This is a genomic window from Tabrizicola sp. (assembly GCF_041911175.1).
Lineage (GTDB): Bacteria > Pseudomonadota > Alphaproteobacteria > Rhodobacterales > Rhodobacteraceae > Tabrizicola.
On record NZ_JAYRPN010000036.1, the window covers coordinates 1 to 49,689 of the forward strand.

52 protein-coding genes and 1 tRNA gene are annotated in these 49,689 nt (G+C 64.7%); 22 read left to right on the forward strand and 31 right to left on the reverse strand.

Going from position 1 to position 49,689, the window contains the following annotated elements; all coding sequences use genetic code 11:
• Window positions 1–7 precede the first annotated feature (7 nt).
• Window positions 8–1,267: a glutamate-5-semialdehyde dehydrogenase gene (locus ACE3P6_RS04415; protein ID WP_374392072.1), complete on the forward strand. Its 1,260-nt coding sequence runs from the start codon at window positions 8–10 to the stop codon at window positions 1,265–1,267.
• Between the two features lie 3 nt (window positions 1,268–1,270).
• Here the strand turns inward: ACE3P6_RS04415 and ACE3P6_RS04420 are convergent, their stop codons facing one another.
• Complete coding sequence (locus ACE3P6_RS04420; protein ID WP_374391959.1) at window positions 1,271–1,867, reverse strand: histidine phosphotransferase family protein; 597 nt, start codon at window positions 1,865–1,867, stop codon at window positions 1,271–1,273.
• Between the two features lie 27 nt (window positions 1,868–1,894).
• Between ACE3P6_RS04420 and ACE3P6_RS04425 the strand changes: the two genes are divergently transcribed.
• From ACE3P6_RS04425 to ACE3P6_RS04435, 3 genes are all read left to right on the forward strand, one after another.
• Window positions 1,895–2,077 (forward strand): DUF3553 domain-containing protein, encoded by a 183-nt coding sequence (locus ACE3P6_RS04425; protein ID WP_374372236.1) that lies wholly within the window; start codon window positions 1,895–1,897, stop codon window positions 2,075–2,077.
• A gap of 118 nt (window positions 2,078–2,195) precedes the next feature.
• Window positions 2,196–2,975, forward strand: a complete 780-nt coding sequence (locus ACE3P6_RS04430) for a GNAT family N-acetyltransferase (protein ID WP_374391962.1) — start codon at window positions 2,196–2,198, stop codon at window positions 2,973–2,975.
• Complete coding sequence (locus tag ACE3P6_RS04435) at window positions 2,972–3,790, forward strand: lysophospholipid acyltransferase family protein (RefSeq protein WP_374391963.1); 819 nt, start codon at window positions 2,972–2,974, stop codon at window positions 3,788–3,790. Before ACE3P6_RS04430 ends, ACE3P6_RS04435 begins: the two co-directional genes overlap by 4 nt.
• Before the next feature lie 115 nt (window positions 3,791–3,905).
• Here ACE3P6_RS04435 and ACE3P6_RS04440 read toward each other — a convergent pair whose 3' ends face one another.
• The 3 genes from ACE3P6_RS04440 to ACE3P6_RS04450 form a co-directional block, all read right to left on the reverse strand.
• Entirely contained in the window at window positions 3,906–4,256 is a 351-nt protein-coding gene (locus ACE3P6_RS04440; protein ID WP_374391965.1) for a DUF2200 domain-containing protein, read from the reverse strand.
• Window positions 4,257–4,295: 39 nt separating this feature from the next.
• A complete protein-coding gene (locus ACE3P6_RS04445) occupies window positions 4,296–5,471 on the reverse strand; it encodes a lytic murein transglycosylase (RefSeq protein WP_374391967.1) in 1,176 nt (391 codons plus the stop codon).
• A 350-nt stretch (window positions 5,472–5,821) separates the two neighbouring features.
• Complete coding sequence (locus ACE3P6_RS04450; protein ID WP_374391969.1) at window positions 5,822–6,559, reverse strand: RNA methyltransferase; 738 nt, start codon at window positions 6,557–6,559, stop codon at window positions 5,822–5,824.
• 124 nt (window positions 6,560–6,683) lie between these two features.
• Here ACE3P6_RS04450 and ACE3P6_RS04455 point away from each other — a divergent pair, with 124 nt between their 5' ends.
• Entirely contained in the window at window positions 6,684–7,304 is a 621-nt protein-coding gene (locus ACE3P6_RS04455; RefSeq protein ID WP_374391971.1) for a thiamine phosphate synthase, read from the forward strand.
• Window positions 7,305–7,368: 64 nt separating this feature from the next.
• Here ACE3P6_RS04455 and ACE3P6_RS04460 read toward each other — a convergent pair whose 3' ends face one another.
• From ACE3P6_RS04460 to ACE3P6_RS04480, 5 genes are all read right to left on the reverse strand, one after another.
• Entirely contained in the window at window positions 7,369–7,881 is a 513-nt protein-coding gene (locus tag ACE3P6_RS04460; protein ID WP_374391973.1) for a GNAT family N-acetyltransferase, read from the reverse strand.
• Window positions 7,881–8,420 carry a GNAT family N-acetyltransferase gene (locus ACE3P6_RS04465; protein ID WP_374391975.1) on the reverse strand — a complete coding sequence of 180 codons (540 nt, stop codon included), beginning with the start codon at window positions 8,418–8,420 and terminating at the stop codon, window positions 7,881–7,883. The genes ACE3P6_RS04460 and ACE3P6_RS04465 overlap by 1 nt, the downstream gene beginning before the upstream one ends.
• 183 nt (window positions 8,421–8,603) lie before the next feature.
• On the reverse strand, window positions 8,604–8,873 hold the full coding sequence (gene rpmA / locus ACE3P6_RS04470; RefSeq protein WP_374391977.1) for a 50S ribosomal protein L27: 270 nt from the start codon (window positions 8,871–8,873) through the stop codon (window positions 8,604–8,606).
• 6 nt (window positions 8,874–8,879) lie between these two features.
• Window positions 8,880–9,320: a 50S ribosomal protein L21 gene (rplU, locus tag ACE3P6_RS04475; protein WP_374372206.1), complete on the reverse strand. Its 441-nt coding sequence runs from the start codon at window positions 9,318–9,320 to the stop codon at window positions 8,880–8,882.
• 174 nt (window positions 9,321–9,494) lie between these two features.
• Window positions 9,495–10,343: a DUF2059 domain-containing protein gene (locus ACE3P6_RS04480; RefSeq protein WP_374391980.1), complete on the reverse strand. Its 849-nt coding sequence runs from the start codon at window positions 10,341–10,343 to the stop codon at window positions 9,495–9,497.
• A gap of 181 nt (window positions 10,344–10,524) precedes the next feature.
• Here ACE3P6_RS04480 and ACE3P6_RS04485 point away from each other — a divergent pair.
• From ACE3P6_RS04485 to ACE3P6_RS04520, 8 genes are all read left to right on the forward strand, one after another.
• Window positions 10,525–10,614, forward strand: a tRNA-Ser gene (locus tag ACE3P6_RS04485).
• A gap of 107 nt (window positions 10,615–10,721) precedes the next feature.
• Complete coding sequence (locus tag ACE3P6_RS04490) at window positions 10,722–12,071, forward strand: DUF6538 domain-containing protein (RefSeq protein ID WP_374391982.1); 1,350 nt, start codon at window positions 10,722–10,724, stop codon at window positions 12,069–12,071.
• 267 nt (window positions 12,072–12,338) lie between these two features.
• Window positions 12,339–12,875, forward strand: a complete 537-nt coding sequence (locus tag ACE3P6_RS04495) for a recombinase family protein (RefSeq protein WP_374391984.1) — start codon at window positions 12,339–12,341, stop codon at window positions 12,873–12,875.
• A 17-nt stretch (window positions 12,876–12,892) separates the two neighbouring features.
• Window positions 12,893–13,333, forward strand: coding sequence for a hypothetical protein (locus ACE3P6_RS04500; protein WP_374391986.1), 441 nt, complete (start codon window positions 12,893–12,895; stop codon window positions 13,331–13,333).
• A 1,084-nt stretch (window positions 13,334–14,417) separates the two neighbouring features.
• The gene (locus tag ACE3P6_RS04505; protein WP_374391988.1) at window positions 14,418–14,690 is read left to right on the forward strand and encodes a hypothetical protein; all 273 of its coding nucleotides are present in this window, start codon (window positions 14,418–14,420) and stop codon (window positions 14,688–14,690) included.
• A 35-nt stretch (window positions 14,691–14,725) separates the two neighbouring features.
• Window positions 14,726–15,115, forward strand: coding sequence for a hypothetical protein (locus ACE3P6_RS04510; protein WP_374391990.1), 390 nt, complete (start codon window positions 14,726–14,728; stop codon window positions 15,113–15,115).
• A 613-nt stretch (window positions 15,116–15,728) separates the two neighbouring features.
• The gene (locus ACE3P6_RS04515) at window positions 15,729–16,190 is read left to right on the forward strand and encodes a hypothetical protein (protein ID WP_374391992.1); all 462 of its coding nucleotides are present in this window, start codon (window positions 15,729–15,731) and stop codon (window positions 16,188–16,190) included.
• A 128-nt stretch (window positions 16,191–16,318) separates the two neighbouring features.
• A complete protein-coding gene (locus tag ACE3P6_RS04520; RefSeq protein WP_374391994.1) occupies window positions 16,319–17,539 on the forward strand; it encodes a hypothetical protein in 1,221 nt (406 codons plus the stop codon).
• Window positions 17,540–17,612: 73 nt separating this feature from the next.
• Here ACE3P6_RS04520 and ACE3P6_RS04525 read toward each other — a convergent pair whose 3' ends face one another.
• The 6 genes from ACE3P6_RS04525 to ACE3P6_RS04550 all read right to left on the reverse strand — a co-directional run bounded on the left by ACE3P6_RS04525 (window position 17,613) and on the right by ACE3P6_RS04550 (window position 23,002).
• Window positions 17,613–18,155 (reverse strand): hypothetical protein, encoded by a 543-nt coding sequence (locus ACE3P6_RS04525; protein ID WP_374391996.1) that lies wholly within the window; start codon window positions 18,153–18,155, stop codon window positions 17,613–17,615.
• A 240-nt stretch (window positions 18,156–18,395) separates the two neighbouring features.
• Entirely contained in the window at window positions 18,396–19,688 is a 1,293-nt protein-coding gene (locus ACE3P6_RS04530) for an NAD(P)/FAD-dependent oxidoreductase (protein WP_374391997.1), read from the reverse strand.
• Window positions 19,685–20,620, reverse strand: a complete 936-nt coding sequence (locus ACE3P6_RS04535; RefSeq protein WP_374391998.1) for a branched-chain amino acid ABC transporter permease — start codon at window positions 20,618–20,620, stop codon at window positions 19,685–19,687. The genes ACE3P6_RS04530 and ACE3P6_RS04535 overlap by 4 nt, the downstream gene beginning before the upstream one ends.
• Window positions 20,617–21,513, reverse strand: coding sequence for a branched-chain amino acid ABC transporter permease (locus tag ACE3P6_RS04540; RefSeq protein WP_374392000.1), 897 nt, complete (start codon window positions 21,511–21,513; stop codon window positions 20,617–20,619). Before ACE3P6_RS04540 ends, ACE3P6_RS04535 begins: the two co-directional genes overlap by 4 nt.
• Window positions 21,510–22,235 (reverse strand): ABC transporter ATP-binding protein, encoded by a 726-nt coding sequence (locus ACE3P6_RS04545; RefSeq protein WP_374392002.1) that lies wholly within the window; start codon window positions 22,233–22,235, stop codon window positions 21,510–21,512. Before ACE3P6_RS04545 ends, ACE3P6_RS04540 begins: the two co-directional genes overlap by 4 nt.
• Window positions 22,232–23,002 carry an ABC transporter ATP-binding protein gene (locus tag ACE3P6_RS04550; RefSeq protein WP_374392004.1) on the reverse strand — a complete coding sequence of 257 codons (771 nt, stop codon included), beginning with the start codon at window positions 23,000–23,002 and terminating at the stop codon, window positions 22,232–22,234. Before ACE3P6_RS04550 ends, ACE3P6_RS04545 begins: the two co-directional genes overlap by 4 nt.
• Before the next feature lie 94 nt (window positions 23,003–23,096).
• Here ACE3P6_RS04550 and ACE3P6_RS04555 point away from each other — a divergent pair, with 94 nt between their 5' ends.
• The 5 genes from ACE3P6_RS04555 (at window position 23,097) to ACE3P6_RS04575 (ending at window position 26,975) form a co-directional block, all read left to right on the forward strand.
• The gene (locus ACE3P6_RS04555) at window positions 23,097–23,792 is read left to right on the forward strand and encodes a GntR family transcriptional regulator (protein ID WP_374392006.1); all 696 of its coding nucleotides are present in this window, start codon (window positions 23,097–23,099) and stop codon (window positions 23,790–23,792) included.
• Window positions 23,789–24,268, forward strand: coding sequence for a DUF3830 family protein (locus ACE3P6_RS04560; protein WP_374392008.1), 480 nt, complete (start codon window positions 23,789–23,791; stop codon window positions 24,266–24,268). Before ACE3P6_RS04555 ends, ACE3P6_RS04560 begins: the two co-directional genes overlap by 4 nt.
• Window positions 24,268–24,606: a TIGR04076 family protein gene (locus ACE3P6_RS04565; protein WP_374375937.1), complete on the forward strand. Its 339-nt coding sequence runs from the start codon at window positions 24,268–24,270 to the stop codon at window positions 24,604–24,606. Before ACE3P6_RS04560 ends, ACE3P6_RS04565 begins: the two co-directional genes overlap by 1 nt.
• Window positions 24,603–25,655, forward strand: a complete 1,053-nt coding sequence (locus ACE3P6_RS04570; protein WP_374392010.1) for an aldo/keto reductase — start codon at window positions 24,603–24,605, stop codon at window positions 25,653–25,655. Before ACE3P6_RS04565 ends, ACE3P6_RS04570 begins: the two co-directional genes overlap by 4 nt.
• Window positions 25,656–25,727: 72 nt before the next feature.
• Entirely contained in the window at window positions 25,728–26,975 is a 1,248-nt protein-coding gene (locus ACE3P6_RS04575; protein ID WP_374392013.1) for an ABC transporter substrate-binding protein, read from the forward strand.
• Between the two features lie 59 nt (window positions 26,976–27,034).
• On the opposite strand, the gene ACE3P6_RS04580 is transcribed toward ACE3P6_RS04575, so the two are convergent.
• From ACE3P6_RS04580 to ACE3P6_RS04605, 6 genes are all read right to left on the reverse strand, one after another.
• Window positions 27,035–27,349: an ArsR/SmtB family transcription factor gene (locus ACE3P6_RS04580; protein WP_374392016.1), complete on the reverse strand. Its 315-nt coding sequence runs from the start codon at window positions 27,347–27,349 to the stop codon at window positions 27,035–27,037.
• Window positions 27,350–27,360: 11 nt separating this feature from the next.
• Complete coding sequence (locus tag ACE3P6_RS04585) at window positions 27,361–27,564, reverse strand: DUF2892 domain-containing protein (protein WP_374392019.1); 204 nt, start codon at window positions 27,562–27,564, stop codon at window positions 27,361–27,363.
• A gap of 4 nt (window positions 27,565–27,568) precedes the next feature.
• Entirely contained in the window at window positions 27,569–28,855 is a 1,287-nt protein-coding gene (locus tag ACE3P6_RS04590; RefSeq protein ID WP_374392022.1) for an NAD(P)/FAD-dependent oxidoreductase, read from the reverse strand.
• Window positions 28,856–28,873: 18 nt separating this feature from the next.
• Window positions 28,874–32,059, reverse strand: coding sequence for an efflux RND transporter permease subunit (locus tag ACE3P6_RS04595; protein WP_374392025.1), 3,186 nt, complete (start codon window positions 32,057–32,059; stop codon window positions 28,874–28,876).
• Window positions 32,052–33,047 (reverse strand): efflux RND transporter periplasmic adaptor subunit, encoded by a 996-nt coding sequence (locus ACE3P6_RS04600; protein WP_374392028.1) that lies wholly within the window; start codon window positions 33,045–33,047, stop codon window positions 32,052–32,054. Before ACE3P6_RS04600 ends, ACE3P6_RS04595 begins: the two co-directional genes overlap by 8 nt.
• Before the next feature lie 318 nt (window positions 33,048–33,365).
• A complete protein-coding gene (locus ACE3P6_RS04605) occupies window positions 33,366–34,253 on the reverse strand; it encodes a LysR family transcriptional regulator (protein ID WP_374392031.1) in 888 nt (295 codons plus the stop codon).
• A gap of 87 nt (window positions 34,254–34,340) precedes the next feature.
• Between ACE3P6_RS04605 and ACE3P6_RS04610 the strand changes: the two genes are divergently transcribed.
• Window positions 34,341–35,012 (forward strand): DUF2306 domain-containing protein, encoded by a 672-nt coding sequence (locus tag ACE3P6_RS04610; RefSeq protein ID WP_374392034.1) that lies wholly within the window; start codon window positions 34,341–34,343, stop codon window positions 35,010–35,012.
• Window positions 35,013–35,073: 61 nt separating this feature from the next.
• Here ACE3P6_RS04610 and ACE3P6_RS04615 read toward each other — a convergent pair whose 3' ends face one another.
• The 9 genes from ACE3P6_RS04615 to ACE3P6_RS04655 all read right to left on the reverse strand — a co-directional run bounded on the left by ACE3P6_RS04615 (window position 35,074) and on the right by ACE3P6_RS04655 (window position 45,317).
• Window positions 35,074–36,468, reverse strand: a complete 1,395-nt coding sequence (locus ACE3P6_RS04615; protein ID WP_374392037.1) for an aspartate aminotransferase family protein — start codon at window positions 36,466–36,468, stop codon at window positions 35,074–35,076.
• A gap of 233 nt (window positions 36,469–36,701) precedes the next feature.
• Window positions 36,702–37,358 carry a GntR family transcriptional regulator gene (locus tag ACE3P6_RS04620; RefSeq protein ID WP_374392040.1) on the reverse strand — a complete coding sequence of 219 codons (657 nt, stop codon included), beginning with the start codon at window positions 37,356–37,358 and terminating at the stop codon, window positions 36,702–36,704.
• 81 nt (window positions 37,359–37,439) lie between these two features.
• Window positions 37,440–39,014 (reverse strand): glycoside hydrolase family 43 protein, encoded by a 1,575-nt coding sequence (locus ACE3P6_RS04625; RefSeq protein WP_374392043.1) that lies wholly within the window; start codon window positions 39,012–39,014, stop codon window positions 37,440–37,442.
• A gap of 58 nt (window positions 39,015–39,072) precedes the next feature.
• Entirely contained in the window at window positions 39,073–40,206 is a 1,134-nt protein-coding gene (locus ACE3P6_RS04630; RefSeq protein WP_374392046.1) for a Gfo/Idh/MocA family protein, read from the reverse strand.
• 11 nt (window positions 40,207–40,217) lie between these two features.
• On the reverse strand, window positions 40,218–40,967 hold the full coding sequence (locus ACE3P6_RS04635; RefSeq protein WP_374392048.1) for a sugar phosphate isomerase/epimerase family protein: 750 nt from the start codon (window positions 40,965–40,967) through the stop codon (window positions 40,218–40,220).
• 88 nt (window positions 40,968–41,055) lie between these two features.
• The gene (locus tag ACE3P6_RS04640) at window positions 41,056–42,135 is read right to left on the reverse strand and encodes an ABC transporter ATP-binding protein (RefSeq protein WP_374392051.1); all 1,080 of its coding nucleotides are present in this window, start codon (window positions 42,133–42,135) and stop codon (window positions 41,056–41,058) included.
• Between the two features lie 3 nt (window positions 42,136–42,138).
• The gene (locus tag ACE3P6_RS04645) at window positions 42,139–43,050 is read right to left on the reverse strand and encodes a carbohydrate ABC transporter permease (RefSeq protein ID WP_374392054.1); all 912 of its coding nucleotides are present in this window, start codon (window positions 43,048–43,050) and stop codon (window positions 42,139–42,141) included.
• Window positions 43,043–43,936, reverse strand: coding sequence for a carbohydrate ABC transporter permease (locus tag ACE3P6_RS04650; protein WP_374392057.1), 894 nt, complete (start codon window positions 43,934–43,936; stop codon window positions 43,043–43,045). Before ACE3P6_RS04650 ends, ACE3P6_RS04645 begins: the two co-directional genes overlap by 8 nt.
• Before the next feature lie 151 nt (window positions 43,937–44,087).
• Window positions 44,088–45,317, reverse strand: coding sequence for an ABC transporter substrate-binding protein (locus ACE3P6_RS04655; protein ID WP_374392060.1), 1,230 nt, complete (start codon window positions 45,315–45,317; stop codon window positions 44,088–44,090).
• Between the two features lie 320 nt (window positions 45,318–45,637).
• Here ACE3P6_RS04655 and ACE3P6_RS04660 point away from each other — a divergent pair, with 320 nt between their 5' ends.
• From ACE3P6_RS04660 to ACE3P6_RS04670, 3 genes are read left to right on the forward strand one after another with little or no spacing between them, the layout of a single operon-like run.
• Window positions 45,638–46,684, forward strand: a complete 1,047-nt coding sequence (locus ACE3P6_RS04660; protein ID WP_374392063.1) for a LacI family transcriptional regulator — start codon at window positions 45,638–45,640, stop codon at window positions 46,682–46,684.
• A gap of 21 nt (window positions 46,685–46,705) precedes the next feature.
• Window positions 46,706–47,761 (forward strand): sugar phosphate isomerase/epimerase family protein, encoded by a 1,056-nt coding sequence (locus tag ACE3P6_RS04665; protein WP_374392066.1) that lies wholly within the window; start codon window positions 46,706–46,708, stop codon window positions 47,759–47,761.
• 4 nt (window positions 47,762–47,765) lie between these two features.
• The gene (locus ACE3P6_RS04670; RefSeq protein ID WP_374371447.1) at window positions 47,766–48,923 is read left to right on the forward strand and encodes a Gfo/Idh/MocA family protein; all 1,158 of its coding nucleotides are present in this window, start codon (window positions 47,766–47,768) and stop codon (window positions 48,921–48,923) included.
• Window positions 48,924–48,944: 21 nt separating this feature from the next.
• On the opposite strand, the gene ACE3P6_RS04675 is transcribed toward ACE3P6_RS04670, so the two are convergent.
• Window positions 48,945–49,689 (reverse strand): NUDIX domain-containing protein (locus ACE3P6_RS04675; RefSeq protein ID WP_374392069.1); only part of this gene is annotated, 745 nt, incomplete at its 5' end.

Consider the following 49,689-nt stretch of genomic DNA (forward strand, 5'->3'; position numbering starts at 1 on the left):
AAGCGCAATGGACGGCCAGTTCACCGACCTGATGACCGAGATCGGCCGCAAGGCCCGCGCGGCGGCGGCCGAGCTTGCCTGCGCCTCCTCGGAACGCAAGGCCGCCGCGCTGATCGCCGCCGCCGATGCGGTCTGGCGGCGCCGGACCGAGATTCTGGATGCCAACACCCTCGACCTCGACGCGGGCGTGCAGAAGGGCCTGACCCCGGCGATGCTCGACCGCCTGCGCCTTGACGACAACCGCCTGCGCGGCATCGTCGATGCGCTGCGCCAGATCGCCGAACAGAAAGACCCGGTGGGCCGCATCCTGGCCGAATGGGACCGCCCGAACGGCCTCCACATCCAGCGCGTCGCCACCCCCCTGGGCGTCGTCGGTGTCATCTACGAATCGCGCCCCAATGTCACCGCCGATGCGGGCGCGCTTTGCCTCAAATCCGGCAATGCCGTGATCCTGCGCGGCGGATCGGAAAGCTATGAGACTTCCGAGGCGATCCACGCCTGCATGCTTGACGGGTTGAAATCCGCCAACCTGCCCGCGACCGCGATCCAGTTCATCCCGACCCGCGACCGCGAGATGGTAACGGCCATGCTCCAGGCCACCGACTTCATCGACGTCATCGTCCCGCGTGGCGGCAAGAGCCTTGTCGGCCTTGTGCAACGCGAGGCGCGGGTGCCGGTCTTCGCGCATCTGGAAGGCATCTGCCATGTCTACGCCGACCGCGACGCCGATCTGGAGAAAGCCCGCAAAGTGGTTCTGAACGCCAAGACCCGCCGCACCGGCGTCTGCGGCGCGGCGGAATGCCTGCTGATCGACTGGCAGTTCTACACCAAGCATGGCGGCGTGCTGATCGAGGACCTGATGAAAGCGGGCGTCGAAGTGCGCACCGAGGGCGAGCTGCTGAAGGTTCCCGGCACCAAGCGCGCCACGCCCGAGGATTTCGGCCACGAATTCCTCGACATGATCATCGCCGCAAAACTGGTGGACGGAGTGGACCAGGCCATCGCCCATATCCGCAAATACGGCTCCAACCACACGGAATCGATCCTGACCGAGAACGACGCCACTGCGGAACGGTTCTTCACCCAGCTCGACAGCGCGATCCTGATGCGCAACGCCTCGACCCAGTTCGCCGACGGCGGCGAATTCGGCATGGGCGCGGAAATCGGCATCGCGACCGGCAAGCTGCACGCGCGCGGCCCGGTGGGGGCCGAGCAGCTGTGCAGCTTCAAGTATCTGGTGACGGGCGACGGGACGATCCGGCCCTGAGCGCTAGAACGTCAGCCTTATCGTCGTCTCGCCGATCTCGGTGATCAGCCGCCGCCCCTGCCGCGCCAGTTCGTCCGGCACCAGCGCGAAATGCACCTGGTTCGCGCCGATCTCGGCCGGGGCGCGCGGCTCGGTCAGCACCTCCCAAAGGCCTGCGTCCACCTTCAGCCGCGGCGCTTCCGCCAGGACCAGCCAGCCCGTCTCGCCCCGCGTGACGCTCACCTTGCCGCCATAGGCCAGCGCGCTTTCCAGGCATTGCAGCAAAAGGAACACCAGCCGCACCTCGCGCCGCGACAGGTCGGCCGGGCTGGTCCAGCCATAGCCGACCCGCCCCCCGCGCGAGAGATCCCCCAGGATCGACGCTACCTCCGACCGCGCGATGCGCTGGTCGCTCGACGCCTGACCGAAACAGATGCGGAAGAACCGGATCCGCGCATTCGCATTCGCCACGCTTTCCGAGATCAGCGCCATCTCGGGCCGCACCCCGCCCGGCTCCATCGCCAGAAGCTCCACCCCGTTGCCTATCGCCCCGATCGGGCTGATAAGGTCATGGCAGATGCGCGAGGCGATCAGGGCGGCGAGGTCGGGCTTGTCTTGCATGCGAAAAACCGGGCGAAAGGACGGGACATGGCGGCACTTCTGGAACCGGGCATGCTGGTGCGCCACCCGGAGCAGGCGGACTGGGGTCTTGGTCAGGTACAGTCGAACATCGACAACAAGGTGACAGTGAACTTCGAACATGCCGGCAAGGTCGTGATCGACATGAAGCGCGTCTTCCTTCTGCCGGTTGCGGAAACTGATCACCCATAGTGCGAATCCGCAGCCGAAACTCAACCGGGAATTGCTGCGATTTTCCCAGAACCGGCAGACGGTTGCAAAGCGGCCTGCCGCTGGCTAAGTCAGGCCTGCCCTAGCCATGTCAAAGCCGATGACTGCCGATGAGTCCCCCTACACCGTCCGGCTGGCGAGCACGCCCGAAGACCTGACCGCCGCGCAGCACCTGCGCTACCAGGTCTTCGTGGAAGAGCTTGGCGGCGACGGACCGCTCGTCGACCACGCCAACCGGCTGGAGCGCGACGCCTTCGATCCGTTCTTCGACCACCTCCTCCTCGTCGACCGCCGCATCGACCCGGCGACCAGGGCCCATGTCATCGGCGCCTACCGCGTGCTGCCCTCCGACCGCCGCGCTGCCGCCGGTCGCTTCTATTCGGAAACCGAATTCGACCTGACGCCCCTTCTCGCCTCCGGTCGTCGCCTGCTGGAACTCGGGCGTTCCTGCGTCCAGGCCGACCATCGGGGCGGGACCTCGATGTTCCTGCTGTGGAACGGCCTCGCCGAATATGTGCTTGACCGGGGGATCGAGATCCTGTTCGGCGCCGCCTCGTTCCACGGCACCGACATCGCCACGCTGGCCCAGCCGCTGAGCCACCTCTACCACAACCACCTCGCGCCCGCGGCGATGCGGGTCCGCGCCCTGCCGCCCCATCGGCAAGAGATGAACCTGATCCCCGCCGCCGACCTCGACCGCCGCGCCGCGATGGCCGCGACGCCCGCGCTGATCAAGGCCTACCTCCGCCTCGGCGGCTTCGTCGGCGACGGCGCCTGGATCGACCGCGCCTTCAACACCACAGATGTCTGCCTGGTGATGGACACCGGCCAGATGTCCGCCCGCCACCGCGAGTTCTACATCCGCAAGGCCGGGCCATGACCCCCTGGCAGGAGGTCCCCCCGCCCCCGTTGAAGATCACCCCGCTCGGCTGGCTCCGCGTGATCTGGCGCGGCGGCCTGATCGGCGCGCTCACCTACGGCGGGCTCTTCGTCCTCCTCCTCGTGCGCCTCGTCGAATGGCCGCTGTGCGGTCAGGCCCGTCCGGTCACGCCGCATATCACCCGCTTCGTCTGCCGCAGCGCGCTTCGCCTCCTGCGCCTGCCGCTGACCGTCCGGGGCCAGCCGATGACCCACCCCGGCGCCATCGTCGCCAACCATTCCTCCTGGCTCGACATCTTCGTGCTGAACGCGGTGCAGACGATCTACTTCGTGGCCAAGGCCGAGGTCGCGGCCTGGCCGATGATCGGCTGGCTCGCCCGGGCCACCGGCACCGTCTTCATCGCCCGCAAGGGGACCGAGGCGAAGCGCCAGCAGGAGATTTTCGAATCCCGCCTGCAGGCCGGGCACCGCCTGCTCTTCTTCCCCGAAGGCACCAGCACCGACGCGATCCGCGTCCTGCCGTTCAAGTCCACCCTCTTCGAGGCCTTCTTCTCCCCCGCCCTCGAACGCAGCATGCATATCCAGCCGGTGACGGTGATCTTCCACGCCCCCGCAGGCGAGGACCCCCGCCACTATGGCTGGTGGGGCGACATGGATTTCGCCAGCCACCTGGTGAAGACCCTCGCCACCCCCCGCCAGGGCCGCGTCGAGGTGATCTTCCACCCCGAGGTTCCGGTCGACGCCTTCGAGAACCGCAAGACCCTGTCGCAGCACTGCGAGCGCGTCATCCGCACCGCCCATGTGAACGCGGTGTAGGGCGAGACCAGGCTCCTGCTGTCATCCCCGCGCAAGCGGGGAACCAGCTTAGCCCAGGTTGCGACCGTCTTCGGGTCCCCGCTTGCGCGGGGATGACGGTCAGGAACGGTCGCCCTCACCCCTGGCGCAACACCTTCGCCAGGGGCCGCCCCTTCGCCAGCTCGTCCACCAGCTTGTCCAGGATGCGAATCTCCTTCATCAGCGGATCGTCGATGGCTTCGATCCGCACCCCGCAGACCACCCCCGTCACCTGCTCCCGCGCGGGGTTCAGCGCCGGGGCCTCGGTGAAGAAGTGCTGCAAGTCGACGCCTTCAGCCAGCACCGCCTCCAGACTGGCCTGATCATGGCCGGTCAGCCAACAGATCACCGCATCCAGCTCGGCCGTGCTGCGCCCCTTCCGCTCGACCTTCGCGGCCCAGGCCGGATAGACCTTCGCCACGCTCATCCCGAAGATGCGATGCGCCATCCATCACCCCCTTCATAGGGTGGGTGAAACCCACCATCCTCACCGCAACCGCCGCAGCAACTCCAAAGACGGCTCTCCCGTCACCGGCACCCCGACGCTCGCCTGATAGGCACTGATCGCGGCCTTGGTCTTCGCCCCCATCACCCCGTCGCTGCCGCCAGTGTCAAAGCCCTTCGCGGTCAGAAGCCGCTGCAACTCCTGCCGGTCGGCCTTGGTCATGCCCGACGCATCCGGCCCGAAGCTCGCCTGAACCGCCCCCCGGCCCATGAGCCGGTCCGACAGATGCCCGACCCCGATCGCGTAATTCTGCGCGTTGTTGTAGCGCAGGATCACCGCGAAATTCTGCGTCAGCAGGAAATAGGGCGCCCCGCCATTGCCCCCGGCGATGATCGACCCGCCCGCCAGCGCGCGCCCGTCCGCCGACCGCACGCCCAATCCCTGCCACTCCGCCGCCGACCTGCCCTTGCCGCGCCCCAGAAGCCCGCTGTTGAAACCACCGGGCAGGGTCACTTCCATCCCCCAGGGCAAGCCATGCGTCCAGCCCGACTTCGCAAGGTAGGCCGCGGTCGAGGCCAGCGCATCGGTCGGGTCCTCCGACCAGATATCCCGCCGCCCGTCGCCGGTGAAATCCACTGCAAAGGCCAGATAGCTGGTCGGGATGAACTGGGTATGACCCATGGCGCCCGCCCAGCTGCCGGTCATTGCGCCGGGCGAGACATCCCCCGCCTGCAAGATCTTCAGCGCCGCCGTAAGCTGCCCCTCGAAGAACTCCGCCCGCCGCCCCTCGTAGGCCAGCGTCGACAGGGCGCTCACCACCGGCACATTGCCGCGCCGCGTCCCGAAAAAGCTCTCCAGCCCCCAGATCGCCGCGACCACCTGCGCGTCCACCCCGTAGCGGGCCTCGATGGCCTGCAAGGTGCCCTGGTACTGCGCGAATTTCTGACGCCCCAGCGAAACCCTTTCGTCCGAGGCGGCAATGTTCAGGTAGTCCTCCAGCGTCCGGTTGAACTCGGTCTGGTTGCGGTCCTTCTCGATCACCTCCGGCAGGAATCCCGCCCCCCGGAACGCCGCGTCGAGGGTGCCCTGCGAAATCCCGCGCGCCGCCGCGCGCCCCTTGAACCCGTCAACCCAGGCATCCCACCCGGCGTTCGGCACCGGGCGCGGCGCCGGGTCCGGCGCACGGTAGCCGCCGCCGCCGGAGCGACCCGAGGACATGCAGCCCGAAAGCACTGCCGCTCCCCCGAGAAGAAGCGCCCCGCGCCGTGAAAAACCACTCGAAGAAATCGCCTGTGCCATGCCGCTGCCCGCCTGCTGCTCTTGTTATCCGGCGATGATAGCCGCGGCCTGCCCCAAAGGCCAACCCTCGCCGCGCCGGTTTGGCAATCCAGCGCCGGCCCATGCCTTTCATACTGGCCCAAATATCCTCCGGGGGTCCGGGGGTGGAAAACCCCCGGTCCGCCGCTGGCCAAGGGCCGTTAACCATCGCCTTAAGAAACCCTGAACGACCACGCACAAATCATTGGCATCACTAAATATTCCAGAAATGCCCACCGTGGACAGCCCGCTCAGTCGCCCTGTTTCTTCAGCTTGAACGCGATCTGCCGCAGCATCCCGTGGAAGGTCTGCACCTCGGCCCGCGTCAGCCCCAGCCGCCCCCACATGTTCCGCAGGTTCGCCTTCATCCCCTCCACCTTGGTCTCGGGAAAGAAGAACCCCGCCGCCTCCAGCCGCTCCTCGAAATGATCCCCCAGCCGGTCCACCTCCTCCCGGCTGGCAAAGTCGGTCCGGGCCAGCTCCATCACGGACGGAGGACCCCCCGCCCCCTGCCGCTGCCATTCGTAGCCCAAGAGCAGCACGCACTGCCCCAGGTTCAGCGAGGGAAACTCCGGGTTCACCGGCACCGTGACGATCGCGTTGGCCCGGACGATATCCTCGTTCTCCAGCCCCGCCCGTTCCGGCCCGAACAGAACCCCCACCCGCTTCCCTTCCGCCCCCAGAGCCCGCGCCATCTCCATCGCCCGCTCCGGCGTCACGACCTCCTTCACCAGCTCCCGCCCCCGCGCCGTGGTGGCGAAGACGAAGTCGCAGTCCGCCACCGCCCCGCCAAGGTCGGCAAACAGCCCCGCCTGGTCCAGCACCCGCCCGGCTCCGCTTGCCATCGCCACCGCCTTCGGGTTCGGCCAGCCGTCGCGCGGGCCCACCACCCGCATCCGTTCGAGGCCGAAATTCAGCATCGCCCGCGCCGCGGCACCAATGTTCTCGCCCATCTGGGGCCGGACCAGGATGAAGACGGGGGGGATCATGCACGGGCCTCGTTTCTGGGGGTGGCAGGCAGATAGATCAGCCGCCGCAGGCTGGCAAGCGCGGGCCGTAGCCAAGCCCGCGAAACGCTGATAGACGGGCCGGAACGCAAGACCGGAGCCCGAAATGGCCGCAGACGACCGCCCGCAGATCACCCTGATCACCCCCCCGACCTTCGACCCCGAGACCTTCTCGGACCAACTCGGCCGCGTCCTCGACGGGGCCGAGATCGCCTGCCTGCGGCTTTCCCTCGGAACGAAGGACGAAGACACCCTGATGCGCGCCGCAGATGCCGCGCGCGAGGCGGCGCATGCCCGCGACGTGGCCGTGGTGATCGACAACCACCTGATCCTCGCCGAACGCCTCGGTCTCGACGGCGTCCACCTGACCGACGGGTCGCGCAACGTGCGCAAGGCCCGCAAGGACCTCGGCGCGGATGCCATCGTGGGCGCCTTCTGCGGGGCCTCGAAACATGACGGGATGACGGCAGGCGAGACCGGGGCGGATTACGCCAGCTTCGGCCCCATCGGCGCGACGGCGCTCGGCGATGGCAGCCGCGCCCCGTTCGAGCTGTTCGAATGGTGGTCCGAGGTGATCGAAGTCCCGATCATCGCCGAAGGCGCGCTGACCGCCGAGTTGGTGGCAAAGTTCGGCCCCGTCACCGACTTCTTCGCCGTGGGCGAGGAGATCTGGGGCGCCGAGGACCCGCTCGCCGCGCTGAAGGCCCTTCTCGCACCGCTGGGATGATGGCTCTTCGGTGACTTCGTCTCAGGCCGTGAGCGACGAGGAGCCGAAGGCGAACGAGGAGCGGTCACGCAGGCCGGGCCAACCGGAAGATGTGGGCTGGCGCCGGGGCGTCCCTTCCGCGCGACGGGTGATCCTCGACCCCGATTTCCTCGAACCCGCAGGCCCGCAGCAGCTTCTTCGAGGCGGGGTTGTCAAAGAACACGCCCGCCCGCAGCGCCGGAACGTCGAAACGGTCGAAAAGGAAGCGGGTGAAGGCAGCCACTGCCTCACGCGCCAGCCCGCGACCGGCGGCCTCAGCCGTCAGCGCGTAGAAGATCTCCGGCTCCGGGTCGTCAGAGACGCCGATCCAGCCGCGCCATTCCCCCGCCTCCTCGATCGAAAGGCGAAAACGCAAGCCGCCGCTCCAGGCCCAGTCGGCCAGAAAGGCCCTTGCCTCCTCCAGCGTCCAGCCGGGGTGGAACAGGAACAGCATCCGCGCCACCTCTGCCTTCGTCACCAGCGCGTGAAAGCGCGGCACGTCGGCCCCGGTCATCGCCCGCAGCACCAGCCGCGGGGTGAGGATCGGGACCCCGGCCATCAGTCCAGCTTGCGAATGTAGGTCCAGGTCGGGACATTGGCGTCGCGCGCGACCGAGTAGCTTTCGGCGTCGCCAAGGTACTGGAAGCCCGCATTGGTCAGCACCCGGGCTGAGCCGGGGTTGTCCTGAAACGCCTCGGCGAACATGGTGCAGTTCTTCTGCGGATTGGCCGCAACCAGCGCGTTCACCGCCGCAGACGCGATGCCGTGGTTCCAGAAGGCCGGCGCGACCCAGAAGGCGACCTCGGACTGGCCCCGGTCCATCTTCTTCAGGCTGATCACCCCCAGAACCTCGGGCAGGTCGGACCGGGTGCCGTCCATGACCCAGATGTCCTCCTCGCCCCCCGCCGTCATCGCGCGGGCGCAGAAGGCCTCGGCCGCCCCGGGGGGCAAGGGATGCGGGATGCCCTGCGTGGCTTCGGCCACCCGCCTGTCCCCGGCATAAAGCGCGAAGAGCCCGGCGTCGGATTTGCGCACGGGCCGCAGGACGAAGCGTTCGGTCGCTATCTCGACCGGGCTGGCAAACTTCTCCAGGATCATGGCTTCCCTCCTCTGAAGCACATGTGGGGATTGCCGGATAGCCGTTCAATCGCCCGATTGTTTGTCCCTTTCGGGGTCGTGACATGGCAGTCCGCCACATTCCCGTTCCGCTCCCCCGGAAACGGGAAAGGGGACCGGCCCTTCGACCGATCCCCCCTTACACTCCGAATGTGAAGGTTCGGCTTACTCGGCTGCCTCCGCGACCGGGAGGACGGAGATGAAGGTGCGGCCCTTCAGCCCCTTCTTGAAGCTCACCTGGCCTTCGACGGTGGCGAAGATGGTATGGTCGGTGCCCATGCCCACGCCTTCGCCCGGGAACCACTGGGTCCCGCGCTGGCGGCAGATGATGTTGCCCGGAATGGCGTGCTGGCCACCGAAGAGCTTGACGCCCAGGCGACGACCGGCGCTGTCGCGACCGTTGCGGGACGAACCGCCTGCTTTCTTGTGTGCCATCTGGGATTACTCCTGAGCGCTCGCGGCCTTGGCGGCACGCTTCGGTTTCTCGGCAGCCGCCGGTTTCGCACCGGGAGCCTCATGCGCGGCACGGCGCGCGGCAACGGTGCCGGTCGCGGCCTTGACGCCCGACTTGTCGGCGCCCTTTTCCAGCACTTCGGTCACGCGGACCAGCGTCAGGTGCTGGCGGTGGCCCTTGGTGCGCTGGCTGGAGTGCTTCCGGCGGCGCTTGACGTAGTGGATGGTCTTTTCGCCCTTGATCTGGTCGATGACCTCGGCCTGGACGGCCGCGCCTGCAACCAGCGGCGCACCCACGGTGGTGCCGACCATCAGGATGTCGTTGAACTGGATCTTGTCGCCGGCCACGGCATCGAGCTTCTCAACGCGCAGCACGTCACCCGCCTGCACCTTGTACTGCTTGCCGCCGGTCTTGAGGACCGCAAACATGGTCTTTCCTTCCATCGCTCCGCGCCCTGCGGCCCCCTTTCGGGTGTTCTCGGGTTTCCCCGCCTCGGACAGCGCGCCCCTTGGGGCGTCATGAATAAAGAGACCCGGGCAGAGAGCCCCCGCCCGGGATGCGCGCTTATGCGGCGATCCCCCGGCAGTGTCAAGCGGGCAGGCTCAGATATCGCGCCCCTGCATCGCGATTCCCGCGGCCTTGCCAAGATCGCGCGAGACGTCGCGGAAGACCACGTCGAAGGCCGCGAAGAGCGCCGCATTCAGCCGCTGCCCGGCGGGGCTTTGCCAGAATTTGATGTAGCTCTCCATCTCGGCCTCGGTCAGCGGGGAATAGGCGAGGCCAAGGTAGGAATAGAGCCAGGTCGAGGTATCGGCGCGGATCTGGTCTTCCTGACCCCAGACATCCGACAGCAGCTGGTCGTCCGGTACCGCGCCATAGGCCCCGGTCGAGGCCATGCCGGTCATGAAGGCAAGGTTGCCCGACAGCGCCCCGGCCACGTTCATCTCCAAGAGGTCCGCCGCCTCGATCATCCGGCGCAACTGGGCGACCCTCGGCTCCTTCGCCGCGGCCGCATCGTCGGCGGCGACCTGCGCGGCCTCTTCCGCAGCCGTATCGAGGAAGGCACGCCGCGCCTCGATCTCCAGCTTCAGGATGCGCTGGCCAAGGTCGGAGGCGAAGAAGGCAGTGATCTCGGCCAGGGTTTCGGGGTCGGACCCCAGCGATGCCTCCAGCGCCGCCGTGAAGTCGGCCCGCAGACGGGCGGCGTCATAGATGCGTGACACCTCCGCTTCCCAGTCGGCCCCGCCGCCCGAGGGGAACATGTCGGTCTTCAACGATTCGCCATGCGCCAGCCCCTCCTCGCGCAGGACCTGGAACAATGCGTCGAGCTGAAGCACCTGGCCCAGATGGTCGACCGGGGCTTCGGCGGCCGGGGGCGCAACCGTGGTTTCCGCCCGGACGGGGGACGTGGCGGCAAGCAGCAGGGCCAGGGCCAGGCGCGGCAGGGTCATGGTGGGGCCTTCCGAATTGCGGTGCCTCCGAGAGGTAGTCGCTCGGGCGGTCCTTGCCAAGGCGGGCGCCCGCAACTGACCGTGAAGCCCGCGGCTGACGGCCAAGAATTCTGCCGAAACCCCTTGCGCATCGCGCGACGCCCGGCTATCCACCCCGCCACATAGACGACCCCTGAAGCGCGGAGAGGTGACGGAGTGGTCGATCGTGGCGGTCTCGAAAACCGTTGTAGGTTTGCGCCTACCGTGGGTTCGAATCCCACCCTCTCCGCCACACTCCATAAGTCCATAAAGTACAAGAAAATAAGGGGTTTTCTCTTGCTTGGACACTGGAATGGACACTAAACTTGGACACTACGGCTCCTCTCCGGCTGGTGTCTCATGGTCCAGAATCCTCCCTCCTCGCTGAACTACCTCAAGGCCAAGGGCAAGTGGTACGTCTACGTCACCATACCGCCTGAGCTACGCTCTGCCTTCAAGGATCAGACCCAACTGAGGCGGTCCACTGGCACCAGCGACAAGGCAATAGCCAAGACCAGACAGCACGGCATAGCGTCTGAAATCTATGCTGAGTTCGACAAGGCCAGGACGGAATTAAACCCGGTTCGGGATGCACTGGAAGCGCTGAGCGATGCTCTGGGGGCTGGCAAGCCGACATACTTCCCTGAGGCATACGGAGACCCTGAGGCGCTGGCAGCGATGCTTGACGAAGCCAGAGGGCTAGTTGCGGCTGTACGGTACAGACCAACCTACGGCGACCAAGAGGAACTGGCCTACCGTGAACATGACCTGACCCGAGCGGAGCCACTGCTTGAGCGGGTAGAGGCTGAGATTGAGGTAGCATCCGGTACCGCACCAAGCAGCGAGAAACTGAGCGAGCTAGCGAAGGAGTTCCTGTCGGTTCACCCCTTCACCAAGGCGAAGACCAAGGATGCCACCAAGCGAGCAATCGACCATTTCATAGAGTTCTCCGGTGACTTGGTGGTGTCCAAGATCGTCAAGAAACATGCCTATGATTTCGCGTCTGGTCAGGCTGCCACGATGGCAGAGAAGACCATTGGGAACCGTCTGACGTTTGTGTCTCAATGTCTCACCTACGCAGAACGAAAGGGCAAGATCGCTGCAAACCCCTTCAAGGGACTGACGCTGAGCGGATACGGCAGGAAGAAGGAGAGCTACACGCCTCTGGACCGGACACAGCTAGAGGCCCTGTTCAAGCTCACCATGCCGGATGAAGACAGAAAGCTACTCTCGATCCTGATCGCTACCGGGATGAGGCTAGACGAAGCTGCTTTGCTGACTTGGGAAGACGTGAAGGAAGAGGGAGGCATCCCGTACTTTGACCTTACCGGGAAGGACAAGAAGCTTAAGAATATCGGTTCAGCTAGAAAGGTGCCAATAGTCCCAGAACTGCTCAAGGTATTGGGTACACGGGGAACGGGAAGACTTTTCAGTTACAAGACAGACAAAGACGGTAAGGCTCAAGTTGCAGCTTCCAAAGCCCTGATGCGGCATATCAAGAAAATCAGGGGAATGGACACCAGCAAGGTAGTTCACTCGCTGCGAGGATCGCTTAAGGACATGCTCAGGGACGAGGGAGTAACCAAGGAAACGAATGACTTCCTGACTGGTCACGGCTCTGGGGACGTTGCAGGGGGCTACGGTGTAGGACCTTCCCTCAAGGCTAGGTACGATGCACTCTGCAAGGTGAAACATCCTTGGCTAGTTTGAAATCACGGTAATTTTGCTGAGATAATTTCGGGGTGCATTTCTCCTAAGAAGTAGTACCCCCCTGCCCCCCTTGGGTGCCCCTTACCGCTTTTCACCTAGCAAAGACCTTCGGGCTTGATCGTCAACGGGGAAAGCCTTGTCACCTTAGGGTGTACTCTAACCTTACACGCATCAGGCTAGCTTAATGTGTAAAGTTAGGATTGACTTCTGCATTATGTTACGCCTAGTGTCTAACCATCTAGACCCTAAACATACAAAGGTGATGACATGGCTACAGTGAGCTACCGAAGGGTATCATCAGAGGACCAGTCCCTAGACCGACAGGACCTAGGACCATGCGACAAGGTGTTTGAGGACAAGGCATCCGCAGGGACTAAGGATCGTCCTGGACTAACTGACCTGATCCAGTGGGTACGAGAGGGGGATACCGTCAAGGTCTGGTCAATCGACAGGCTGGCAAGGAACCTTCAAGACCTTCTGGAACTGGTGCAGGGTTTCCTGCGGAAGAAGGTAACCATCGTGTTTGTTAAGGATGGTCTGACCTTCAGCCCTGACAACTCCAATCCTGCAAGTACCCTGTATCTTCAAGTGCTTGGCGCTGTGGCAGAGTTTGAACGGGCACTGATCAGGGAACGACAGAAGGAAGGCATAGCGAAGGCTAAGCTCAAGGGCGTCTACCGTGGCAGGAAGCCTAGCGTTACCAAGCAAGAGGTAGATCAGCTTAAGCAGAATGGGCTTAGCATCACGGAGATAGCCAAGAAACTTGACGTAACCCGACAGACTGTTTATCGGTATCTGTCTTAAATCGGAGGGAGAATGAAATGGCTAACGCAAAGGTTCAAGAATACCTCAAGGGATTGCAGACTGAGAGGGCCAACCTGATCAAAGCTGCGCAGGATGCCATCAAGGAACTTAACGAGGTGGGGGAAGTGCTTGGTTTCCATTACTCCCTTACGCTGGATAAGTCATCCAAAGCGAAGACTGCCACAAGTCGCACCAACGAAGACAAGGCTGAGCGTGAGAAGCGGATTGCCGACCTTCTGGCCAAGCATCCAGAGGGACTGTTTGCCTCTCAAATCCACGAGAAGCTTGGCGCTACGGATGATGCGGCGAAGGTACGCATCAACAACGACCTTCAAGCGATGCAAAGGGTTTCCACCCTTGGAAATATCCCGGCATCTGATGACCGTCTGGAAGAACTCAGGGACGCAAACGGCAAGCTGCCGAAGGGAAAGAGACCCAACGTCTGGAGCCTTGCGTAACAACGCACCACCTGAACTGCATCAGGCCCCCTTCCGAGGGGGTCTTTTCGTTTACGGGGGGAGAGAATGCCCTCGGATTGCCCCGTAGCGGCTCTGGGAGGCACCCTACAGCGTGTCTAGCCCTTCGGATGATGCCGGAGAAGGAAGCTCCAGTCAGAGGGCATCTGGCGAGGCTCTTTGGTGATACTGCGCAGTAACAGCCTGAGGCGCTCCCTCGCGTACGCGTACCAGCGCGTCTTACCTTTAAGCTCTCCTCTAGTTCCTCCGGAGGTTTCATATCTCTTAGAAGAAGAAAGACTACTATCATACATCGAGATAGCATCAGGAGCTACGCTGTTTGTTCCAAAGCTCTCTCGATTCTACTACTGCTATACGTCGAGAGCGCAGGCTCCGCCTGCTCGACAGCCGAAGGCTGTTGCTCCGCAGCAATACTCGACAGAAACATGAGGATTCTTTACTATTAATAGACATAAAATAACTAGTTTTAGGGGCCTTGAAGTAGCTTGTTTACAATATATGGTATTAACTACCGAAGGTTATCAAGATATAGTAGATGAACGTAAGTGGTAATACCCTAAGCTACTTCAGTAATCATATTTCCTAGTAATATTAATAACTTAAGCCTACATTATCTCAATTCTCTTGTCTATGTCCGTTAGCCTTCTGTCTATGCTTTGTCGATCAGCTATCCTCTGAGTTAGCGCAAGGCAATGCCTTACAGTATCCTACTTGTCTGATACTTTAAAAGGGCCAACCTCCAATCAGCCAACAACCTTCCAGAGATTATACGGAGGGGGTCGATTTGGGCCTTATTTTTAAGGCTTTTTTGAGGGTCGTGCGAAAGAAGTCTTCGCGGAGCCTCTCGATTAGGCATCATCTTTGCTGTCTTCTGTCCTAAATTTCATTAGGCAGACAATCGCTCATTAGGGTCTCATTTCAATACTATTTGCAAAGCGAGGACGAATTAACTTGACTTTTTAGTCCGAATATGAGAGAATATATATATAGAAGTTTGAAACAGAATTATCTGTTTTCTGGCTATCCGCCACTTCTATCTCCCAGAACATTATAGAAAGGATATTTCATGGGACTTTTCAATGATGAGACTGCTGAACTGGAAGCACTGCGTTCAGAGCTTGCCCTGCTCAAAGCCCAAATGGAGAAGCGCGAGCCTTCCAAATCTGCTGAGGCAGAGCGTATCGGACTGCATTCCAGTGATCGGCCCCGCACCTTCGCCCAATGGATGAGCTACCGCAAGAGAGTGGGTGATGCCACTTACCGTAGCCGAAAGGTCCAGGAACAAGTGCAGAGAGACTTTGGCCTGCTTGGCCGAGATGCATTCTACGGAAATGACTGATTATGGCTAGGATATTTCTTGAGAAGGATGAGCCTATGAATACGATTTGGTGCTTTATCGGAAGCGTAGCAACTTGGGACTTTGATGATCCCTACAACTTAGCTCGTATCAACAATCTTGAGGAAGCCCTCAAGCTGGAAGGGGTATTACCCACCATCAGAACAGGGATGCACGGCGGCAATCAAAGGAAGTTCGTAGCTGCTCTACTGAGGTTCATTGACGAGGATGAGATTTGTCTAGTCAACACCCGTAACGGGATGGACTGGATCAGGCGAGGCTATGCAGCAATCTGGATCGAGTATCTGGACAAACTCGCAGAAAAGAACCTCATCAAGTACAACCGTAGCACTAAGACTATTAGACCCACTGAGCAACTCGCTAACATTGCCAAGCTCAGTACAACCAAGTTTATTTCAGCAGCATAAGGAGATTACAATGCCAGCGATTAGAACAAAACAACCTACTACGTCAAACAATGCCAGCCCTCACCCTCAGGCAAACAGGGTCGCAAAGGAGGAATATCTTACGTACTCTTACCCAAACCTGACTCTGTTTGAAGATTTTTCGAGTGGTGTAGCTCGTAAGACCAAATGGTTTGCAGTCCTAAAGGACAAGGAAGAAACCACGATCTACTTTGAGAGAGGCAATCAGCAGTACAACTCTCACCTGTCTGTCAATCATCCTGCCTTTCAAGGAGAGTGGTTTTCCTCGGCCTTTGTCGCCGCCAAGTCCCTCTCAGACTTCCTTGAGAGAGGTCATAGATAATGAAGTTGGTTGCAGAGCTTTCCCACTGTCTACTCTTCCAAGACCCGTTACCCATCCGAAGAAAGCAGGACTACGATACAATAGCGGAGTACCTCAAGCCTCAGACCTACACCATAGTAACTAAGGATCATAAGCTCCTCTGGTCCCTAATGTTGGTGAAGTGCTTGGGGCCTCAGGACATGTTCCTGCTCAACGGTAGAGGGGAAGGATTCACTTCACCACTTGACGCTGCAATGTTCGTAAATTCACTCATGAGAAAGGAGTTACCTTTAGTTGCCTAACCTTGATTTGTCTTTGTCCATTTACTCTGAATTACCTTTCATTACTTCCACTCCTGAACCTTCTGCCGTCAAGGAAGCGGACACACTCTTCGGAGATGTTGCCATGCTCGCCAGCCTGAATCCTGAGATTGACTTGGGGGAACTGGCCCAGAAGGACAAGCAGCGCAGAGCCGGGGAATACCTCCGTAGCAAGCTGCAAGGCGTCTCTCTAACTCACTTCCAAGCAAAGGTCTTGGCTACCTTGATCGAGGAAGATTTTGAGTATCGAGAGAAGCAGAAGCACCAGCAACCCGAAGCCATCATCCCCAAGGGTATCGACCTGAACAACGGTACCTGGAGAGTACGCAAGCAGGTGGATGGTAAGCGTACAACCAAGCAGTTTGCCACACTAGAGCAGGCTAAGGCCTATCTGGAAAAGGCTTCACCAGAGGCCCCAAAAGTGCAAATGGTCTAAGGTCTGGTACCTAGGTAGCCGGAAGGCGAAAGTGGTCTAATTTCAAGCCTTATTTTATTGATCCTATTTTGCCCATTTCCGGCTACCTTACCCCCTATTTCAGCACTAGCACATCTTAGGAGCAGATTTTGACTGATATTCGATTCATTGATAGGCCCTGTGGAGCAGGCAAGACCACAGAGCAAATCTCAACACTAGACCCAAGGAAGCAATGGCTAATCGTTGTCCCCTTCCTCGATGAGCAAACAAGATGGAAGGAACATGCAGGGATACCCTTGGAGGTGGCTCCTGATGACTGCAACAAGACAGACTGGTTAAGGCAGAACGTCCTTGAGGGTAACTCCATAGTTTGCACTCACAAGTTATTCGATCTAGTGGACTTGGACAGAACCGACCTGAGTGAATACGAGCTTATAATTGATGAGGTCTTTGACTGTGTTGAAAGCATCCATGGCGTTAAGGAGGAAGTATTCGAGAGGGTCTACATCGGAGAGGGCTATGCCTCTGTTGATCCTGCTACTGGCAGGGTTACGCCTACGGCTAAGTGGATTGCCCATAGCCTAGAGGCTGAGAAGCTCGCTGCTACTGTACGCAATGACCTGTACCAGAAAGCCAAGCAAGGCAGTTTGTACAAGGTGGACGGCAAGGGATTCTTTGTCTCGATTGTTCCGGTGGAACTGTTCACCAGCCCAAGAAGCTGCACCGTGCTCACCTATCAGGCTGAAAGCAGTCAGATGGTAGGATACCTTCGGAGGCTAGGGATTCCTTTCAGGATCGACAGAAGCGATGACGAAGCATTTAAGCATGGCCTACGGCAACGTCTGGTGGTTAGGGATATCCCTGCCCTTCGGGATACTCAGATGACCCACACCGCCCAGGAGAAGATGAGAAAGGAAGGAGCCAAGAAGGTCTCCACTAGTCTGCTCAATCTTAGAAAACGGGAACTTGTGGGAGTAGAGGCAGAAGGCATCATGCTTTCTTGCAACAAGTCGAAATGGCATGATCAAGACGATAATCCAAAGGGGTTGTTTGCCAAAGGATCGGGTCTGTCTAAGATCAACTTCCTTCCCAAGACCACCAGAGGAACAAACAAGTATCGTCACTGTAGCCATGCAATTTATCTCAATGACCTTAGGCTAAACCCTGCTGAGAAGGAATGGCTTGGATGGTCAAAGGAGCAGGAAGACCTATGGGCCTTGAGTGAGCTACTGCAATGGGTAATGAGGTCTAGGCTAAGGGAGGGTGATTACGTGTCCCTCTACCTTGCTTCTCCTAGAATGAAAGCACTGCTTGAGGACTTCCTAGACAATAAGAAAGAGGAAGAAGTCGCTACGCTCCTAGCGGCCTGAGACTCTACGAGTTCAAAAACTACAGCAACTTTTCTCGTCACTCTACTTTCCCACAAGCTGCCAAGCTTGACCACTAATTAGTGAATTTATCTAAGGTTCGTTGTAAATCACAACTGAGAAGCTTGGAGATCGACTCTTCTGCTCCGTCCAGCGGAAATATTCCAATGTTTGTGCCATACGCATAAATACTTAGAAGGTCGCTCTGGAACATGCGAGTATCGACCATACGGTATGGCTCTAGTATAAGAAGATAGGTCCCTGAGATCGGGTCTTCTTCCTCCCATTTTCCACGATGTCCAACCAATAGAAAACCAAGCTTGACCGGGTTGTCATCTGATGAAGCCTCACTACTCCCAGAAAAAACCCCAAGAGCGGTTATGACTTTCTCGATTGGAAGACTTTGGATTTCTTCATTGAAGGTGAAGATAACTCCACCAATCTCGTTGTCACGGTAAGATAGCTGAAGTCGGCTATTTCCCAATGGAGAATTTATTCCGGCGAAGCAAGCGGAATCGCTTATCTCAAAGTCCCACTCGTACTCACCGATGACCTGTGCCCTAGTGGGCTGTACCGTCAGAAGCAACGCGAGGGCAGTGCAGCTAGCCAGTTTTCTCAAGGCTTGGCTCCGTTGTGGACTGGTTGCAGCCTCTCACCGGCCTGCGGATCAGTCAACTTGAAGCTCTCACGCAGTGGTGATGGACACTAAATGCGGACACTATGACAGACACTACGAAGTCAGTAAGTATTTGTTTTGATTGATGTTGGCAGAGAGTTCATCCTATCCCACCCTCTCCGCCACTTACCCCGCAAGCGACTGATCCCCGGACAGAATCGGCAGGTCTGTCTGCTTGCCGCGTCAACCCCGGCGCTGGCGCAGGTCAAACGCGTCCCTGACCATGCTCACCGGCAGCAGGGCGTTCGGTGCAAGCCTTGCCAGGCCGTGATACGGAATGGCTTTGGGCCTCGCGGCAGGGATGGCGATGTCGGACAGCGCCGCGCCGCCCGCCCACAGCGCCAGTTCACGGCCCATCGCGGTGGTCATCGCGATGCCGCGTCCGTTGCAGGCGAAACCCGCGACAAGGCCGGGGGCCAGATCGACCAGACGTGGCAGGTAATCCGGCATGACCGCCGCCATGCCGGACCAGACAAAGGCCAGGGGCGGCAGGTCGCGCAGGCCCAGTTCGCGCGCCATGCGGCGGTGGATCGCCTGGGGAACGCGCATCTCGGCCCCGGGGGACAGGATATGCATGCCCCCGGTGATCAGGCGGCGGTCGCGGTCGAAGCGGAAGGTGAGCAGGTTGCGGCGGCTGTCGGACACCGCCTGCCGTCCGGGCAACAGGTCAGGCGCCATCGCCGCAGGCAGGGGCTCGGTCGCCACCTGGAACACCCGCAGCGGAAAGAAGCCCTGCGCCAGCCCGGGCCACAGGCGGCCGGCATAGGCATTGGTCGCCAGCAGCACCCGCCGCGCCCGCACCTGACCGCCGGGCGTGGTGGCCAGCCAGTCCCCGCCCTCTCGCCACAGCCCGGTCGCCGGGCTGTTCTCATGCAGGATCGCCCCCACCGACCGGGCCGCCCGGGCAAGGCCGCGCGCATAGCCGACCGGGTTGATCGTGCCGCCGGATCGGTCGATCCAGCCCCCGAGCCAGCGGTCGACGCCGGTCAGCGCGGTGACGCCCGCCCGGTCCAGCAGCTCTACCGGGCGCCCCAGAGCCGCCCATTGCCGCATGCGGGACTGCGCCCGGGCCAGTGCGCCCGGACTGTGCGAAGGCTGGATCCAGCCCGATTGCAGCGCGTCGCAGTCGATGCCGTGGCGGCGGATCAGGTCAAAGACCAGATCGCCGCTGCCCGCTGCCATGCCGACAAGCCGCTCGCCTTTCGGCCCCAGCATCCGGCGCACGTCGTCTGGGTCGACCTTGGCGAAGTTCGGCACCACGAAGCCCGCATTGCGCCCTGACGCCCCCCAGGCGATGCGATGCGCCTCGAGCAGGACGACCGAAAGGCCCGCCTCGGCCGCATGAAGCGCGGTCGAAAGCCCGGCAAAGCCGCCGCCCACCACCAGAAGATCGGCCTCCGCCGGGCCGGACAACGCCGGAAAGGTCGCCAGCGCTGGCGCCGTCGCATGCCACAGCGTCGCGGGCTCGGCGCTCACGTCCGGCGCTTCCGGGGACCGAAAAAGCCCTGTGGCCGCCAGAGCAGGATCAGGCACAGCATCACCCCGATCGCCACGATCTGCAGCGAGGCCGCCCGCGCCTGCCAGTCCCCCGGCACCAGCGAGGCGGTCAGCGTGCCCGAGGCGACCCAGATCGCCCAGACGGTGATCGCCCCCAGCAGCGCGCCCCAGTTCGACCCCGATCCGCCGACCATCAGCATGGCCCAGACCTGGAAGGTCAGGATCGGCAGATAGTTGTCGGGGGCGATGAAGCCGATGAAATGCGCCTGCACCGCCCCCGCCAGCCCCATGATCGCGCCGCCCACGGCAAAGGCCTGGATGCGGTAAGCCCTGGCGCTTTTGCCGAGCGCGATTGCGGCGCGTTCATCCTCGCGCAGCGCCCGCAGGACCCGGCCCCAGGGACTGTTCGACAGGCGCTGCAGGGCCAGGAAGGTGGCCAGCGTGACCGCGACCACCACGCCAAGATTGGCGAAGTTGAACAGCACCGGCTGGTCCTGCACCCCCGCGAAGGGGCGCGGGATGAAGGCCACGCCGAAGGGTCCGCCGGTCAGACCTTGTGCATTCAGCGCCACCAGTTGCACCACCACCGCCACCCCGAAGGTGGTGATCGCCAGATAGTCCGCCTTCAGCCGAAGCGTCGCATAGCCGGTGAAGGCCGCAGCCGCCCCGGCAATCGCCATCGCCGCCAGCCAACCCGCCCAGATGGGCCAGCCGAAGCCGCCGATCCGGTCCGCAACATCCGGCGAGGTCAGGATCGCGGACGCATAGGCCCCGATCGCCACGAACCCCGCGATGCCCACGTTGAAAAGGCCGGTCAGCCCCCATTGCAGGTTCAGCCCCAGGGTGATCAGCCCGAAGATCAGCGCGGTCGACAGGAAGAAGGCGCCATAGCCCAGAAGGTCAAGGATCATCGCTCCGCCACTCCGAAAAGCCCCATCGGACGCACCAGCAGCACCGCCATCAGGATGACGAAGGACACCGCCGCCCGCCATTCCGCCCCGATGAACTGCACCGCCGCCGATTCCGACAGGCCGATGATCAGCCCGCCCAGGACCGCCCCCGGCACCGAGCCGATGCCGCCCAGGATCGCCGCCGCGAACATCGGCAACAAGAGGCTCAGCCCCATCAGCGGCCGGATCTGCACCAGCACGCCCACCATCACCCCCGCCACGCAGGCCAGCGCCGCCCCGATGATCCAGGTCGCCCGCACCACCCGGTCGACGTCGATTCCGGCGACCTGCGCCAGGGCCGGGTTCTGCGAATAGGCCCGCATCTCGCGCCCGCGCTGGCTGCGGCTGAGGAACAGGTGCATCCCCACCACCAGGCACAGGGTCATCACCAGCAGCGCGATCTGGTCCGGCGTGATCTTGATGCCCAGCCCCACCGGCATGGCAATCTGGATATCGCGCGAGAAATAGGCCGGCCGCGAGGTGAAGATGAACTCCAAGAGGCTCCGCAGCGCCATCGAGGCCCCGAATGAGGCCATGACCACGATGATCGACTGCCCCCGTGCCCGCAGCCGGGCAAAAAGCGCCCAGTCCAGCAGCAGCGCCAGAAGCGCCGTCAGCCCCATCGCGGCCACCAGCGCCAGAAGAAGCGGCAGGCCGAAGGACAAGGGCCCCAGCGCCGAGCTGCCGCCAAGCGCGCCCACCACGGCCAGCGCGGCATAGGTGCCCCAGGCCATGAAGTCGCCATGCGCAAAGTTGGAAAAGCGCAGGATCGAATAGGTCAGGGTGATGCCGATGGCCCCCAGCCCGATCATCGACCCGGCAATCAGCCCGTCCAGCAGGAATTGCAGGCTCATGACGCCTCCTTGCGATGACCCAGATACAGTTCGGCGATCAGGGGATCGTCCATCAGGCCGGCCGCCGGGGCCTCATGCGCCGCGCGCCCCTCGACCAGCACATAGGCCCGGTCGCCGATCGCCAGCGCCGCCCGGGCGTTCTGCTCGACCAGCAGGATCGTCACCCCCCGCTCCCGGATCGCCTGCAGGTTGGCGAAGACCTCGCCCACCAGCTTCGGCGACAGCCCCGCCGAAGGCTCGTCCAGCATCAGGACGCGTGGCCGCACCAGCAGCGCCCGCGCCACCGCAAGCATCTGGCGCTGCCCGCCTGACAGGCTGCCCGCCGCCCGGTGGCGTTGCCGGGCCAGGTCGGGGAAGGTCTGGAACATCTCGTCCATCCGGCCCGCAACTTCGGCGCGCGGCAGGATGCCGCCGCAAACCGCCAGGTTCTCGGCCACCGTCATCAGCGGGAAGATGTTCTCGGTCTGCGGCACGAAGGCCAGGCCCCGGCGGATCTTCTGATGCGCGGGCACGGCGGTGATGTCCTCGCCCTCCAGCCAGACCTCGCCGCCGCTGACCGGCACGATCCCCGCGATGGCTTTGATCAGGCTGGATTTTCCCGCCCCGTTCGGACCAAGCAAAACCACGATCTCGCCCGCCTCGGCATGGATCGACGCGCCTTTCACGATGGCAAGCCCGGGCTCGTATCCCGCGACCAGCGACCTGACCTCCAGGATGCTCATGCCGCCGCCCCGCCCAGATAGGCCTCGATCACGCGCGGCTCCCGCGCCACCTCGTCCGGCTTGCCCTGAAACAGCAGCGCCCCCTGCGCCATCACCACGATCCGGTCGCAGAGGCGGGTGACCATGTCGATGTTGTGTTCGATCAGCAGGAAGGTCACGCCTTTCGCGTTGATGTCCCGGATGCGGTCGATCAGCACCTCCAGCAGCGAGGGGTTCACCCCGGCGGCAGGTTCGTCCAGGAGGACCACCCCCGGGTCAGCCATCATGACCCGCGCCAGTTCCAGAAGCTTGCGCTGGCCGCCCGACAACACCCGCGCGGGTTCATCCGCCAGCCGGTGCAGCGCGACAAGGTCCAGCAGCGCCAGCGCCTTGTCCCGCGCCTCCCGCTCTTCCGCGGCCACCCGGCGCGGCGCGGTGAAATTGGCCCAGAAGCGTTCCCCGGTCTGGTGCTGGCGCGCCAGCAGCATGTTCTCCAGCAGGGTCAGTGCCGGAAACGGGCGGGGAATCTGGAACGTCCGCCCCATGCCCGCCGCCAGCCTGCGATGCGGTGGCAGGCTGGTGATGTCCTTCCCCCGCAACCGGATCGACCCCGCGCTGGGCCGCACCGATCCGGCCAGAAGGTCGAACATCGTGGTCTTGCCCGCCCCGTTCGGCCCGATCAGCCCCAGGATTTCGCCGCGCGCCACCGACAGCGACATGTCCTGCACCGCCACCAGCCCGCCGAACCGCTTGCCCAGCCCCCGCGCCTCCAGAACAGTCTCAGCCATTGCGCCCCGTATCTTTGATCAGTGATCACACTTGATTTGATCACAGTAGGAGCGTCTAATTCACCGATCAAGATGATTCGACGGCGGCTTGGACATGCGGGAAACGACGGCAGCTTTGGCCCCGGTGGGGCGCGACACGGTGCAGGACCGCGTCTATCAGGAACTGCGCCGCGCGCTGGTCGGCGGGCTTTTCGCGCCCGGCCAGGTTCTGACCATCCGCCAGCTGGCCGATGCGCTGGCCACCTCGACCATGCCGGTGCGCGATGCCGTCGGGCGGCTGATCACCGAACAGGCGCTGGAAATCCTGCCGAACCGCTCGATCCGCGTGCCCCCTGTCACCGCCGACCGCATCGCCGACCTCCTGCGCGCCCGCGTCCTGATCGAAGGCGAGGCGATGGCGCTGGCCGCCGCCCGCATGACCTCGCCTCAGGTGGCGTCGATCCGCGCGATCATGCTGGAATGGGAAGAAATGCGGCTCGGCGGCAACCCCGAGACGGTGGACCGCGAAGTCACGCTGAACCACGCCTTCCATTTCGAGATCTACCGCAGTTCCGGCTCGGCCGTCCTCTTGCCGATGATCGAAAGCCTCTGGCTGCAGTCCGGTCCCTTCACCCGCGCCGCCATCTATGCCTTCTCCGAAGCGGGCGCCAACGATGCCGCGCGCTTCCATCATGACATCGTCGCGGCACTGGAACGGGGTGACCCCGAGGCCGCCCGCAGCGCGCTCGTCGCCGACATCAGCCGCCCCTTCGCCTATCTCCGCGACAAGCTGGCAAAGGAAACCGCATGACCCGCCTGCGCATCCGCTCTGCCGCTTCGGGCCTTGACGTGCTGGCCGATCTTCTGCCCGCCAAGGCCCCGGAAAACCTCGCCTTCCTCATGGCCTATCTCTCCGCGCCCCGCGTGGTCCCGGGCCTCCATGCGATGTGGACCGGGCCCGAGATTTCCTGCCCGATCCCGCCCGACCAACTGGCCGGGGCCGGTTACGCCCGCGCCCTGCCGCCCGAGAACGCCACCCTGCATCCCCAGCCGGGCGACGTGGTGCTGGCCTATGTTCCGGCCCGGATGTGGGGCGGCAACCCCGACCCGATCTTCGACATCGGCCTCTTCTACGGCCCCGGCGCGCGGATGTTCTTCCCCGTCGGCTGGCTCGCGGGGTCGGTGGTGGCGCAGGTCCGCCCCGAGGACCGCCCTGCCCTTGCCGAAGCCTGCACCCGCATCCGCCGCTCGGGCGCCTGCGAGATCACCTTCAGCCAGGAGCCGTGATGGACGACAGCTTTGAGCTTTACGACCTCCGGGTCGAGATCGTGGCCCCGCCCGGCGCGAAGATCTATTGCGGCACCGTGGGCGACTGGTTCGAACTGCGCGGCGAACAGTTGCACCTGCCGCCCGGGCAAAGCTTCTCGATCTACTCGCTGTCGGCCATCCTGCCGCTTCTGCCCGCCAAGCAGCGCCAGACCCATCCGCACGACTGGATGACCTCCGACGCCGAGATCGCCTGCCCCGACCCGAACTGCCCGTCCCGCCTGCGCATCACCCGGCTGGGCAAGCGCCGCTTCAGCCATGCCGAAACCACCGCCGTTCCCTTGCCGGAGGAAGAATGACCGTCGCCCGCATCACCCTTCGCCCCGGCCACGAGATTTCCCGCGTCATCCGCGGCGGCTGGCAACTCGCAGGCGGCCACGGCCAGATCGACCGCGCCAACGCGGTCGAGGACATGGTCGCCTTCGCCGATGCCGGGATCACCACTTTCGACTGCGCCGACATCTACACCGGCGTCGAAGAGATGATCGGCGCCTTCCGGGCCGACTACGCCAACCGTCGCGGGGCCGAGGCGCTGGCCCGCATCAAGGTCCATACCAAGCTGGTCCCCGACCTCACGCGGCTGGCCGATGTCGACCGCGCCTATGTGCGCGGGATCGTGGAAACCTCGATCCGGCGGCTTCGGGCCGAACGCCTTGACCTCGTCCAGTTCCACTGGTGGGACTACGCCGCCCCGCGCTACATCGACGTGATGGGCTGGATGGACGAGATGCGCCGCGAGGGGCTGATCGCCAATGTCAGCGCCACCAATTTCGACAGCGCGAAGACCGGCGAAATCCTTGCCTCCGGGGTCCGGCTCACCTCGATGCAGCTGCAATACAGCCTGCTCGACGCCCGGCCCGAACGGCAGATGGTCGACCTCGCCCGCGCCAACGACATCTGGCTTCTCTGCTACGGCACCGTCGCGGGCGGCTTCCTTGGCGACCGCTGGCTTGGCCAGCGCGAACCGCAGGAACCGCTCGAAAACCGCTCGCTCACGAAATACAAGCTGATCATCGACGATTTCGGCGGCTGGGATCTGTTCCAGGCCCTGCTCGCGACGCTCCGCCGCATCGCCGACCGCCATTCCAGCGACATCGCCACCGTCGCCTCCGCCGCCATGCTGCGCAAGCCCGGCGTCGCGGCGGTGATCGTCGGCGCTCGCAACCGCAGCCATCTCGCCCGCAACGTCGCGATATCCGAACTGGCCCTCACCCCGCAGGACCTGGCCGAGATCGCCACGATCCAAGCCCAGGGCCGGGTCCCCGAAGGCGATGTCTACACGCTGGAACGCGACCGCGACGGGCGGCACGGCAGCATCATGAAATACAACCTCAACGCCGCATCCTGAACCAGACCGCCGGGCAGGCCCAGCCCGGCCGTCCGACACCAAGGGCTAACCCCAACACCGGAGACCAGACAGATGAAACGCACCCTCTTCGCCACCGTCGCCGCCCTCGCCCTGCTGCCCGGCGCCAGCTTCGCCTGCGACATCACCGTCGGCCTTGTCCTCGAACTGACCGGCGAGGCCGGGGCCTATGGCCAGGCCGGGGCCAAGTCGGTGGAGATGGCCTTCCGCGACCTGAACGACGCCGGCGGCGTCGCGGGCTGCACGCTGAAGACCGACACCCGCGACAGCCAGACCCAGGCCAATGTCGCCGTCGACGCGGCCACCCAGCTGGTCCAGGTCGGCCATGTCCCCGTCGTCATCGGCGGCATCATCAGCCCGATGTCGATCCCGATCCTGACCTCGGTCACCGGCCCGGCCAAGGTGCTGCAGGTCTCGCCCGCCTCCTCCTCGCCCACGCTGACCGAACTCGGTCGCGAGGGGAAAACCAACGGCGTCTTCTTCCGCACCATCACCTCGGATGCGCTGCAGGGCGTGGCGGCGGCGAAGTTCGCCATCGACCAGGGCATGAAGAAGATCGTCATCATCCACCAGAACAACGACTTCGGCGTCAATCTGGTGAAGGAATTCACCGCGCCCTACACCGCGCTTGGTGGCACCGTCGTCTCGGTCACGCCCTACAACGCCAAGCAGTCCGACTATTCCGCCGAAGTCACCGCCGCGATGGCGGGCGAGCCCGACGCCCTCTACCTGATCTCCGACCCGGTCGATGGCGCGACTATCGCCCGGCAATGGGTCAGCCAGGGCGGCGTGCAGAAATTCCTTCTGAACGACGGCATGAACAGCGACGACTTCATCAACGCGGTCGGGGCCGAATATCTCGGCAACGCCTTCGGCACCTCCTCGGGCACCGTGGCCTCGGCCTCGACCGACTATTTCAACGCCAACTACCAGGCCTTCTCGGGCATCGACCCGGCAGCTCCGGCGGCCGACCGCTCCTATGACGCGGGCGCGCTGGTCGGCCTTGCCCTCGCCATCGCCGGTGGCCCGGATGCAGCCAAGCTGCCCGAGGCGCTGCGCAAGGCGGTCGATCCGGCGGGCGAGGTGATCCATGCCGGCAAGGACGAATTCGCCAAGGCGCTGGCGCTGATCGCCGAAGGCAAGCCGATCCGCTACGAAGGCGTCATCGGCCCGATCACCTTCGACCAGTATGGCGACATTTCCGGCCCGTTCCGCCTGTGGCAGATCGTCGACGGCAAGGTGACCACCGTGGGCGAACTGACCAATGCCGATGTCGAGGCGGTCAAGGCCCAGGTCAAGTGATCCGCTGACGTGACCTCCGGGCGGCACCACAAGTGCCGCCCGATGCTACCGCCGCCCCGTCAGTGCCGCTTGCAGAACGTGTCGCGCAAGGCGGTGACGACGGCCGCCACCTCCTCGCGCGCCAGGCTGTAGATCACGCTCTTGCCTTCGCGCCGGGTCTGCACGATCCCCTCGGCCCGCAGCCGCATCAGCTGTTGCGAGACGCTGACGGGACTGGACCCCAGCGCCTCGGCCAGTTGGGTAACGCTCAACTCGCCGTCGACCAGACAGCAAAGGATCTGCAACCGCCCTTCGTGCGACAGCGACTTCAACAGCGCCACCGCCTTCGAGGCCTGTTCCGGCGTGCCGCCGAAGCCTTCCAGAATCTCTGCCATCGTCTCCGCCCTCACTCGAACGCGCAGCCCTTCTTAGCACCCAGCGCCCGGAACACCATCGCCGCCGGGCAGAACCCGGTGAAGGACGATTGCAGCAGGTTCAGCCCGATGAAGACGGTGAACCAGACGAAGAGCGGCGAGACCCAGACCGTCAGCACGACGCTGAGCAGCACCATGACCCCGGCGAAGCGCAGAACCGCAGTATCTATCGACATTTCCTTATCCTTTCGTGGTTTGCTTGAGTTTGTCGATTCCCAGCGCCTTCAGCGCGAGGTGTTCGTAAAAGGGTTCCGACTGGCCCTTCCTCAGCTTGCGCAGGAAGTATTTCTCGAACCCCGCCTTCGCCAGATGGACCCATTTGCCCGACGACGACCAGTTGACGTTGCGCGGCGGGATCTGCGGCTGGGCCACGAAGGCGATGCCCCCGTCGCCGAAATCCGCCAGGCAGACGGCGTTCCACGACCCCACGCTGTCGGGCGCCTTGCCGCGCACGATGTTGCCGATGTTGTGAGCCGTCGCCGTGACCATGCTTTCAATCATGAACCCGGTCTTCGGTACGCCGCAGGGCACCGGCGTCGGCCCCATCGGCGGGATGGCCACGCAGACGCCGACCGCGAAGATATTGGGATATTTCGGGTTCTGCTGGTGCTTGTCGACGATGGTGAACCCGCGCGGATTGCTCAAGCCCTCGATCCCCGCCACCGGCTTGATGCCCCGGAAGGCGGGCAGCATCATCGAGAAGGCGAAGGGCAGGTCCTTTTCGGGTTTCGCGACACCATCCTCGCCCACCTCCTCGACGAACATATGCCCGTCCTCCACCCGCTTCACCCGGGTATTGGTCATCCATTTGATGTGTTTCTCGCGCATCTGGGATTCCAGCAGGCCCTTGGTATCCCCCACCCCGTCAAGGCCCAGATGGCCGATATAGGGTTCCGGCGTGACAAAGGTCATCGGCACCCGGTCGCGCACGCGGGCCTTGCGCAGCGCGGTTTCCAGGATGAACAGGAACTCATAGGCCGGGCCAAAGCAGCTCGCTCCCTGCGCGGCCCCGATCACCACCGGGCCGGGATTGGCGACCAGCTTCTCGAACACCGATTTCGCCGCCTCGGCATGGTCGATATGGCAGATCGACTGGGTGAACCCGTCCTGCGGGCCGAAGCCCTCGATCTCGTCGAAGGCCAGCTCCGGCCCCGTCGCGATCACCAGATAGTCGTAGGAAACCGACTTCCCGTCGACCAGCGCGATCCGGTTCTCCTCGGGCATCAGCCTCTCCGCCGCCACCGGGATGAAGCCGATCCCCTTCTTCGCCATCGTGGGCGCAAGGTCCACGGTGATGTCCGCCCGGTCGCGCCAGCCCACCGCGATCCAGGGGTTCGAGGGCACGAAGTGATAGGTCGGGTCCTTCGTCACCACCGTCACGGTATCCTCGGGCCGCAACTTGTCCTTCACCTCGTAAGCCATGATGGCTCCGCCCAACCCGGCCCCAAGAACTACGACATGTGCCATTTCAGTCTCCTCTTCTGGTCAGGCAACAGCTTCCGCCCCGGTGCGGAACACGCGGTAGATCGCCGGGATGACAAGGACGGTCAGCAAGGTTGAACTCAGCAGACCGAAGAGCAGCGAGATCGCGAGACCCTGGAAGATCGGGTCCGCCAGGATCACCACCGCGCCGATCATCGCCGCGATGGCGGTCAGGAGGATCGGCTTGAACCGGATCGCCCCCGCCTCGATCAAGAGGTCCACCGTGACCCCGCCGCCATGCCGGATGAAGTCGACCAGCAGGATCGAATTCCGCACGATGATCCCCGCCAGCGCGATGAAGCCGATCATCGAGGTCGCGCTGAACGGCGCGCCGAACAGCCAGTGCCCGGCCATGATCCCCAGGAACGTCAGCGGGATCGGCGTCAGGATCACCAGTGGAAGCTTGAACGACCCGAACTGCGCCACCACCAGGATGTAGATCGCCAGCAGCGCCACGCCAAACGCCGCCCCCATGTCGCGGAAGGTGACGAAGGTCACTTCCCACTCGCCGTCCCACAACAAAGTCACCCGGCTCTCATCCTCCGGCTGGCCATGCAGCGAAATCTCCGGCTTCACCCCCTCGGGCCAGTCCATCGCCTCGATCCGGTCGGCCACCGCCAGCATCCCGTACAGGGGCGCCTCGAAATCCCCCGCCAGCTCGGCCGTCACCATCTCGGCATCGCGCCCGTTGTGCCGGAAGACCGGGAAGCTCGCCGCCTCCTCGCCCACCGTCACCACGTCGCCCAACTCCACCACCCCCCGCGCGCCCGGCAGGGCATTGGCGGGGATCGGCGTGGTCAGGAACCGCTCGTCCATGACCCGATCCGCCTTGTCGCGCCCCACCACCAGCGGGATCGGCAACCGCCCCTCGCCCCGGTGCGAATAGCCAACCACCTGCCCCCCGTTCAGCGCCGCGAGCGTGTCGAACACATCCGCCTCCTGCACCGAGTAGAACTCCAGATCGTCGGTCGAAATCACCGCCCGCAGCCGCCGCGCCTGCACCCCGAAACTGTCGTCCACATCGACGACGAAAGGCACCGCCTCGAACGCCGCGCGGATCAGCCCCGCCGCCTGCCGCCGCGTCGCCGCATCCGGCCCATAGACCTCGGCCAAGAGCGTCGCGATCACCGGCGGGCCGGGAGGCGGCTCCACCACCTTCAGGCTCGTCCCCTCCGGCACCTTCACCGAAGCCAGCCGCTCCCGCAGGTCCAGTGCAATCGCATGGCTCTCCCGCTCCCGATCCGCCTTGCCCACGAGGTTGATCGCCACCTCGCCCAGCTGCGGCTCGGCCCGCAGGTAATAATGCCGCACCAACCCGTTGAAATTGAACGGCGCCGGCGTCCCCGCATAGGTCTGGACGCTGGTCACCTCGGGCAGCCCCAGCACCACATCCGCCACATCCCGCGCCACCCGGTCGGTCGCCTCGACCGAGGACCCTTCCGGCAGGTCGATCACCACCGACAGCTCCGACTTGTTGTCGAACGGGAGCAGCTTCACCGTCACGTCCCGCGTATAAAGCAGCCCCAGCGAACCAAAGGACAGCGCCGCCGTCACCAGCAGGAACCCCAAGCTGCGCCCCTTCGTCGCCAGCACCGGCCGCGCCACCGCCGCATAGGCCCGGCCCAGCCAGCCGCCGTGATGCCCGCCCTGCCCGTGCCCCTCACCCGCCGCCCGACCGGCGATCTTCACCATCAGCCAGGGCGTGATGATCACCGCCACGAAGAAGGAGAAGATCATCGCGGCGCTGGCATTGGCCGGAATGGGCGACATGTAGGGCCCCATCAGCCCGCTCACGAACAGCATCGGCAACAGCGCCGCCACCACCGTCAGCGTCGCCACGATGGTCGGGTTGCCGACCTCCGCCACCGCCTCGACGGCCGCCTGCACCCGCGATTTCGCCCGGTCCAGCCCCCAGTGCCGGTCGATATTCTCGATCACCACGATGGCGTCGTCGACCAGGATGCCGATGGAAAAGATCAGCGCGAACAAGGACACCCGGTTCAGCGTGTAGCCCATCACCCAAGCGGCAAAGAGCGTCAGCAGGATCGTCACCGGAATGACGATCGCCACCACCCCCGCCTCACGCCAGCCGATGGCCAGCCAGACCAGAGCGATGATCGACACCGTCGCCAGCCCCAGATGGAACAAGAGCTCGTTCGCCTTCTCGTTCGCCGTCTCGCCATAGTCGCGCGTGACCGTCACCGTCACGCCTTCGGGGATCAGCTTCGGTTCCAGCGCATGAACCCGGTGCAGCACCGCCTCCGCCACCACCACCGCATTGGCCCCTGCGCGCTTGGCAATCGCCAGCGTCACCGCCGGGCCGGCGGCCCCGCCCTTGGCCCGATGCGAAACAAGCGTGTCCTTCGTGTTCTCGACATAGCGCACGGCGGCGACGTCCGAGACATAGACCGGCCGCCCGTCCCGCGTCGTCAGCAAGAGGTTCGCTACCTCGGCGGGCGCGGTCAAAGTCTCCCCCGCCACCAGATCGACCATCTGGCCCCGGTCGCGCAGCTTGCCGGTGTTCAAGACCCGGTTCGCCTGCGCCACCTTCCCCGCCAGCTGCTGCAAGGTCACGCCATACAAGGCCAGCTTGTCCGGGTCCGGCTCGATGCGGATCGCATCCTGCGCGTCGCCCACCAGATAGGTCAGCCCAACATCCTCGGTCTTCGCCACCTCGGTCTGCAACACCCGCGCGATCCGCGTCAGGTCATTCGCGCCCACCCCCTCGCCCGACAGCGTCAGCGTCAGGATCGCCACGTCGTCAATCCCCCGCCCCACGATCAGCGGCTCCGGGATTCCCACCGGAATCCGGTCGATATTGGCCCGCACCTTGTCATGCACCCGCAGGATCGCGTCTTCCGACCTTGTGCCGACCTGAAACCGCGCCGTCACCATCGCCGCGTCGTCACGGGTCGAGGAATAGACATGCTCGACCCCGTTGATCCCCTTGACGATCACCTCCAGCGGCTCCGTCACCAGCTTGACCGCATCCTCCGCCTTCAGCCCCGGCGCCTGGACATGAATATCCACCATCGGCACCGAGATCTGCGGCTCCTCCTCGCGCGGCAGGCTGATCAGCGCGACCAGCCCCGCCGCCAGCGCGGCAAGGATGAACAAGGGCGTCAGCGCCGAGCCGATGAAGGCCCGCGTCAGCCCCCCGGCAATCCCCAGCGGGTGCCTGTCACTCATGGCCCACCTCGGCAGCGGGAACCACCACATCCCCCGCCGACAGGCCCGAGATCACCTCGACCATCTCGACCCCATCCACCAGCTGCACCGCGCCCGGCACGATGGACCGCAGCCCCGCGCCACCCGCCCCCTGCACGCCGATGAAATCGAGGCCCGCCCGCGTCACGACGTCCGCTTTCGGCACCAGCAGCGCCTCGCGCTCGCCCACCGGCAACCGCACCAGCATCCGCGCGCCGACGAAGGTATCCGGCAGCCCCGCAATCTCCACATCCGCGACCACCCGGCCGCCCTCGATCAGCGGATAGACCCGGGCGAGCTTGCCTTGCAGGTCCCCCTCCACACCCGAAACCTCAATCGCATCGCCCGTCTTCAAGGCGCCCGCATGACGCTCCGGCACCGCGATGCGCAGATAGGTCCCGCCACCGCCGATGACAGCAATCCCCTCGCCCGGCATCACCACCGCGCCCTTCGCCACCGGCACATCCAGCACCCGCCCCGCGACCGGGGCCAGCACCACGCCCTCCTTCGCCTGCTGCGCGATCACCTCTCCTTGAGCCGCCAGCGCCGCGATCTGGCCGGTCAGCACATCCACCTGCGTCCGCAGCGCATCGACCCTTTGAGTCGTGGTGACGCCGTTCTTCAGCAGTTCCTCGCCGCGCTTCAGGTCGGCTCCGGCATTGGCCAGTTGAGCCGCCAGCGCGTCCTTCTGTGCCGCAAGGGCCGCCAGCTGGAACTCCAGCTTGTCATCGACGATCCGGGCCAGCTCCTGCCCCGCCGCCACTTCGTCACCCTCGACAACCGACAACTCGACCAGCACCCCGCCGATCCGCGCCCGCGCCGGGCTGCGATCCCGCGCCTCGACGGTGCCGTAGACCGCCTTCCACTCCGTCACCGTGACCGGGGCCAGCGCAACAGGCTCGGCCAGAACCGGCAGCGCGGAAGCGCCAATGAGCAGGGAAAGAAGCAGTCGTCCGGGCAGTCGGGTCATGCGAGTCAGTCTCCGTATTTGCCTTAACATATGCAAAGCTTACTAGCTATGCAATATACTAGAACAGAATGAGGCATCCCAGTAACGCCCGCCCTGCCAGCAGTCTAAGAATTTTCTAGAAAATTCTTAGACTTAATCCAGCGGAAGAGCGTTCGATCCTGTCCCGGCCGCACTTCCGCAAGGGCTCATCGCGCTCCAGGCAAAACGCACCCTGCCCAGCGGCCTCCCCGACCGACGCCGAGACCAACCCGTTGAAATCCTGAAAGGTCCGTCGATGGCAGGCACCGTCAGACCAGCCTCCCCGGCCACCACCCCGGATCACCCCCGGTTCAGCGCCTCCGCCAGAAAGTCGAAGACGACGCGAATCCGTCGGCTGGTCTGCACCTCCCGATGGGCGATCAGCCACAGCGGCACCGGAATGCCCGGCCAGTCCGGCAAGACCGGCTCGATCCCCGCCATCCGCCGCGCGAATTCGGCGGGTGTCACCGCCAACCCCAGCCCGCGCTGCAACATCTCCGCCAGCACCAGCCCGTTGTCCGTCACATGCCGGAAGTTCCGCCGCGTGACGGGCAATCCGAACGCAACCAGCGTCGCAACCAGCCGCTCGACCGGCGCATAGCCCAGCAGTTCATGGCCCGCCAGATCGCCCGGCACTGCGGGGCGTCCTCGGCCGTCCAGATAGGACGGCGCCGCATAAAGCCGCGCCCGCCATTCCCCCACCTGCCGCCCAATCAGCTCCGGCTCCACCGGACGCAGATGCCGGATCGCGATATCCGCCTCGCGCCGCTGCAGGTCGCTGATCGTGTTCGAGGCCCTGACCTCGATCTCGACCCCCGGCGCCAACTCCCGCAACTCCGCCAGCAGCGGCGCCAGAATATAGACGGCAAAGGCATCGCTTGCGCTGATCGTGACGCGCCCCTCCAGCGCCTGCGATTGCCCCGCCGCCGCCAGAGCGATCCGTTCCGCCGCCGCGCCCATGTCGCGGAAATGGTCCAGCAGATCCCGCCCCGTATCGGTGAGGACCAGCGCCCGCCCCACCCGCTCGAACAGGACCACCCCAAGACCCGCCTCCAGCCCCGTCACCTGCCGCGAGAGCGTCGGCTGCGTCAGCCCCAAAGCCCGTGCGGCTTTCGAAAGGCTGCCCGCCTCGACCGTCGCCAGAAAGGCACGGGCCTGCGTCCAGTCGAAGGTCGGGCGTTGATCCATACGAATATGCATAACACAAAGCCGATCTTCGGCAATTTCCATATGATCTCCGCATGGGTATTTCTTTGCCACCCGAAGGAGGACCCCATGCCCCGCACCATCACCCGCTCCGACTGGATCATCCCCACCGCTCTGGTGCTCTTCGCCTTGGTCCCCGTCCTGGCCGGCATGGCCCGCCTGAACGACCTCGCCACGGGCACCCCGACGCCCGAGACGGCCCGCTTCCACGCCAGCCCCCTGCCCGTCGCGATCCACATCGTCGCGGCCACCTGGTTCGCTCTGGCCGGGGCCTTCCAGTTCTCCCCGGCGCTCCGCCGCAACCGCTGGCATCGCTGGTCCGGCCGCGCCACCGTCCCGATGGGCCTGCTGGCAGCCTTCAGCGGCATCTGGATGACCCTGGCCTATCCTTCAGCCAACGCGGATGGCGAAGCCGTCTCCCTCGCCCGGCTGGTCTTCGGCGCAGGCATGGCCCTGTCCCTGGTCCTCGGCGTGACCACGGTGCTGAAAGGCGACATCTCCGCCCACAAGGCCTGGATGCTGCGCGCCTATGCCATCGGGATGGGGGCGGGCACGCAGGTCTTCACCCACCTGCCCTGGTTCCTGCTGGTGGGTCAGCCGACCGAGGGCCCCCGCGCCGTGATGATGATCGGCGCCTGGGTGATCAACCTCATGCTGGCCGAGTGGATCATCCACCGGTCCAGCGAAAAACGGCGCGCCGAACCCCGTCCGACGCGCCGCGCAATTCTTAAGATTTCCTGAACGCCCGCAAGCAAGCCCTTGATCTTTCAGGGATCGCCCAGCGTGTCCACAGTGGACAGGCTCAGGCCTCGACCCACAGCCCCTCGTCCTTGACGATCTTGTAGGCCTCGTCCAGCGACTTCCTGGCCCGCTCGACCAGCACGTCGATTTCCCCGGTCGTGATCACCAGCGGCGGAGCGATGATCATCCGGTCGCCCACATGCCGCATGATCAGGTTGTTGGCAAAGCAGCGCTCCCGCGTCTTGAACCCGACCGTCCCGGCTTCGCTGGCAAACCTGGCCCGCTTCGCCTTGTTCGGGGTCAGCGCGATCGACCCCATCAGCCCCACGAGCTTCGCCTCGCCCACCATCGGGTGATCGACCAGCTTCTCCCAGCGCTCCTTGAGGTAGGGATGCGCCACATCCCGCACATGCTCGACGATACCCTCGTCCTGCATGATCCGCAGGTTCTCCAAGGCGACCGCACAGGCCACCGGATGCCCCGAATAGGTATAGCCGTGGAAGAACTCACCGCCCCCGCCCACGACATTCGCCACCTCGTCGCAGACGATGCTGCCACCGATCGGCGCATAGCCCGAGGACAGCCCCTTGGCGATGGTCATGATATGCGGCCTGATCCCGAAGGTCTCGGACCCGAACCAGTTCCCCGTCCGCCCGAAGCCGGTGATCACCTCATCCGCGATCAGCAGGATGCCGTACTTGTCGCAGATGCGCTGGATTTCCGGCCAGTAGGTCTTCGGCGGCACGATCACGCCCCCCGCCCCCTGGATCGGCTCGCCGATGAAGGCCGCCACGTTGTCCGGCCCGACCTGCAGGATCTTCGCCTCCAGCTCACGCGCGCGGAGCAGGCCGAACTCGTCCTCCGGCATGTCCCCGCCCTCGCCCCACCAGTAGGGCTGGCCGATATGCTCGATCCCGTCGATCATGCCGCCATGCGAATGGATCGGCTTCATCCCCCCCAAGGAGCCGCCGCCCATCGTCGAGCCATGATACCCGTTCCACCGCGCGATGATCGTCCGGCGCCAAGGCTTGCCCATCACGTCCCAGTAGCGCCGCACGAGGCGGATGTTGGTGTCGTTCGCCTCGGACCCCGAGCCTGCGAAGAAGACGTGGTTCAGGTCGCCCGGCGCCAGCTTGGCGATCTCGGCCGCCAAAGCGATGGCCGGGACATGGGTGGTCTGGAAGAAGGTGTTGTAATAGGCCAGTTCCTCCATCTGCCGCGCCGCGACCTGGGCCAGTTCCTTGCGGCCATAGCCGATGTTCACGCACCAGAGCCCCGCCATCCCGTCGATGATCCGGTTGCCCTCGCTGTCGGTCAGCCAGACCCCCTCGCCCCGGGTGATCACCCGCGCGCCCTTGGCAGCCAGCGCCGCCTTGTCGGTGAAGGGGTGGAAGTGGTGCGCCGCATCCAGGCGCTGCAACTCGGCGGTCGGCAGGTGGTTGGTGATCATGTTCATGGGCAGTGACCTCGCGGAATCGGCAGGGCCGTTTGCCCCGTCTTGGAGGCAGGATATGATCAAACGCCGTCACGTTCAAGAAATTTGATCAAATTCTGAACTCGAACCCGATGTCTTGCTCTTTTCCAAATACTCTGGGGGCTTGGGGGTGAAACCCCCATCGCCCGAGGAGGAGGCGAAGCCCGACGACGAGACAAAAGTCTTGCGCCGCAAGGCGCTCAATTCTGAAACCGTCAGTGACCCTCGGCCAGCGCCTGCCGGACATGGTCGATGCCCTGCTGGATGTCGCGCCGGATCGCCTCGGCCAGCGCCGCCGCATCGCCTGCCCGCATCGCCGCAATCGCCTCGCGGTGCAGGTCAGGCGCCACATCGCGGCCATAGCGGTCGATCACCGCCCGCAAGGACGGCCCCGCCCGCAGCCACAGGGACCGCGCGAGGTCGATCAGCACCGGAGCCTCCGCCGCCTCATACAAAGCAAAATGGAAGGCATGGTTCCCCGCCAGATAATCCGGCAGCTTGCCCGCTGCGATGGCGCGGTTGACCGCGCCGTCGATCGCCTCCAGCCGGTCGATCTGCGCCGGGGTCAGCTTTGGCCCGGCGAGTTCCGCCAGCTTCGGCTCGATGGCAAGGCGCGCAAAGGCCACCTGCTCCAGCATCTCCGCCGAAAGCTCCGGCACCGCCACCCGCCGGTTCCCTTGCGGCAGCAGCGCGCCTTCCGCCGTCAGCCGCCGGATCGCCTCGCGCACCGGGGTCATCCCGGCGCCCAGATCGGCGATCAGCCCCTGGATCGTGACCGGAGCCCCCGGCGCCAGATGCCCGAAGAGGATCATGTCGCGCAGCCGCGCATAGGTGACCTCGTGGCTGGGTATCTTCCGGCTGTCCGCGTCCATCGGGGGCCCTTTCCGCTTCGCCCCTTTATGACCGCATCCGCCCGGCAATCAAGAGTTGATCAAATTCCTCTGGTCAAATCCTCAACCCGCTTTGGGCGCATAGCGGAACCGCGTCACATCCGCCGTCCAGCCCTGCCCGGTCAGGTCATGCGCGACGACGCCCACGAAGGCCCCGGTGAAGCTTGCATGTTCCCCGCGCCCGCCTTCGTCCGACACCACAGAGGCATCCAGCGTCGGCCCGACCGCCGCCCCGTTCACGCTGAACCGCTGCACCGCCCGGTCCACCGTCACCCCCAGCGTGAACTTGCCCTCCGCCACCGGGAACCGCCCGTGGAAGGTCAGCGCCTCGCCCGGCCAGTCGCCCTCGCAGGAAACCAGCACCACCACCCGCGCGCCCGCTTCCCGAGTCACCAGCGCCGCATGGAACTTGTGCCGGTTGTAATAGGTGATCAGCCCCGCCGCCCGCTGCCAGTTGGGCGGGTCGGCGATCAGATCGCATTCCGCGTCATAAGCCGCCTCATCCTGACGCCGCGCGACCAGCGACTGCTCGAACCAGGACCCAAGACTCTCCCGCCCGATCAGCCGCAAGGCGCTGCCGGTCAGGGTGAAAAGGCGCTCAGGCTCCGGCGTCCGTAGCCACTGGAAATCCCCCGGCAGGGCCGCGCCGGTGAAGTCATATTCCACCGCCCCCGGCACCTGCCGCGCGACCGGCAGGTCGATGGTCGAGGGCGGCACCATCCCCCCGTCCTTCAGCCACAGCCAGCCGTCGCGCCAGACCACCTCGGCCAGCCCCGTCTCGCGCCCCGTGGCACAGAACGGCCCCCGAGGCCCCTGCTGCGGTCGTCCGCACAGGAACGAATGCCAGTGCCGCCCGTCATGGCCTTCGACATACTGCCCATGCCCCATCCGCTGGATCGGGTTCTCCGGATTGAACCGCGCCGTGAGGACATGCTGCGCCGGATGCGTCTCATACGGCCCCCGGATGTCCCTCGCCCGCGCCAGCGTCACCGCATGGTCATAGCCGGTGCCCCCTTCGGCAGTCGTCAGGTAATACCAGTCGCCCCGCCGGAAGAGATGCGGCGCCTCGGTCAGGCCGAGGTCCGTCCCGGTGTAGATTGTCGTGACCTCGCCCAGCAGCCCCTCCTCCGGGTGCCATTCCTGCAGCTCGATCCCGTCAAAACTGTCGTGCGCCGGGTTCAGCCCCGTGCCCCTGCCCCTGTGGTTCCAGCGCATGTTCAGGAACCACTTCCGCCCGTCCCGATCATGGAAGAGCGAGGGGTCGAAGCCCGAGGAATTGACGTAGACAGGGTCCGACCAGTCGCCCTCCACCGTGGCGCAGGTGACGATGTAGTTGTGCGCGTCCTTGAAGGCCCCGTCCAGCCGCTTCACATCCGTATAGACCAGCCAGAACCGCCCGTCGGCATGGGAAAGGCAGGGCGCCCAGATGCCGCAGCTGTCGGGGTTGCCGCGCATGTCGAGCTGGCGCGCCCGCCGCAAGGGCCGCGCCACCAGCCGCCAGTTCACCAGATCGCGCGAGTGGTGGATCTGCACCCCCGGATACCATTCGAAGGTCGAGGTGGCGATGTAGTAATCCTCGCCCACCCGGCAGAAGCTGGGGTCGGCGTTGAAGCCGCGGATCACCGGATTTTCCAGCATTCTCAGCCTCTTCATGCGAAGGCCCGCCCGGTCGGGTGAGGCCGGGCAGGCCGGTTGGTCAGCGCAGCAGCGCCCGGGCCTCGGCGGGTGACAGCGCGGCAGGCCGGGTGCAGGTGGTGGTGAGCGTCACGAATTGCCCGGTCTCGCCCGATTTCAGGCAGGCGGTCATCACCTCCACCCCGTGCAGCGTCCGCTCCAGCGAGCAGCGCGCATCGCGCCCCTCCTGCAAGGCCGCGACCATGTCGGCCAGCCCCGCCGTCCGGTAGTTCGCCAGCGGCCCGCGATCCCCGTGCTCCTGGTTCGGCACCCCGAACGGATGGTCCCAGGGCGGAAGCTCGGTCAGGCTGCCATCCTTGCCACCGATCTCGACCGTGCCGCCGAAGAAGTTCGGGTCGGGGACATAAAGCGTGCCTTCCGTCCCATACAGCTCGAAATGATTGCGCTTGTGGTGCCAGACATCCCAGCTGGTCGACAGGGTGATCGTCGCCCCGCTGTGGAATTCCAAGAGCGCATGGATGTTGGTCGGCGTCTTCACCGGCACCGTCTCGCCATCGCGCGGGCCGTTCGAGATCCGCCGCTCCGCCTGCGCGGAAGAGGTCAGCGCCCCCACCCGCGCCACCGGGCCAAGGAAGTTGATCAGGTCCGCCACATAATAGGGCCCGAGGTCCAGCATCGGCCCGGCCCCCGGCAGGAAGAAGAAATCCGGGTTCGGATGCCAATGCTCCATTCCGTGGTTCAGCACCGCTGCCGAGCCCGCAGTGATCTGGCCCACCCGCCCCTCGTCCAGCGCGGCCCGCGCCTGCTGGTGCGCGCCGCCCAGGAACGTATCCGGCGCGCAACCCACCGCCAGCCCCTTCGCCTTTGCCAGATCGCGCAGGTTAACACCCTGTTCCAACGTCAGCACCAGCGGCTTTTCGGAATAGGCGTGCTTGCCTGCCTCCAGGATGCGCTTCGTCACCGCGTAATGCGCGTCGGGAATGGTGAGGTTGATCACCACATCCAAGTCTTTGCTGGCCAGCAGATCATCGACCGACTGCGCGCGGACGTCGAACTCCTCGCCCCGCGCCTTTGCCGCGTCCATGTTCACGTCGGCGACAGCCCGCACCTCCAGCCCCTTGAACAGCGGGGCAAGCCGCAGATAGCTGGTCGAGATGTTGCCCGCCCCGATGATGCCGATACCAAGATTTGCCATTTGTCGTTCCCTCAGAATGCCTTGGCCGACGCGATGGAGCGGGTTGCGAACCGCGCGTCGTCCTTCGGATTGTCGTGTTCCATGACGAAATGCCGGACCCCGATCTTCCGCAGCGCGGCCATGATCGCGGGCCAGTCCACCGTCCCGTGGCCCACGTCCGTCCAGCCGTCCTCGTCCGCGTTCTGGCCCGCGGGCGCGATGTCCTTCACATGCGCGGCGGTGATCCGGTCCTTGTAGCGCTCGATCCAGGCCAGCGGGTCGGCCCCGCCCCGGATCACCCAGGCCACGTCCATCTCCCATTCCAGCCCCGGCCCGCCCTCGAAGATGCGGTCCTGCGGGATCGAACCATCGGCCAGCGCCTTGAACTCGAAGTCGTGGTTGTGCCAGCCGAAGCCGTAGCCCGCCGCCTTGTAGGGTGCCCCCGCCTTCTGCAGCCGCGCGCCGAAAGCCTGCCATCCCGCCGCGTCCCCAGGCCGGTCCTCTGCCATGACATAGGGGCAATAAAGCCGCTCCATCTTCAGGGCACGGGCGATGCCCAGCACCTTGTCGACCTCGGTTTCCAGCTGCTGCAGGCCAAAGTGCCCGGTCGGCATCGTCAGCCCGGTGGCCCTGAGGCCCGCCTGCGTAGCCGCCACCGCCGCATCGTCGGCATAAAGCGCGCCGTAGCCTTCGACGGCGGTGTAGCCCGCCTTCGACACCATCTCGAAGGTCCGCGACATCGGCGGGAAGTTGCGCGAGGAATAGAGCTGATAGCTGAACATGGATCTGCCTTTCGTCAGCCGCCCAAGGGGACGGAATGGAGGTCGTGGGACGTGAAAACGGGCGCCGGGAAGGGGGGTGCGGACATGGTCAGATCCTCTGCTCCGTCTTCGCGTCGAAGAGCGAGGCCTTGGGGATATCGAGCCCCAGATGCACCTTCGTGCCGGGAGGCAAACGCCCCTCGACCGGCACCCGAACGCTCATGTTCGCGCCTTCGGCCTTGAGCCACAGCAGGCTGTCCGCCCCCAGATGCTCGTCGATCTCCACCTCCGCCGGGATCGACGGGCCCGACAGCGGCGTCGTCGACACCGTGATATGCTCCGGCCTGACGCCCAGGATCGCCTGGTCCCGCTCCAGCACCGCCCCGCCGTCATAGCCCGCGAGGTCGATCTTCGTGGCTCCGAACTGGAAGGCCCGGCCCGCGTCTACCGTCTTCCCCTTCAGGAAGTTCATCGACGGGCTGCCGATGAAGCCCGCCACGAACAGGTTCGACGGGCGGTTGTAGATCTCTTGCGGGGCCGCAAGCTGCTGGATCACGCCCCCCTTCATCACCGCGATCCGGTCGGCGAGCGTCAGCGCCTCGATCTGGTCGTGGGTCACATAGACCATCGTGTTGCCCAGCGCGTTGTGCAGGCGCTTGATCTCGACCCGCAGCTCGCTGCGCAGCTTGGCGTCCAGGTTCGACAACGGCTCGTCGAACAGGAACACGTCCACGTCGCGCACCAAGGCCCGCCCGATGGCGACGCGCTGCCGCTGACCGCCCGACAGCGCTGCCGGTTTCCGGTCCAGAAGCGGCTGGATCTGCAGGATTTCCGCCGCCCGGGCGATCCGCTTGTCGATCTCAGGTTGCGGAACGCGCGCGTTCTTCAGCCCGAAGGACAGGTTCCCCCTGACCGTCATCTGGGGATACAAAGCGTAGGACTGGAACACCATCCCGATCCCGCGCTCCGAAGGCTCGGACCAGGTGACGTTCTTCCCCTTGATCCAGATCTGCCCGTCGGTGATGTCCAGAAGCCCCGCGAGGCAGTTCAGCAGCGTCGACTTCCCGCAGCCCGAAGGCCCCAGCAGGACCACGAACTCGCCCTCCGCCACGTCGAGATTCATGTTCTTCAACACCGACACCGAGCCGAAGCTCAGCGTCAGGTCCTTGACTTCGATCGAATGTCCCATGTGTCAGCCTTTCACGGCACCGGCGGCGATACCGCGCACGAACAATTTCCCAGAGACGAAGTAGATCACCAGCGGCACCAGGCCCGTCAGCATCGTCGCGGCCATGTTGACGTTGTATTCCTTCACCCCCTGGACCGAGTTGACGATGTTGTTCAGCTGCACCGTCATCGGGTAGAGGTCCGGCTTGGTGAAGACGACCCCGAACAGGAAATCGTTCCAGATCCCCGTGACCTGCAGGATCAGCGCGACGACGAAGATCGGCAGGCTCATCGGCAGCATGATGCGGAAGTAGATGCCCCAGAACCCCGCCCCATCAACGCGGGCGGCCTTGAACAACTCCTCGGGGATCGAGGTGAAATAGTTGCGGAACAGCAGCGTCAGGATCGGCATCCCGAAGATCGTGTGCACCAGGATCAGGCCCCAGAGCGTGCCGTAGATGCCCATCTCGCGCAGCAGGATCACCAGGGGGTACAGCATCACCTGATAGGGGATGAAGGCCCCGAAGATCAGGATGGTGAAGAAGGCATTCGCCCCCTTGAACCGCCAGTTCGCCAGCGCATAGCCGTTGACCGAGGCGATGATGATCGACAACACCACCGAGGGCACGGTGATCCGCACCGAATTCCAGAACCCCCGGCTCAGGCCATCGCAGTTCAGGCCGGTGCAGGCCTCTGACCAGGCCTTGACCCAGGGCTGGAAGGTGATCTCGACCGGCGGCGCGAAGATGTTGCCCAGCCGGATTTCCGGCATTCCCTTCAGCGACGTCACCACCATGACGTAAAGCGGCAGCATGTAGTACAGCGCCACCACGCCAAGACTACCGTAAATCATGATGTTGCGGCCCGAAAGTGCCCGCCGGGGCCGGGTCCCGCGCGGCTCGCCCGCCGCAAAGGCCCGGGTTGCGTGGTCAGCCATGCTTCTTCCCTCCGAATTCGAAATAGGCCCAGGGAATCAGCACGATCGCCACGCTCAGCAGCATCATCGTCGAGGCGGCAAAGCCCTGGCCAAGGTTCTGCGCCCGGAACATGAACTCGTAGACGTATTTGGCCGGCACTTCCGAGGCGATGCCCGGCCCCCCGCCGGTCTGCGCCACCACCAGGTCGTAGACCCGGACGATGCCGCTCATCACGATCACCAGCGTGGTGATGAACACCGGGCGCATCATCGGGATGACGATGAACAGATAGGTCTTCCACATCGGGATGCCGTCGACGCGGGCCGCCTTCCACACATCCTCGTCGATGCCGCGCAAGCCCGCCAGCATCAGGCACATGATCAGCCCGGTGCCCTGCCAAAGCCCGGCGAAGAGCACGCCGTAGATCACGATGTCCGCGTTGTAGAGCGGATCGAAGGTGAAGCTCGTCCAGCCCAGATCGCGCACGATCTGCTGCACGCCGAAATCCGGGTTCAGGATCCATTGCCACACCAGCCCGGTGACGATGAAGGACAGCGCGAACGGATACAGGAAGATCGTGCGGAAGGCGCTTTCGAACCGGATCTTCTGGTCCAGCAGCGCCGCAAGCACGAAGCCGATGACAAAGCTGAACACCAGCGACAACAGCCCGTAGATCGCCAGGTTCTGGATCGACACCAGCCAGCGCTCCGTTGCCCACAGCCGTTCATACTGGTCCAGCCCGACGAAGCGCAGGCGGGGCAACAGCTTGGAATCGGTGAAGGAATACAGGACCGTCCACAATGTTCCGCCCAGGAACACCACCAGCGCGGTCAGCACCATCGGCAGCGAGGCAAGCTTGGCGCTGAGATTCTTGAAAAGACGGCTGGGCCGCCGGACGTCTGACATATCCGCCCCCTGGTCCTGGCTCTGGCAGCGGCCCGCCCGTGACTGGCCTGCCCACCTCGCCCGATGGATACTGATGGTGCCCGGCCCGGCCGGTTCCGCAGCGGCAACCGGCCCGGCGCACTGCCGGACCGGTCTCCCTGTGCCCGGAGGCCTAGTCGGCGGTGCCGATCACCGCCGCATAGTCCGCCTGCAGCTGCTCGGGGGTGATGCTGTCGTTGGCGAAGAACTGCGTCACCAGGTCGTTCAGCTGCGTCGTGGTGTCGGGGCTCAGCAATTCATCCGTGCTCTGGATCACGTTGCCGGCCTTCAGCACCTCCAGCCCCTTCTTCATGCAGTCGTTGGCCGCGCTCAGGTCCACATCTCCGCGCACCGGCATCGAGCCTTTCTTCAGGTTGAACGCCACCTGCGTTTCCGGCGACAGCATGATCGAGGCCAGCTGCTCCTGCGCCTTCGACTTTTCCGGGTCGTCCAGCTTGGGGAAATAGAAGCTGTCGCCGCCGGTGGTGATGAAGGGGTCCGGCATCCCCAGCCCGACGAGGCAGGTATAATCGGTGCCCGCGACCTGCCCGGCGACCTGGAACTCGCCCTGCGCCCAGTCCCCCATCGACTGCGCCGCCGCCTTGGCGGTGATCACCATGTTGGTGGCCTGGTTCCAGTCCTGCACATTCGCGCCCTTGGTCATGTTGCGCGCATCGGCCAGCGCCGCGAAGACCTTGGCCATCTCCGGCCCGGCAGCGGCTTCGGCGTCATGATCCTTGTTGATCTTCAGGTACAGGTCCTTGCCGCCGATGGCGAGCAGCAGGTTGTTGAACAGCCCGGTCTGCTGCCAGCCCTGCGCCCCCACGGCCAGCGGAACGATCCCGGCCTTTTCCAGCGCGGGCGCGGCGGCGACCAGGCCGTTCCAGTCGGTCGGCACCGGAATGCCGGCATCGGCAAAGGCCTTGTTCGACAGCCACAGCCATTGCCAGGCATGGATGTTCACCGGCACGCAATAGATATGGCCGTCCAGCGTGCAGCCTTCCAGCAGCGACGGCGGGTTGATCACCGCAGCCCAGTTTTCCGCCTTGGCCACATCGTCAAGGTTGCGCATCAGCCCGGCTTCGACCAGCTCTTCCGCCTGGCGGCCGTGGTTGAACTGCGTCGCCCCCATCGGATCGCCGCCGGTGATGCGCGACACCATGATCGGACGCGCGGTATCGCCGGACCCGGCAATCGCCCCGTCGACCCATTTGTTCCCGGTCGCATCGAAGGCCTTGGCCAGTTCGGCCACCGCCGCCGCCTCGCCGCCGCTGGTCCACCAATGCGTCACTTCCAGCTCGGTCGCAAAGGCGGGCATCGCCGCCGATACGCACAGCACTGCCGTCAGTTTCGTCAGTTTCATCCGTTCCTCCCGGTTTCTAAATCGTTATAGATGCAGCCTATAACGTTACAGATTTGCCGATCAACCAATCTTTTCGCTTGTCGCCGCCCCGCGCAGAAGTTTTCATGGCTGCAATGATCCGCGCCTTCGGGGCCGGAAAACGGGCCGGACCAAACCGATGCTGCACCGCGATACCGCCGCCAAACCATCCCAACGACTGGCATTTTCCCGCCACCCGTCGCGGCAGGTTTCTGCGACTGCAATGGTAGCGCTACCAGCCGAATCGGCAAGGCGGCCCGCCCTCCGCCCCGTCATTCCCCGCAGGCCAAAGGATGGCACCCATGCTGCCGCCCGCTGACCGCGTCCCCCACCTGCCCCCCGATTCGGAGCCCGAGCGCCCCACGCTCAAGACCATCGCCGCCGCGACCGGCCTTGCCGTCGCCACCGTCTCCCGCGCGCTGAAGGACGCCCCCGACATCGGCGAGGAGACCAAGCGCCGGGTGCGCGAGACCGCCGCCCGCCTCGGCTACCGCCCGAACCGCGCCGGGGTCCGCCTGCGCACCGGCAAGACCAATGTCATCGCCCTGGTGCTCTCGACCGAGAGCGACATCATGAACCACACCTCGCGGCTGATCTATTCCATCGCCGCCGCGCTCCGCGGCACCGCCTACCACCTCGTCGTGATGCCCTTCTTTCCCGACCAGGACCCGATGGAGCCGATCCGCTACATCGTCGAGACCGGCAGCGCCGACGGGATCATCCTGAACCAGACCAAGGCGGACGACCCGCGCCTGCGCTACATGCAGGACCACGGCTTCCCCTTCGCTGCACATGGCCGCAGCGCGATGGGGATCGACCACCTCTACTACGACTTCGACAACGAGGCCTTCGGTCGCCTCGGCGCCCGCGCTTTGGCCGAACGGGGCCGGAAACGGCTCTACCTCGTCGCACCGCCGCGCTCGCACATGTATGCCAGCCACATGATCCACGGCTTCACGGACGAGGCCCTGCGCCTCGGCCCGCCCTTCGAAGTCACCGACCGCGTGACCTCTGACGCCGGTGGCGACGCGATCGAGGCCGCCGTCGCCGCGCGCTTCGCCGAACCCGATCCGCCGGACGGCCTGCTCCTCGGCTCGACCACCGCCGGGATGGCCGCCATCGCCGCCGCCGAACGCAGCGGTCGCGTGCTGGGCCGCGACTTCGACGTCGTCGCAAAAGAGGCGGTGCCGATGCTCCGCCGCTTCCGGCAGGACATCCTGATCATCCGGGAAGACGTGGGCCGCGCCGGGGAATTCCTGGCCCGCGCGCTGGTGGCAAGGATCGACAAGCGCGACTGGACCGAACGGCAGGGGCTGGAAGTGCCGGTCACGGTGGAACCGGGCGGCTAGGACCCGAAACGGAGGACAACGATGAAGACGATCAAGGGCCCGGCCCTGTTCCTGGCGCAGTTCGCGGGCGACGCGGCGCCGTTCGATTCCTGGGGAGAGATCACGAAATGGGCCGCCGATTGCGGCTATCTCGGCGTGCAGGTTCCCAGCTGGGACGCGCGGCTCTTCGACCTGGAAAAGGCAGCCACTTCAAAAGCCTACTGCGATGAGTTCAAGGGAATTGCGAAGGACGCCGGGCTTGAGGTGACCGAGCTTTCCACCCACCTGCAAGGCCAGCTCGTCGCCGTCCACCCCGCCTATGACACCACCTTCGATGGCTTCGCCGCCCCACCCGTGCGGGGCAACCCAAAGGCCCGGCAGGACTGGGCGGTGGATCAGGTCAAGAAGGCGCTGACCGCGTCGAAGAACCTCGGCCTGACCGCGCAGGCCACCTTCTCCGGCGCGCTGGCCTGGCCCTATCTCTACCCCTGGCCGCAGCGCCCCGCCGGGCTGGTGGAAGAGGCCTTCGACGAGCTTGCCCGCCGCTGGCTGCCGATCCTGGATCATGCCGAAGACTGCGGCGTCGACCTTGCTTTCGAAATCCACCCCGGCGAGGACCTGCACGACGGCATCAGCTTCGAGATGTTCCTCGACCGCGTGAAGGGCCACCCCCGCGCCAACATGCTTTACGACCCCTCGCATTACGTCCTGCAACACCTTGATTACCTTGATCATATCGACATCTACCACGACCGGATCAAGATGTTCCACGTCAAGGATGCCGAGCTGAACCCGACCGGCCGCCAGGGCGTCTACGGCGGCTTCCAACCTTGGGTGAACCGCGCGGGCCGCTTCCGCTCGCCGGGTGACGGGCAGGTCGATTTCGGCGGCATCTTCTCCAGGCTCACGCAATACGGCTTCGACGGCTGGGCAGTTGTGGAATGGGAATGCTGCCTGAAACACCCCGAGGACGGCGCCCGCGAAGGGGCCGCCTTCGTTGATGCCCATATCATCCGCGTGACCGAGAAGGCCTTTGACGATTTCGCGGATGCGGGTACTGATGTTGCCGCTAACAGACGCATGCTTGGACTGGAGTGACCCCATGATCGACGCCGCCCACACCGCCCGTCCAGAACGTCTCCGCCTCGGCATGGTCGGCGGCGGACGCGATGCCTTCATCGGCGCGGTCCACCGCATCGCCGCGCGGATCGACGATCAATATGAACTGGTTGCGGGCGCTTTCTCATCCAACCCGGAAAAAGCCCTCGCCTCGGCGCAGGACCTTGGCGTGCCCCGCGCCTACACCAGCTTTGCCGAGATGGCCGCAAAGGAATCCCGCCGCAAGGACGGCATCGACGCGGTCGCCATCGTCACCCCGAACCACATGCACGCCCCGGTCGCGATGCAGTTCCTGAAACGCGGCATCCATGTGATCTGCGACAAGCCCCTGACCGCCACCCTGCCCGAGGCGAAGAAACTGGCGAAGGCCGCCGAAGCCTCGGGCGTGGTCTTCGCGCTGACCCACAACTACACCGGCTATCCGATGGTCCGGCAGGCCAAGGCGATGATCGCCAATGGCGACCTCGGCGAGATCCGGCTGGTGAACGTCGAATACATCCAGGACTGGCTCACCGAACCCGTCGACAACAAGCAGGCCGACTGGCGCACCGATCCCGCCCGCTCCGGCGTCGGCGGCTCGACCGGCGACATTGGCACCCATGCCTTCAACCTGGCGAATTTTGTCTCCGGCCTGACCCTCGACACGCTCGCCGCCGACCTCAGCTCCTTCGTCCCCGGTCGCCGGGTCGACGACAACGGCCATGTCCTGATGCGCTACCAGGGCGGGGCCAAGGGCATGCTCTGGTGCAGCCAGGTCGCGCCGGGCAACGAGAACGGCCTCCGCCTCCGCGTCTACGGCTCGAAAGGCGGCCTCGAATGGGCGCAGGAAGACCCGAACTACCTCTGGTTCACCCCCTTCGGCCAGCCCAAGCGCAAGTTGACCCGCGGCGGCGCCGGCTCCGGCCCCGAGGCTGCCCGCGTCACCCGCGTCCCCCCCGGCCACCCGGAGGGCTACCTCGAAGGCTTCGCCAACATCTATACCGAGGCCGCCCGCGCCATCCGCGCCGCCAAGACCGGCACCCCGGTCCCTGCGGGCACCACCTTCCCCGGCCTGAAAGAGGGCCTCGAAGGCGTGGCCTTCGTCGACGCCTGCGCCCGGTCCTCGGCGAAGAACGGCGCGTGGGTGGGATTGTATCTGTAAATACGGTGGGTTGCACCCACCTTACCCCGTCAATCCCCGCAACCGCCCCCGCTCCCGCTGCAACCACAACACGGTCAGCAGCAACGGCGCATTGCCGATCTCCCCCGCCGCCATGACCTCGACCAGCCGGTCGAACGACATCAGGTGCCCCTTGATATCCTCCGCCTCCTCCGCCGCACCGAAGACCCCCGCAACCCCATCGGGCAGGTCAGCAATCGCGACGTAGGAATAGAGATACTCCGTCACCGCCCCCGGCGTCGGGTAGTATTCCGCCACCTTCTCCAGCGCCCCCAGCACCAGCCCGGCTTCTTCCACCGCCTCGCGCCGCGCCGCGTCCTCCGGCGTCTCGCCGGGATCGATCCGCCCCGCGATGGCCTCAAGCTGCCAGGACAAGGGATCGCCCCGCCCCAGCGGCCCCATCCGCATCTGCTCGACCAGGAGCACCCGGTCGCGCACCGGGTCATAGGGCAGCACCGTCACCGCATCGCCCACCACGAAGACCTCACGCGTCAGCCAGGGGCTCATCCCCCCGTCGAAGCGCCGGTGCCGCAGCCGGTGCACATCCAGCCCGAAGAACCCGGCATGGGACGGCTCCACACCGCCAGCCTCCACCTCGCCGCTGCCGACCCGAATCCCGCGCCCCGCCGCCCCGGCCGCCCGGACCCGGCTCGCCGCCTCGACCCGAAGCGACGGCAGGCGCTGCGCGACCGCCTGCGGCGACAGATGGCCAAAGGCCCGCATCACCAGCCCGGCCAGCGCCAGCGCC

Coding starts and splice junctions, on each gene's coding strand:
- ACE3P6_RS04415 (WP_374392072.1), top strand. CDS start 8: ATGGACGGCCAGTTCACCGACCTGATGACCGAGATCGGCCGCAAGGCC.
- ACE3P6_RS04420 (WP_374391959.1), bottom strand. CDS start 1,867: ATGCAAGACAAGCCCGACCTCGCCGCCCTGATCGCCTCGCGCATCTGC.
- ACE3P6_RS04425 (WP_374372236.1), top strand. CDS start 1,895: ATGGCGGCACTTCTGGAACCGGGCATGCTGGTGCGCCACCCGGAGCAG.
- ACE3P6_RS04430 (WP_374391962.1), top strand. CDS start 2,196: ATGACTGCCGATGAGTCCCCCTACACCGTCCGGCTGGCGAGCACGCCC.
- ACE3P6_RS04435 (WP_374391963.1), top strand. CDS start 2,972: ATGACCCCCTGGCAGGAGGTCCCCCCGCCCCCGTTGAAGATCACCCCG.
- ACE3P6_RS04440 (WP_374391965.1), bottom strand. CDS start 4,256: ATGGCGCATCGCATCTTCGGGATGAGCGTGGCGAAGGTCTATCCGGCC.
- ACE3P6_RS04445 (WP_374391967.1), bottom strand. CDS start 5,471: ATGTCCTCGGGTCGCTCCGGCGGCGGCGGCTACCGTGCGCCGGACCCG.
- ACE3P6_RS04450 (WP_374391969.1), bottom strand. CDS start 6,559: ATGATCCCCCCCGTCTTCATCCTGGTCCGGCCCCAGATGGGCGAGAAC.
- ACE3P6_RS04455 (WP_374391971.1), top strand. CDS start 6,684: ATGGCCGCAGACGACCGCCCGCAGATCACCCTGATCACCCCCCCGACC.
- ACE3P6_RS04460 (WP_374391973.1), bottom strand. CDS start 7,881: ATGGCCGGGGTCCCGATCCTCACCCCGCGGCTGGTGCTGCGGGCGATG.
- ACE3P6_RS04465 (WP_374391975.1), bottom strand. CDS start 8,420: ATGATCCTGGAGAAGTTTGCCAGCCCGGTCGAGATAGCGACCGAACGC.
- rpmA (WP_374391977.1), bottom strand. CDS start 8,873: ATGGCACACAAGAAAGCAGGCGGTTCGTCCCGCAACGGTCGCGACAGC.
- rplU (WP_374372206.1), bottom strand. CDS start 9,320: ATGTTTGCGGTCCTCAAGACCGGCGGCAAGCAGTACAAGGTGCAGGCG.
- ACE3P6_RS04480 (WP_374391980.1), bottom strand. CDS start 10,343: ATGACCCTGCCGCGCCTGGCCCTGGCCCTGCTGCTTGCCGCCACGTCC.
- ACE3P6_RS04490 (WP_374391982.1), top strand. CDS start 10,722: ATGGTCCAGAATCCTCCCTCCTCGCTGAACTACCTCAAGGCCAAGGGC.
- ACE3P6_RS04495 (WP_374391984.1), top strand. CDS start 12,339: ATGGCTACAGTGAGCTACCGAAGGGTATCATCAGAGGACCAGTCCCTA.
- ACE3P6_RS04500 (WP_374391986.1), top strand. CDS start 12,893: ATGGCTAACGCAAAGGTTCAAGAATACCTCAAGGGATTGCAGACTGAG.
- ACE3P6_RS04505 (WP_374391988.1), top strand. CDS start 14,418: ATGGGACTTTTCAATGATGAGACTGCTGAACTGGAAGCACTGCGTTCA.
- ACE3P6_RS04510 (WP_374391990.1), top strand. CDS start 14,726: ATGAATACGATTTGGTGCTTTATCGGAAGCGTAGCAACTTGGGACTTT.
- ACE3P6_RS04535 (WP_374391998.1), bottom strand. CDS start 20,620: ATGATCCTTGACCTTCTGGGCTATGGCGCCTTCTTCCTGTCGACCGCG.
- ACE3P6_RS04540 (WP_374392000.1), bottom strand. CDS start 21,513: ATGAGCCTGCAATTCCTGCTGGACGGGCTGATTGCCGGGTCGATGATC.
- ACE3P6_RS04545 (WP_374392002.1), bottom strand. CDS start 22,235: ATGAGCATCCTGGAGGTCAGGTCGCTGGTCGCGGGATACGAGCCCGGG.
- ACE3P6_RS04550 (WP_374392004.1), bottom strand. CDS start 23,002: ATGGCTGAGACTGTTCTGGAGGCGCGGGGGCTGGGCAAGCGGTTCGGC.
- ACE3P6_RS04555 (WP_374392006.1), top strand. CDS start 23,097: ATGCGGGAAACGACGGCAGCTTTGGCCCCGGTGGGGCGCGACACGGTG.
- ACE3P6_RS04560 (WP_374392008.1), top strand. CDS start 23,789: ATGACCCGCCTGCGCATCCGCTCTGCCGCTTCGGGCCTTGACGTGCTG.
- ACE3P6_RS04565 (WP_374375937.1), top strand. CDS start 24,268: ATGGACGACAGCTTTGAGCTTTACGACCTCCGGGTCGAGATCGTGGCC.
- ACE3P6_RS04570 (WP_374392010.1), top strand. CDS start 24,603: ATGACCGTCGCCCGCATCACCCTTCGCCCCGGCCACGAGATTTCCCGC.
- ACE3P6_RS04575 (WP_374392013.1), top strand. CDS start 25,728: ATGAAACGCACCCTCTTCGCCACCGTCGCCGCCCTCGCCCTGCTGCCC.
- ACE3P6_RS04580 (WP_374392016.1), bottom strand. CDS start 27,349: ATGGCAGAGATTCTGGAAGGCTTCGGCGGCACGCCGGAACAGGCCTCG.
- ACE3P6_RS04585 (WP_374392019.1), bottom strand. CDS start 27,564: ATGTCGATAGATACTGCGGTTCTGCGCTTCGCCGGGGTCATGGTGCTG.
- ACE3P6_RS04590 (WP_374392022.1), bottom strand. CDS start 28,855: ATGGCACATGTCGTAGTTCTTGGGGCCGGGTTGGGCGGAGCCATCATG.
- ACE3P6_RS04595 (WP_374392025.1), bottom strand. CDS start 32,059: ATGAGTGACAGGCACCCGCTGGGGATTGCCGGGGGGCTGACGCGGGCC.
- ACE3P6_RS04600 (WP_374392028.1), bottom strand. CDS start 33,047: ATGACCCGACTGCCCGGACGACTGCTTCTTTCCCTGCTCATTGGCGCT.
- ACE3P6_RS04605 (WP_374392031.1), bottom strand. CDS start 34,253: ATGGATCAACGCCCGACCTTCGACTGGACGCAGGCCCGTGCCTTTCTG.
- ACE3P6_RS04610 (WP_374392034.1), top strand. CDS start 34,341: ATGCCCCGCACCATCACCCGCTCCGACTGGATCATCCCCACCGCTCTG.
- ACE3P6_RS04615 (WP_374392037.1), bottom strand. CDS start 36,468: ATGAACATGATCACCAACCACCTGCCGACCGCCGAGTTGCAGCGCCTG.
- ACE3P6_RS04620 (WP_374392040.1), bottom strand. CDS start 37,358: ATGGACGCGGACAGCCGGAAGATACCCAGCCACGAGGTCACCTATGCG.
- ACE3P6_RS04625 (WP_374392043.1), bottom strand. CDS start 39,014: ATGCTGGAAAATCCGGTGATCCGCGGCTTCAACGCCGACCCCAGCTTC.
- ACE3P6_RS04630 (WP_374392046.1), bottom strand. CDS start 40,206: ATGGCAAATCTTGGTATCGGCATCATCGGGGCGGGCAACATCTCGACC.
- ACE3P6_RS04635 (WP_374392048.1), bottom strand. CDS start 40,967: ATGTTCAGCTATCAGCTCTATTCCTCGCGCAACTTCCCGCCGATGTCG.
- ACE3P6_RS04640 (WP_374392051.1), bottom strand. CDS start 42,135: ATGGGACATTCGATCGAAGTCAAGGACCTGACGCTGAGCTTCGGCTCG.
- ACE3P6_RS04645 (WP_374392054.1), bottom strand. CDS start 43,050: ATGGCTGACCACGCAACCCGGGCCTTTGCGGCGGGCGAGCCGCGCGGG.
- ACE3P6_RS04650 (WP_374392057.1), bottom strand. CDS start 43,936: ATGTCAGACGTCCGGCGGCCCAGCCGTCTTTTCAAGAATCTCAGCGCC.
- ACE3P6_RS04655 (WP_374392060.1), bottom strand. CDS start 45,317: ATGAAACTGACGAAACTGACGGCAGTGCTGTGCGTATCGGCGGCGATG.
- ACE3P6_RS04660 (WP_374392063.1), top strand. CDS start 45,638: ATGCTGCCGCCCGCTGACCGCGTCCCCCACCTGCCCCCCGATTCGGAG.
- ACE3P6_RS04665 (WP_374392066.1), top strand. CDS start 46,706: ATGAAGACGATCAAGGGCCCGGCCCTGTTCCTGGCGCAGTTCGCGGGC.
- ACE3P6_RS04670 (WP_374371447.1), top strand. CDS start 47,766: ATGATCGACGCCGCCCACACCGCCCGTCCAGAACGTCTCCGCCTCGGC.